This window comes from Paraburkholderia fynbosensis, from assembly GCF_902859935.1.
GTDB classification, from domain to species: domain Bacteria; phylum Pseudomonadota; class Gammaproteobacteria; order Burkholderiales; family Burkholderiaceae; genus Paraburkholderia; species Paraburkholderia fynbosensis.
The window spans coordinates 1-41,604 of the sequence record NZ_CADIKI010000037.1; the positions used below are offsets into that span (position 1 = coordinate 1).

The window sequence follows — 41,604 nt, forward strand, 5'->3', positions numbered from 1 at the left end:
GACCGACATCATTCAGTTGCATTGGTACTCTGACGGTGGTGATCCTGAGAACACGTGGGGCGTGACGGGCACGAACTACAACGTTCTGAAGTCCTTGCACGATGCATACAATCTCCCGATCATGTTCACGGAGCTCGGCGTCAACACCGACTTCACCACCGCACAAGCACAGGAGTACATCGCCAAGACGATTCCTGAACTCGTCGCGGCCAAAGCCACGTACAACGTGATCGGCTTCAACTGGTACGAACTGTACGATGACCCGACCGGCAATTACGGCATTCTGACGAGCAGCGCCGGGCAGAAGCCGATTTATACGGCCATCAAACAGGCCGTCGCTGCGGCGGCCAAGTAAGCAGGGCCATGGTCCGGTTGTGCGCGGGCGGCGCAACCGGATTGAATGATAGGGGTAAGCCGTTCGCAGGGCTCCGTCGAAATACTGATGTTCTAGTGAGGCACGCGTGCTTGAACGGCTACATTGTCCGCAGGAAATGAACCTGACCTGAGTGCGCTAGTACATCGCCTATCCGCTTGGCTTGCGTCATCTCGATGAATGGAATGTACGCGTCCCGCCCGTGAGCGTGAGAACAAAGGAAGTTGGATCCTCACGGGCCAACGCCATCGATGTGCCGACGTGGAAAACATGAGTCCTCGCAAGTAACCGGAGTACTCGTGAACCGGCAGATCAGACGGGCGCAGTCTTTTAGTACCCGTTACGCCGGCGCGTTCCTGCGACCAACCGGTCGGTGACAGACACGACGCTGTTATTCGAATGCAGGTCAATTCCGCTATATTTCATTACACCCTCCCTCCGGTTAAAGCTGTTGGCAAACTCACGTTTTAAGTCCGAAGCTTCCATCACCGCAGTCTATCTGGCTGCAACAAGCTGGATAGAGTGCAGCCATCCATCCGTCCGTCACACCACAGGAAAAGCCAGGCGCAAAAGGAACGCGTTCATATTAGAAACGATGACCGAACATGGGATTGCGGTCGATCATTCGACATCGACGATGTGTACCACTTGCCTGCGGATTTCATGGTCCAGGACGAACGTGCGAGGCTTCGACCTCGTGGGGCGGGCGTTGGCCGGTGACAACTTTCCTTCGTTCTACGGCTGGCGAGAATGTTGGCATGCTTCGCGTTGTCCGAGTGTTGCGTTACGGTAGACGTAAGTTGCTCCATACTGGCCGCCGTCTGCTCGAGGGAGGCGGCCTGCTCTTCGGTCCGCTGTGAAAGCTCCAGGTTGCCGGCAGCGATCTGGCTGCTCGCAGTGGCAATCGAGTCCGCTGAGACCTTGATGGCACTCATCGTGCTGGTGAGCTGGTCCCGCATGCGCTTCATCGCGTACAAAAGACTGCTTCTATCGTGGCGGGCCGTTTCAACGACCATTGACAGGTCGTTATGGCAATCCGCGCCGCGATTTCGCTGCATATTCGAGCTCGCCACCTAGTGAGCGGCGCAGACCACGGTTCACGTAAACAACCACTGCAGCGAGAATGATGCCCGCGAAGGCAAGAATGATGGTGCCTGATACAGGGACCTGATGAATGCCGCATCAATGTCGTCAATGCAGGCGCCCGTAAGCAAGGTCCAACCCCACGGCTTGTATGCCGCCGCGTACGATAACTTCGGTGCATCGTCCTGGGACGCCGGGCTTCGGCCAAACGTACGTCAGAAATCCGCGGCCTTCCGCTTGGGCAAGCCTGACGCCATCGGCCCACATATAGACGCCATTTTTGTCATGCACGTCCCTGGCGCTCTTGTTCTCCATCTTCGGCATAAAGGCATGCATCAGGATATTCGTCAGCATCCGTGATCGTAAAGTAGCCGGATTCACCATAGCGCATGGCGCGGACCCTCTCGAGCGCTCCTTCTGAGCATCGGTCGGCTCGTCCTGCCGGCTGCGGCCTGGTCCGCGTAGTCCTTAACCACGCCAAGAGCACTGTCCGTGACCTGCTTGAGCGCCGCCTGGCGTTCCGTGAAACGTATCGTGCTCATTTGATATGCGTTGAAAGCGGATAGTGCGACCAGACACAGCAATCTCGCGACAAGGGGAATCCAAAGCCGCTTGCTGAAAGATAGTTTCCACACTCAAATTCCCCGTTTAACTGGAATTCTTGGTTGAATATGGTCCACGGTGGCTTACGGCTCGCTAAGCTGGCTTATGGCCCAGCATTTTCGAACCGCAGGCGTCAAAATTGACGCACGGCGCTAGCGGTTACTGGGCACCCCAGGTACCAGCCAGATTAGACGTAAAGCTGAAAAAAGCCCGTCCAAACGGACGGGCCAAAATATTTCCTCGGGGAAAGTCGCGCGGTCGCAAGCATCAGCGGCCTCTCGCTTCGCCTTTACTGGACCATAGACACCTTTTCGTCTGGACCCGGGACGACGGTCCCGACACATCTGGAGGCACCCATTCTGAATGGAGCGGGCCCAGATGAATCTGTGCAGAGGTTAATTCGCTGGCGCAACCGGTTCCGCTTGAGGGCTCCTTAGAACCGTGTGCGCATCCCCACCGTCGCCACCACCTGATTGGCGGTCGAGGATGCACCACCCGCGGTATTGATGAATGCGACGAACTGGTTGCCGATCGCGTGCTGGTACATTGCTTCCGCGTAGACATCGGTGCGCTTCGACAGCGAGTACACCGCCTGGGCGTTGACCTGATTCCACTTCGGATCAGCGCCGTACGTCGTCGTGCCGTTCAGGTGAGCGTCGGTGTAGGTGTCGGTGATACCGAGGCTGACGGCCCGTGTCAGTGCATATTTTGCGTTCAGTTCGTAGTTATCGAAACGCATCGAGCCATTGTTCAGGCCAAACGAATTGGTGCCCTGGAAATGGCTGTTCGTATAGACGAAGCCGACCACCGCCGGGCCGAAGGAGTAGTTCAAGCCTGCGCCGAACGTGCGCTGGACGTTCGACCCGAGCGCGAAGCCGCCAGTGCCGTTCGCGGTCGATTCCTTGAGGTCCACGGTGCCAGGTGCGGTGTTGTCGGTGCCGCCGGACGAGCCGTTGATCTGCAGGTAGCCCGCGGCGACATTCAACGGACCATGGCTATAGCTTGCACCGGCGCTGTAAGCACGGTTAACGGCGAAACTTGTGCTGTTCGAAAACGCGTACATGCCGCCGAAGTTCAGCCCCGCATAGTTGTTGCTCATGTACTTGACGGCATTGCTGAAGCGCAACGAGTGGTTCAGGTTGTCGTTGTCGAACGGGTGAGCAAAACCCGTGTCGCCGAACGTGCCGGCCGTACCGGACAGAGGAGCCACGAAGTCGACCAGCGAGTCGTATTGACGACCCACTGTCACCGTGCCGAACTGGCTGCTGCTCAGGCCAACATAGGCCTGACGACCAAACATCCGGCTGTCCTGGCCGAGCTTGCCGTTTTGCACGTTGAAACCATTCTCGAGCACGAAAATCGCCTTCAGGCCACCACCGAGATTTTCTGCGCCGCGCAGGCCGAACCGGCTGCCATTGATGTTGCCACTCGTTGCCTGAAACAGGGCACCCTGCCCCTTGACGTTGTTGGTATACATCAGGCCGGCGTCAATCAGGCCGTAAAGCGTGACCGAACTCTGTGCGTGGGCGGCCGATGCGGCAAGTGCTGCGGAGATGGCGACAGCGACGGGGATCTTTTTCAGAGACTTCATTAACAGCTCCAGCGTGTAGGAATGGAAAAACACCGCGCCGCGAGTATAAGAGTGCAGATGAAGATCTCGCGCATGGGGCGGCGCAAGGTTCTGTTCCACATTACTGCGACAACCGTCATAAATCTGCAACGATTCAGGCGTGGTACCGGGTGGCTAAGCGCAGCAATGCCGCCTCCCGATTCTTGAGCGGGTGTTTACGTTGCATTCAAGCAACGCCATAGCATCGCGTTGACTAGGCGTTCTCTCGCCACCGTATAAGCGCTGTTGCACAGAGGGCTGGCCGGCGGCCCGCATTTCTTGCATCGTCGATGTGCCACGAGAGAGGCGTCGATGCGTCAACAGCCCCGCCAATGCATCGCGTACGTGATCGGACCGGTTATACACCGTTCATGTTGAGCCCCGTGGGTAGCCCGCGCGACGTCGACACAGAGGCCTCTGAAAGGCCCCTCTGCCTGCGACGTGCCGCTGCAAGCGCCCGGCATCACCCCGTCTTCACAGAAAACCTGTGGGCATGCATACCGCTACCAGAGCGAGTCTCGTAAATCGGCATTGGGCTCATCGGATACTCGCAGAATCGTCGTTGAATAGCATCTGAAATACGCGAATGCGACACAACGACCTTCGTTTATCTCGCAAGTGGCGCGGACCGTGGTGTGAACGACCGGTATGGCGCGACGTTGGGACATTTTAGGAAAGCAACTGAGAGGCAGTAGCGGGTCCAGCCTGTGCGAAAACGCACGCTGATCGCCTAAACTGAAGTAACGCATTCAGGTCGGGCGGGCACATGAAGCGATTCGTTGAAGGCGAAGACCGTAAGCAAGCTGTTTTGCTGGGAGGACTATGTGTCCGACGACAATCCAGTGCGCGTTGTCGACGTCTTTGTCGATGAGCTCGATCTTCATGATCTCGGCTTTGACGGAACCGCTCCAGCAACGACGGGACGCCCCTCATATCATCCATCTGTACTGGTAAAGATTTACATCTTCGGTTACCTGAGCCGCATTGAGTCGAGTCGGCGTCTGCAGCGTGAGACTCAACGCAACATTGAGCTCATGCGGCTAACAGGGCGCCTCTCACCGGATTCCAAGACTATTGCCGACTTTCGCCGTGACAACAGCGAAGCGATCCGCAATGTATGCCGGCAATTCATCGTGTTGTGCCGTAACCTTGACCTGTTCTCAAAGACGATTGTGGCGATTGACGGCAGCAAGTTCAAAGCCGTCCACAATCGTGATCGCAATTTCACGAGTGGTAAGGTCCAGGCACGCATGCAGCGGATTGGTGAGAGCATCGCGCGTTACCTTGCGGCAATGGAGACAGCGGACCGGACGCAATCCGATGTCGCCGAGGCGAAGACGAGCCGTATCGGCGACAAGATCAAGAAGCCCAGGCAGCAGATGCAAGACCTCAAGGCAATGGAGCAGCGACTGCGCGCCGCACCCGATGGACAGGTCTCGCTGACTGATCCGGACGCGCGCTCCATGGCCACCAGCGGTCGGGGAACACGGATGGTTGGCTACAACGTTCAGACCGCCGTTGACGTCACGTCGCATCTGATCGTGGCACATGAGGTTACGAATCTTGGCAATGATTGCAACCAGTTATCGACCATGGCCGGGCAGGCGCGAGCGGCTACCCGCATCGAAAATCTGACCGTTGTTGCTGACCTGGGTCATTTCAAGGGCGAAGAAATCCTGAAATGCGATGAGGCGGGTATTGCGGCGTTCGTTCCGAAACCAATGACGTCGGGCAGTAAGGCGGATGGGTACTTCGGCAAGCAGGACTTTGTCTACGTTGCCGAAGATGATGAGTACCGTTGCCCCGCGCAACAGCGGCTCACCTGGCGCGTCACAAACATCGAGCACGGGATGACGCTGCATTGCCACTCGAGTTCGGCTTGTGCTACCTGCGCAATCAGAAAGCAATGCACATCGGGAAGCAGGCCCGCCGGATAAAGCGCTGGGAGCACTGAACAACATCGTCGAGCAGGGTCATCGGGCGATCAAACGACGAACCAGGCCCATGATGGGCTTCAAGGTTTTCCGGTGTGCCCGCATCATCCTTTCACGCATTGAGACGATGCATATGATCAGGAACGGCCAGATGAAGGACAGCGGCGTCCCCCGAGCCGCCGGCGATCAATTCTATTCGTTTGTGGCGTAAGGAGTCCTTGTCATTGCGGAACTTTTTTGCCTTGCCAATCTTATCGCGACACAACCGTAGGCCACATACCACCGCACACACAGCAGGATCACGTCCAGCGGATAGTGCAGGCGTTTGAGTACATTCGCTACGCCAGCAGGCAGGGCTTTTCTCGCAGTCGCAGTCCGCATTCTTCATATCACGCTTCACTTCAGGAAAATATCCGCCTGGATTTTACTCCCGCATCCGTAGCGCGACACAACCGCATAACGCGCGGCCGACGGCGACACGCGTCGCACCAACAACGTGACAATACCCTCTCACCTGCCAAACGACAGGATGTCGTTCGCGTTGATGATCGCCGACGCGATCTCTTCGACCGTCATGCGTTTGGCCATCGCCTGCTCTCGGATGATCCGGTAGGCCTCGGTCTTGTCCACGCCCCGCTGCCGGCAAAGGATATCCTGTGCGTCGGCGATCTTGCGAGCACCGCCAAGCTTTTCCTCGAGCCGCAGGACGCGCCTCTTCAGCTTTTTCGTGTGCGCGCCGATTTCGCGCCCAACGACGAGCGCGCTCAACAAGCCGAACGAACGGATCGGCGAAGCGACGACTGCCTTCGCGCCGATACGCAATACCGCCTCGATGACGGTCGGATTCTCGTAATTGATGACGGCAATCGACGGCGGAGCGTCTTCGGCCGCGCACCAGTCGTAGGCGAGATTGAGCATGTCGGGGAAAAGAGCGACGAAGACCACCTCGCTGCCTTCCGGCGGCGCCGGCAACGGCGGCCAGAAAGCCTGCACCTGGCAGCCTATGCGTTGAAGTTGCTGCGTCAGCTGTGCGCCGTCATGATCGTTCGGGTGGAAAACGCAGACGCGCAGCGAGCGAAGATCCCTGAGGAGATGAGAAACAGGCCTGACCCGCTCGGGCTCGCCCAGAGAACGCTTGACTTCGTCGCTCATGCCATGCTCTCCAACATCATCGGGCTGACCAGTCGCCAAGTGCGTGCGCAACGAGGTAGGGGTCGGGCCGCACCGCTGCCCCCGCTTCCTGCTCGATGGTGAATTCCCCCCTTCGATCGACTCGGCCGATGCGTGGATGCAGCCACGTATGATGCGTCGAAGCATCGACGCGCACCCGTCCCTGTGGCGCGTCGAATTCGCTGCCGAGCAATTGGGGCATCAACGCTTCGATGTCGGCGCTGCCGGCCGCACGCATCGCGCGAGCCATCAGATGAACCTGAAAGTACGCTGCCTCCCAACTGGCGTTAGGAATCACTTCGGGCCCGAATGCTTGCGCGAATTTCTCCACGCACGCGTAATTGGCCTCCGACCCGATCGAGCGGAAATAGGGTGCGGCCGTAATATGGCCACAGGCAATTTCCGCTCCCATCTGCGCGACCTCGACTTCGGACGTGGTCAGGCTCGCGATTGGCATGGTTGTCGGATCGAAACCTGCGCGTGCGTAGGCGCGATAGAAGTGCTGGGTCGCGCTGCCGACCACCGTCGAAAATATGAAATCCGGACGCGTCTTGCCGATGTCTTCGATGACATCGGCGAAATCCATCTCGGTCGCACCAAGACGAACGTAGCGCTCACCTAATTTCGCGCCACCCGGCCGCTGCATGACAAGGTCGGACATAATGCGATTCGACTCGTACGGGTAGATGTAATTCGATCCGACCATATACACACGCGGGCCGAACTGCGACGTCATGAAGTTGGCCAGTTGCACGCTGTTCTGGTTCGGCGCAGCGCCGGTATAGATGAGGTTCTCCGAAAATTCGAAACCCTCGTAGAGCGTCGCGTAGAAGAGCAAGCGGTTCCAGCGTTCGACGATCGGCAATACGGCCTTGCGTGTGCTCGACATATAGCAGCCGAAGATCACCGGCACGTCATCTTCGAGAATGAGCCTCTCGGCAAGCGCCCGGTACCTCACAGGATCGGACTGCGGGTCGTAGCGGATCGGCACCACTTCGCGTCCGTCGATGCCACCCGCGTCGTTGATCTCGCGTATCGCGAACAGAGTTGCATAGAGTTGCGACAATTCAATTGCCGACGTGACGCCGGTTTCGGAATACAACACGCCTACTTTTATTGGCTCTGTCTGTGTCACAGTCGTATGCGCCCTTGTTCGGTATATCGGAGTCGGGCGAAGAAGGCCAAGGCTCCATCCTACTTCGCCAAAAAAAACAGGGAACGCGGCCCGCCCTCGTGCCGCGCGGTCCAACTATCCCACCAGATTTTCAAGCAGCCGGCCGATCTGAACGGGCAGATTCGTCGCGCGTTCCATGACCATGTAGCGCTGCCGTCCAAAGATCGTCCGCACATAGCGGCGGGCATCGCGATCGAGCGCAAAACAGAAGATCAGGATGCCGCGCGACGACAGCCCGGCAACCGCGTGACGGGCATCTTCGACCAGATGCGACGAGTCGTGAACGTCGATGTCGGACGGTTCGCCGTCCGAGACGAGAATCAGCACTTTGGCGTCGGTCGTCTCACTGTCGAGGCACGTAGCGGCGTGCCGTATCGCGGCGCCCATGCGGGTCGAGAACTCGCCGCGCTGTGCCTGAAGCCTGTGCCGCTCCACTGTGCCGAAAGGCTCATCGAAGTCCTTGATGCGGGTATAGCGTACCTCGTGCCGGCCATTCGATGCAAAGCCGTGCAGTGCAAGTCGGTTCGGCGTCGGACCGAGCGCCGTAGCGATCCTCGTCGCCGCCTCTTTCTCGATGTCGAGCATGGACGGCTCGCCAGCCCTGGCACGATCGTTGGTCGACTCGGAAAGATCGAGCAACAGGAGCACCGACATGCTCGGACGCCTGCGGTGCTTGCGTTGAAACACCCGCTCGTCGCCGGGAACGCATGCGCGCCGCCTGATCTCAGCGTCGATCAGCGCGCTCAGATCGAGGTCGTCGCCGTCGAACTGCCTGCGCAGTCGTTGCGCGGGTTCCTGCCACCAGGGCGGCGGTGCCCGCCGCGATGAGGCGCTGCGCACCGCATGACCGGAGGCTTGTGCCGGCGCACGGTCGAACACGCTCGTCCATTCGGCGAATTCGGCGCCCACGCGCGCGTGCCATTCGGGGTATCGATGGCAGCGTACCTCGTCGGCTTCCAACGATGCGTGGCCGTTCTTCGCGGCTTCGTCGTTCGACCGGTGCTGCAACGCAGACTCGCCGGCGACGTTCGTTTGCGCCGGCTCGGGCTTTGCTGGCGCGGACTGTTCGTCTGAACGCCAGAGATAGGCGTTGTCGTCCCGGTAGGCCGGCTCGACGTAGTACGTCGACAAATCGAACCGCACACGCATCTGCGCGAGATCGACGGCCAGTATGCTGGCGACTTCGTCATACGCACCCGCATCGTCGGGACGCCCGGCAAGTTCCTCGACGAGATCGCGACCTTTCCTGATCCAGTGATTCGGGTCGTCATAGCCGGGGTCATGCAACGTGCGCGCCAGGCGGGCGGCAAGCGAGGAGAAGCTCATCACACCCGCGTCAGCGCGGATCGTATGAAAGCCGCCCCACAGCCGGTGCAGCCCGGGGTACTCGCGCATCAGCAACCGCTCGACGCGCGCGTCTTCGATCAACGATGCGACAGCGATCCACAGTGCGCCGCGTTTGCCGACCGGCGACGCAGGCCGCGAATAGCGCAGGTGTGCGAGCGCGTGGGCGACCGAAGCCTGATACAGATGTGTCGCGGCAAAGCGATCGGCCGACAGCGTTGCCGGTGGCACCTTGATCACCCCGGCGCCGATCGACGCACGGACCGGCAATACCGCTTCCTCCCGCGCAGCGAGTACTTCGATCTTCAAGCCGCTTGCCACGTCACTGATATCGCCGGCATGCCCGAAGCCCGTCGCATAGTGCCCGAGCATGCGCTGCACGGGTTCGAACAACGCGACATGGCGCTCCCGCAGTCCCGCCGCGGCACCCTGCGCTTCGTCGCCGTCCTTCAGAACGTCCGGCATCGTCATCACGGTCCAAACTGCGCGGTCACGAATCCGTCGAGCGCAGTGCGCAATTCGTCGTCGTCGGTAATCGGACGCGTCATCGCGAGTTCGCAGGCCGCGCGTGCTGCGATACCGCCGCGTATCAGGGCCCCTGCATGGACGAGCATGCGCGTCGAGATGCCTTCGGCGAGGCCCCGCAAGCGCAGCAGGCGCGACTGCCCGGCGATCCGCACCAGCTTCGCCGCGGTATCGCGATCCACCTTGCCTTCGTGGGCGACGATGTCGGTTTCGACCGCTTCGTCGGAGTAGTGAAATTCGATCGCACCGAAGCGTTGCCGTGTCGACGGCTTCATGTCTTTGCCGAAGCCCTGATAACCGGGGTTATACGACACGACGAGCTGGAAGTCCGGATGGGCGCGCACGAGTTCGCCGCGCTTGTCCAGCGGCAGGATGCGCCGGTCGTCGGTGAGCGGGTGAATGACGACGAGCGTGTCCGAGCGCGCTTCGACAACCTCGTCGAGATAGCAGATCGCGCCATGCCGGGCGGCGATCGTCAGCGGTCCGTCGTGCCACGACGTGCCGCTGCCGTTCAACAGATAGCGCCCCGTCAGGTCCGACGCGCTCATGTCCTCGTTGCACGCAACAGTGACGAGCGGCTTGCCCAGGCGCCACGCCATATGCTCGACGAAGCGCGTCTTGCCGCAACCGGTCGGACCCTTGAGGATCATCGGCATGCGCTGCGAATAGGCGGCGTCAAAGAGTTCGGTTTCCTGCCCGACGGAGCGGTAGTACGGTTCATGTTCGATCCGGTACTGAGCGAGCATTTCGTGCATTGGCATCGTCCTCGTGAGTTTGCGCGCCGCGCTTAAGCCGGTGCGCGGCTGCGACGGCGCGCGATGGGTGTTACCGGTGCGCAGGCTCACTGTGCGGAATGCCCTCGATCGGGCATTCCGGCGTGCCGGGCAGCGAGCGCGTGAGCGCCTCGACCTGTCGGCGCGCGCCCTCCGGATCGTTGACCCATTTGCCGTAGAACTCGAACGGGCAGGCGGCCACGCCATGCATGTCCTCGCCGGAATTGATCTTGCCCGTGTAGCCGCGATGCAGCAGCTTATAGAGGTGGTTCTGCGATTGCATGTTCCGGCGGGCGTCACGTAGCAAGCTCGTCGACAATTCAGCGTACTGGATGCCCATTTCCTCGGTCCCGCATTCGCCGAGTGAGCGTCCGTCGAAACCGACGATTGCCGAATGACCGAAGTACGAGTACACGCCGTCGAAGCCGGTCGCATTCGCTACCGCGACATAGACGTTGTTCATCCACGCCATTGTCTTCGCCACCATCACCTGCTGCTCCTTGGCCGGATACATGTAGCCCTGGCAGCGCACGATCAGTTCAGCGCCGCGCATCGCGCAATCGCGCCAGATCTCCGGATAGTTGCCGTCGTCGCAAATGATGAGGCTGATCTTCATGCCCTTCGGCCCTTCCGACACATACGTGCAATCACCCGGATACCAGCCTTCAATCGGCGTCCATGGCATGATCTTGCGATACTTCTGCACGATCTCGCCGTGGTTGTTCATCAGTATCAGCGTGTTGTACGGCGCCTTCTTCGGATGTTCCTCGTGCTGCTCGCCCGTCAGCGAGAAGACGCCCCACACGTTGGCTTTCCGACAGGCCGCACTGAAGATTTCCGTTTCCGCGCCGGGCACCGTAGATGCCGTTTCATACATTTCCTTCGCGTCATACATGATGCCGTGCGTCGAATATTCGGGGAAGATGACCAGGTCCATCCCTGGCAGCCCCTGCTTCATTCCGACTACCATGTCCGCGATCTTGCGCGCGTTGTCGAGCACTTCCGCCTTAGTATGCAGCCGGGGCATCTTGTAGTTGACGACGGCTACGCCGACGCAGTCGTTGCTGCTGGAAATATCACCGTGTCGCATTGCTTCTCTCCTGTTTCGATATGAAACGCACGAACAAAAAAAAAGCCCGAACGGACGCGAAGGTCCGGTCGGGCTCTATTGCCTTTGCGACTCGCCGGCGATGTTGGCGGCGAGTGCGAAACCGTAAATGTACGGGCGAATGCTAGATGGCGTGCATACGCTTGTCAAGTGTATGCGCGAGCGGTTCTATCGAGCCGCCACATTGATTGGCTTCCTCGACTCTAAAAGGGCTTGACAGACTATTTTTTCCGAAAGAATCTAATAACGTCATTCTTATCCGCGATGCGTCAACAGCGACGATACAGCGGGGGCAACAGAGCCCACCAGACAGCCCGAAAAGGCGTCTGGTGGGTTTTTTTTTGGTCAAGGCTAGGGCTTGCCTGATGGCAGCTCAGCTTCACTTGGAAAGAACGTCATGTCACCTCCACAATCCGCAGGCGCCGGCAGCGAAGCGGCGCTTGACCACGTACTCGGCCAAGAGTACGAACACACACCGGTCCCGAATGTGGCGCGACGCAGCGTCATGTCGCTCGCGACCGTGTGGATCAGTTTTCCGATGATCATTACGAGTGCAATGACGGGCTCCATCCTCGTCGCAGGGATGGGTTTTAGCCGTGCGCTCACCGCGATGGTGATTGGCAACTTATTGATGTTCGCTTACGTTGGCTTGCTCGGTGGCCTGGGAGCGAAGCATGGACTCAACTTCGCGCTGCTGGCGAGCCGCGTGTTTGGACGCAAAGGCTACGCTTTGGCCTCGGGCCTGCTTTCGAGCCTGCTGCTCGGCTGGTATGCGGTACAGACCGGCATTACCGGCAATCTCATTCACTCGTCTTTTGGCACAGGCTATCTCGTCATGACGCTTATCGCGGGTTTGCTCTATCTCGCGGTGACGTTCGTCGGAATCCGCGGGCTGCACTGGCTCGGCATGGTTTCGGTGCCGCTCTTTCTTATCCTGGGGACGTGGGTGGCGGTCGATGCCGGCGGACATGCGGGATGGGACACCGTGTTCAGCTACAGCGGCACTAACCCGGCATCGTCGATGGCATTCGGTGTCGGGTTGACGATCGTGATCAGTCTGTTCGTCGATGCGGGCACCGTCTCGGCGGACTTCAATCGCTGGGCGAAGAACGGTCGCGATTCGTGGATTGCCACGTTCACCGCTTTTCCGTTTGCCAACTGCTACGCGATGCTGATGGGCGGCATCATGACCGCGGGCATCGCCTTGCCGGCTCCGCAACCGTTCGGCATGGACAACATGTTCGGCTACATGCTGAACCAACACCAGACATGGCTGAGCACGGTTGCGGTCGTATTCCTCTTCTGCAGCCTGGGCTCGGTTTGCGCTCACTGTCTATATAACTCCGCCGTCGGCTGGTCGCGGATCGTCGGCGTCAAGATGCGCACGGCCGCGGTCATACTTGCCGCGATCGGCATTGCCGTAGCCGCAACCAACGTTTGGGCGCTGTTCATTCCCTGGCTCTCTCTGCTGGGCATCATTGTTCCGCCGATCGGCGCCATCGTAATGGTTGACCAGTACCTCGCGCGCCCAGGCGCGGGCATAGACCACCAGTGGCGCGCTCAGGCATTCGCCGCTTGGGCGATTGGATCAGTGGCGGCGTATGTTGTCGAAAAACGCTTTCCCGAATTTTCCACTGCCGTGTCGGCATTCGTCATCAGCGCCGTTGTCTATGGATTGATCGCGCAGTTCTCGAAGGCAGCAAGCATCGCTGCCGATCGCGCCTGACGATCAACGCCCGGACAACGTTTACACCGGCGCGTGCCCGCGCGTCCATATCCATGTATCTTCACTGAGGATTGCTTCATCGTGTCCGATTACAACATCTTTTCTCTCGGCGACATCGTCCTGCAAAGCGGCATGCGGATTCCCGACGCCAAGGTCGCCTACAAGACCTACGGGACTCTGAACGCCGCGAAAGACAACGTGATTGTCTACCCGACGTGGTATTCGGGCCAGCACTATGAAAACGAATGGCTGATCGGCGAGGACAAGGCGCTGGATCCGACCAGGTACTTCATCATCGTGCCGAACATGTTCTGCAATGGTCTCTCGTCGTCGCCGAGCAACACGCCTGCTCCCTACGGCAAAGCGCGCTTCCCGAATGTGACCGCGTACGACAATGTGCGCATGCAATGGCGGCTCGTCACGGAGTTGTTCGGTATCGAGAAGATCGCTCTTGTTACGGGCTGGTCGATGGGCGCATTGCAGACATTCCATTGGGGTGCAATGTATCCGGAGATGGTCGAGCGAATCCTGCCGTTCCAAGGCTCTTCGAAGTGCTCGCGTCACAACTTCGTGTTCCTGGAGGGAGTCAAGGCGGCGCTCACCGTCGATGCCGCTTTCAGTGACGGCTGGTACGACGCTCAGCCCGACAAGGGCTTGCGTGCGGCCGCGCGCGTTTATGCGGGATGGGGATTGTCGCAAACGTTCTATCGGGAAAAGCTCGATCTCGAGAAGCTTGGCTACTCCTCTCTTGAAGACTTTCTGGTCGGTTTCTGGGAGGGTTGGCTGTTGTCGAAGGACGCCAACAATCTGCTCGGCATGCTGTGGACCTGGCAGTACGGCGACATCAGCAATAACGAAATGTATCAAGGCGACTTCGTGAAGGCGCTTTCGTCGATTCGTGCCAAGGCGATTGTCATGCCTTGCAAGACCGACCTTTACTTCCCGCCGGAAGACAGCGAATTTGAAGTCAGGCACATGCCGAATGCGGAGCTCCGCGTGGTCGATTCGATCTGGGGGCACTTTGCCGGCGGCCCTGGTACGAGCCCCGTCGACATCGAAGTGCTCGACAAGGCACTACGCGAACTGCTCGAACGCTGAAGCCCAACGCTGAGAACGCCGCGCGCCACTAGAAACGCGGTGGAATGGCGGGGCGAACAATCTGCAAATCACCAGACCACAGCGATCTCATTTATATGGGATCACTACCCATTTAAACAACAATCATGTTTATCAAAAGAAAGCATTTGGCAGCGGCAGCCGTTGCGAGCGCAGTCGTATCGGTCGCTCATGCGCAGAGTAGCGTGACGCTGTATGGCGTGCTGGACGAAAGCGTTCAGTTCACCAACAGCGGAAAGAGCCCGAACGGCAAAGCAGGCCCCGTGTGGGGACTGGGTAATTCCGCCAACAATACGACAGTTTGGGGCATCAAGGGCAGCGAGGATCTTGGCGGCGGCATGCATGCCATCTTCGATCTGGAAAGCGGATTCAACCTCGGAAACGGCGCTAGCACCAATAGCGGCGACATGTTTTCACGGCAGTCATGGGTCGGCGTCAAGGATGACCGCTGGGGCACATTGACACTCGGCAAGCAGTACAGCCCGGTCACGAACTACTTATGTCCCGTATCGGCGTACTGCACGTTTGGCGGCAACACCTCGGCACACGTCTACGACAACGACACAGTCGGCGGAAGCTATACGGTCAGCAACTCGGTGACATACGAAAGTCCGGTTATTGCCGGTTGGCATTTCGGGAGCATGTACGCCTTTTCCAATGCGGCTGGCCAGTTTCAAAACAACCGTCTTGTGAGCGCCGGCACCGCGTATGACTACGGTCCATTCCACTTCGCGGCGGCTTATATGGACGCAGACAATCTGGTGAGCGCAAACAACAGTTTGGGTGCCGTAAATGCGGGAATGGGGTACACCATCGCTGCAGGCGACCAGACCATCTGGGGCGGCGGTGCCCGCGCCGACATCGGAGCCGGAACGGTCGGCTTGCTGTATACGCATTCCACTTACCTCGCACTCGCAAGCGGCAATTCGCTCGATGTCCGCGCCGGCGACGATCTCCGCTTTGATAACTACAGCGTTTATGGCAAATACCCGCTCACGCACGCACTGAGCGTTGGCGCCGGCTACACGTTCACGACTGAGCACCTTTCCGGCGCGACGAGCGCAACCCTGCACAATCAGCAGGTCACGATGGAGGTCGACTACGGCTTGAGCAGGCGGACGCTGCTGTACACCGAGGCTGCCTATCAACACGTCTCCGGGGGTAATGGCCTAAGCCTTTCCTACGCGGAAATAACGGACACAGGCATTCAATCGGGCACCAATAGCCAGACGCAGGTTAGTGTGGGTATTCGCCACAACTTCTGAGCCACACCACTTCTCGGTATTCCCACGTTGTCGGCCGGTTCATGGAAACGCGGCGACAACTGGGGTCGTCGGAGCAATCCGTGGGTGATTTTGAGGGTTTTGTCGCGGTAAGGGCAAGATGGTGAACAAACGGCAGTATAAGTCGGATTACTTAGCTGCCAGTGAGTAAAACTGCTGGGCACGAGTGTATCCGATGCCACGGTCTTGCATTTGGCCCTTGGCGATCATGTGCATGAGCTCGATGCCGCTTAACAGGATTCGGCCGCAACGAAAACTCTTGAAGCCGAGCATAGGTCGTGCACGTCGCTTGATCGCCCGATGATCTTGCTCGATAACATTGTTCAGATACTTGTTCTGGCGAATCTTGATCGGTGTTTCACGCTCCGCGTTGAGGGTATCCAGCGCGGCCAGTTTCGCACCGCTTTTATCGATTGTCACCGTCTCGGGTTCGCCGTTTTGCTCGATTGACTTTTCGAAGTAGCGCCTCGCCGTGGGCTTGTCACGATGGGCACGCAGCAGAAAATCCACCGTGTTACCCTCCTTGTCGACTGCGCGGTACAAATACTTCCACTGGCCTCGGACCTTGATATACGTTTCTTCCATTCGCCAGCTCCGACCGACGGATTTCTTGTGGCGACGAAAGGTCTTCTCCAGTACCGGCAACACCTTGATGGCCCAGCGGTGCACAGTTGAATGGTCGACTGAGATTGCGCGCTCCGGCATCATCTCTTCCAGGTGTCGAAGGCTCAGCGGATACGCCACATACCAGCGGACACACGTCAGAATCACGTCGACCCGAACGTGTTTCAATCGTGCGTATCGTACATGCGGCGCAGGATTGGTGGGCACTGCCTGAAGTGCAATGAAGCTCTCAGCATGACGAGAGAAGCAAGCTTTGCTTCCGGCGTTCTCAGCCTTAGAGCCTACGAGCCCCGACCAAAGGTTAAAACAAGGTACGCCGCAAATATACTGCAGAGCATAAACGCGTACCTTGCTCTTCGTCGCCTTCCAAGCTGCTGCCATCGCGTGCGTCCCTCACGCGCTTTTCGTTACTACGCGCGGACGTCTCTCCAGCAGATGGATGTCTCCAGCAGATTTCCGTCGAGAGCTTCGAGATAAAAAGCCCCGATGTGAGCCTCACCGAGGCTTTGAAGCCGACCGGCAACTCGCAGTCCAGAGTTTTTCCGCCAGCAGCGTCAGAACTCGCCATTTTGCGCGGCGGTTGGCCTTACTTCCGAGACGAAGCGTCTACTTCCGCGCGACATAGGCGTCGCCGATGTTAAAGTTTGACGTCCCCTCGCTCAGGCGACGCAGGCGAATCCCCAACGCTTTCACCAATCCGCATATCGCCGCGCTCGTCGACGGGTAGTTCAGTGCGGCTTCGCCAGTATGGCTTGCTGCGATAGTATGCATGCACCGTGGCGGCCCAGTTCGGATCGGCCATCGCCGGCCAGTTATCCTTGTCGAAGCCCGGTGCATTCCTGATCTGCTCGGACGATGCCGACAGCACAAAACGTTCGCGCGACGTGTCGAGGGTCAGCATCGCCCAAGGGATCGCGAGTAGCTTGCCGCCGATACCGAGAAAGCCGCCGCTTGCCAGCACCGCGTACGCTATACGACCGGCGCGCACGTCGAGCATGATCTCCTTGATCTTGCCAACGTCGTCGCCGTCCGCGCTCAGGACGGTATTGCCGTGCAGCGTTGCGGCAGCCATGACATCTCGGGCCGGCCCGTCGGCCGGATGGGCGCTCGTGCGGGTGATCTGTGCTCCGCCTTCGTGGGCGGACTGAGGGGTCGGATTCATGATAACGCTCCTTATTTAATAATGGATGTAGGAAATGACGTGACGCACTCGTCACGGCGATCCGCATCCAAGGTGGCACGAGCCCGCCGTTATTTTTTCGGGCAGGTCATTGAGCAGATCGACGATCTCGTGATTCGCGCTTTTGCCACGTGCCGATCCGCAAAGATTCCCGGGTGTCGCCGGAGATCTGGCGCCGCCGAATGTTTTCTAAACATCCGACCGGAATTCCTGTGCAGGTTGATGCCAGCTGCCCGCGCAACTGGTGAGACGGTTTCAGTACAGCATCAGGCATGCCCGAGTTCCAGCTCACCCGCACGGGACGAGGAATGCCTTCCGGGCGCCGAGTACTTCGGCAACGAGGTATGGTTCCTGTTGTGCTCGCAACGACAGCGCCGCGTTTGCGCCACGCATAATAGCGGCTCACGGAAATGCCCAGCAGGCTGTACGGTGGCACCGGGTAGTCGTGTCGCTTCTTTTCAATCACGCCGTGCCTTACCGTGATTCCTTAACGATGCACATCACGAATTCTATCGGCTAGCGCCGAGGCCCCTCACGGTGCGGCGCAGCAAGATCGGTAATCGCGATGTCGGAAAAGGTGGCTTCGCCGTCGTCGGCGAACACCGAAACCCGGTTGTCGGTTTGCGCCGGAAAGATAAGATCGGTGATGACAGTGCGGCCGTCGCCGGCGAATACTTCCACCGAATTCCTGTCGACTATTACCGTGAGGCGCAACTTGCCGTTTTCCAGCGGCAGGTTGACGATGTGCTGCTTGCTGAACGCGTTCGAGAAATCGGTTACGCCAGACCTCGAACGGTCGAGCGTCAAAGTCCCGCGGGTGGTGTCGTAGAAGATCCGGGTGCCGGTCTCGCCGTTCTCCGAGCCGCGTACGATGAGACCCGCGCGTCGTGCCGAACCCGGACTCAGGGTCACCGTGATGTTCTGCACGATGCCTCGCGTCGACGCAGCGAATTGCCGCGTCGCCGACGAGACGGCAAACGCATTCACGCGCGTGGTCGAATCCTCACCCAGCAGGCGCGCGTATTGTTCCACTGGGGCGAATATCAGTTGCGGCTGCCCGTCCACCGTCTTTAGCGCGAGCAGACGAGGTAGCGCCATCGCGCCCTTCCATGGCGTAGTGGGTATCTGGCTTGCGTAGTCCCAGTTGCTCATCCACCCGATCATGACTGCCTCGCCGCCAGGCGAGTTGGCGAATGTCCCGGCCGCATAGTAGTCGGCGCCATGGTCGAGCCACTGATAGCGCGCGGGATCAGAACCCGCAGGCGCGACATGCTCCGGCGTGAACGTCTTGCCGTCGAAATTCCCTACGAAATACATCGCACCGGATCCGCCGGCAATCGACCACGGATTGACGTTGACGATCATCACCCACTTCTGATTCCGGCTATCGCCATCGAGAGGAAGCGCAAACAGGTCCGGCATTTCCCACAGCGCGCCGCGATTGGGGAAATCGGGAAGACTGAAGTCGCTGAGAAATGCCCAGTCGATCAGGTTGTTCGAGCGGTAGATCTTGACGACGTGCGCGTCTGCGACGACAGTGGTCATCAGCCAGTAACCTCCTGGCGCGTACCACGAAACTTTCGGATCACGAAAGTTTTTCGATTCCGGGTCGAGAGTCAATACGGGATTGCGCGGGTATTGATGCCATGTCTGACCGTCATCGATGCTGTATGCAAGCGACTGAGCTTGCGTGCCCTGGGGGTGCCCGGACCCTGTCTTATAAGCGCTCGTGTAAAGCGCCACCAATGGCGACGAATTCGCCGGGCCTAACCCGGAACTGTTATGCGCATCCACGACGATCGAGCCGGAAAAGATCTCCTCGCGTTCGTTCGCGTGCATGGCAACCGGCTGCTCGTCCCAGTGAAGGAGGTCGCGACTGGTGGCATGTCCCCACGACATGTCGCCCCAGACGTTGCCGTTCGGGTTGTACTGATAGAACAGGTGGTAAAGGCCCTTGTAATACACCAGCCCATTGGGATCGTTCATCCAGTTGCGCTGCGGCGTGTAGTGAAGCGCCGATCTCCACTGCGTGGTGCCGGTATTGTCCGCTCCGACCGATGCGGAGGGCGCCGCGCACGCCGTGGCTGACATGGTCAGCGCCGTGAACAACCATGCCGACAGCGCACGCGGAAAGGGAATGAAGGAACGTTGCAAATCATGCATTGAGTGGTCTGTTTCTGTCGTGGGCAAAGCGGGCAGACCGTTCAGGACAACGGCCGCAGAACAACTGTGCCGCGCCTTGTGTCGCCCGTGGTCAACCCGCGACGCGCCGTTTCGCGCATCGCGCGGTTCACTGTATTCACGTGCAGGCCAAGGAAGTCGGCGAGCATGCGCTGCGACGGCAAGCGGTCGCCCGCTTTGAAGCCTCCGGCGCGTATCGCCGTTTCGAGTTCATCCGCTACGGCGAGATACGCGGGGCCGCCGTGCGCGGACAGATCGGGAATCCACCTGCTCATGCCGCCTCGCTCATACTCGCGTTGGTGATTTCGTGATTTCGTGGGCGGATGGCGGGCCGGGCCGCCATCCGCCCACGTACGGCAGACAGACTTACTGAGCGCCGTTGCCGCCACCGTTGCCGTTGCCGTTTGCCGGAAGGTTGGCCGGAATATCGCCATATCCGCCCAACCCGCCCTTGCCGTACGACCGGTCGACAGAGGTCGAAATGCCGCTAATGTTGATCTTCGCAGTCGGCGCGAGAGTGCCGCCGCGGCGCGGGCCAATCGCATCGATGAACGATTCGACCAGGCCGCCTGGCATGACGTAGTGCGAGTACGACTGGAACGCGCGCGGATTCTGGTTCGGGTCCTGCGCATAAGGCGCGCCGACCGGCATATCGAAGTCGGTCGGATTGCCAAGCACAAGACCGCTGCCCTGATTAAGCGGCAGGAAGTCGCTGCGGATGCCGTTACCGACGAAACCGTACACGCCGTCCGGACCGTCCACGCCCGCGGCCATCGTTCCCCGGTGACTGATCGTGAACAGGTAGTACTTGCCGTCCTTCATGTAGATCTGCGGGCGTTCGGTCTGATCGTCCACGCAGTTCGCCGACAGGAGCGGCGGCAGGAACTTCCACTGCGTGAGCTTTTTGTCGGTCGCGACGGCAAGTCCGACGTTCGCCTTCTGGTAGACCGCGCCCGAGTTCATCACAGTGTTCAGATCCTCGCGGTACGGATCATTGGCGGCGTAACCCAGATCGGCATCGGTACAGGTACGCGCGCCACGTGCGCCGCCCGTGTTGCCCTCGAACACCATGTACGTCTTGCCCGGATGAGCCGGGTCGGTGAAAACGAAGGGATCGCGGAACGAATAGTAGGTGTTCTGCTGCCCCGTCTGATACATCTGCCCGTCTGGCTGCAGCAGCGCCTGGTGATTGTCGAAACCGTCGAACCAGACGTGCTTGTCGTCTGCATGAATGTGGCCATCCGTGCGCGTGATGATCGCGATTGGCGGCGTGATGTCCTGCCCGCCCGCGCCCGAGCGATTGAACGACAGCGCCGTGTAGTAGAGGCTCACGTTGTTGCCGTTCATCAAACGCGCGGAGCCGGACCATTCCGCATTGTTGGTCATCGGCGCGGTGCCGAAGACCTTGGCGCTTGCACCATCCGGGAAGAGATGGCCGCCCCAGGTCCAGCCGCCATCCGCCGGACGTTGCGACGCCGGAATCCCCGCCCGGCGATAGAAGAAGCCGATACGCGCATGCACGTGGCGGTCGTCGAACGTATAGCCCGCGTGCGGGTCCGCGGTCAGCGAAAAGATCACCTCCCAGCCGTTATAGCTCAACTGGTTCGCACGCAGATCGGCCAGCGGCCAGGTATCCCAGACCCACACGTTCGGGTTGATCAACGGAAAGTCCTGGGCGATGTCCGGCATGGTCAGCGAAGCAGGCAGTGAATTCTTGTCCGCGGCCGTTGCGGTGTGGGACTGCGCCTTGATCTGACGGATGTCGGCGCGCGTCCAGCGCATCGTGAAACTATCCTCCGGGTCGTATGCCTGCTGCGAGTGCGGGGTCGGCGCGGGAAAGCCCGCGCCATTGGATTGGGCGAGCGCCGGTACCGCAGCCGCTGCGAGTAGCGAGCCGGAGATGAGGCCGGTACGCAGGCGGGTGCGGTTCGAGATCTTTTGCGGGGACTGAAGTGAATTCATGGAGGTTCGCTTCCTGAAGGAGTCTAAAAAAGCAGCTAAGCAGGTTACTTAAAGGCACGTCCAAACCGGTTTGGATACTAATTCAAACCGGTTTGGACGTCAAACGTTTGCGCGAACGTGTAGGATGTGCATACTTCGGCAATCCTCTGCTTTCAGCGGCCAGCGTCGGAGGATCGGAAAACGGCGAGTCCAGAGGTGCCACAGTGAAGGTGAACTTGAAAATGCTGTCGAGCTCGCTCGGTCTTTCGCGGACGACCGTCAGCCGGGCGCTAAACGGATACGACGACGTCAGCGAGGCCACGCGCGCGCGGGTCAGACAGGCCGCCCAGGAACTCGGCTATCACGCGGACCCCACTGCCCGCCGGCTCGCAACTGGCCGAGCGGAGGCAGTCGGACTGGTGTACCCGTTCGGCGCCAATGCGCTCGGTGACCCACGGTTCGGCGAAGTTGTCGCAGGCATGACGCAAGGCTTGGGGAAGAGCGGCCTGGACCTTTTCATCGTTTCGGCGCGCCCCAACGCGGAGCTCGAGACGTACCGGCGCCTCGTCGACGGGAAGCTGGTCGATGGCCTGATCGTGGCGCGCACGCTGGTGGATGATCCGCGCATCCAGTTTTTGCAGGAGCGCAACTTCCCGTTCATTGCGTACGGACGTACGAACAGTCCGCAGCCATACGGATGGTTCGATTTCGACAATGAAGCGGGCGCCCGCGCAGCAGCTCAACGCCTGCTCAGTTTCGGGCATCGAAGAATCGCGATGGTGAGCGCGCCGCTGACGCTGAGCTTCGCGGCGCAACGGCGGGCCGGTTTCCTGGGCGCATTGCGTGAGGCGGGCATCGAGCCTGAGGCGCAACTGTTGATCGAATGCTCATTCGACAGAACAGGTGGCTACGATGCGATGCGCGCCCTGCTCAACCTCGACGAGCCGCCGACCGCCGTGCTGGTGGACAACAATATCGCCGGCACGGGGGCATTCCGGGCGATCGGCGATAGTGGCCGAAACGTCAGAACCGATCTCTCCCTGATCGTGTACGACGGCTTGCCGCCCGATGTTTCGTTCCCTCACACGGTGACCGCTGTGGTGCAGCCGACCGGGCACTCGTCCGGTGAGACCATGGCGGAACTGATCCTCGGCGCCATATCCGGGCGCGAGCATTGTGCGCACCGCCTGGTGGCACCCTGCATCGAACCCGGCGACACGGACGGGCCGCGCCGCTAACCGCACGCCAGAACCGGCGCGGCTGTGTCCTGGCATGGTCGCCGACGCGCAGTGCCCGCGCTGCCACGGTGAGCGCCGGACTCAGCGCTGCCGACGCGTTGCCCAATGGAGAAAAGGGATGGCGCAACGCACAATCAAGACCAACACGCGTCGGCTGCCAAAGGACGGCCGCCAAAAATTCTTCGCCAATTAGTCTGCACAACAGCAAATTGCGCCGCGGCGCGCCTGTCTGAATACCTTAATGCGTTTCATAACCGCAGTCGTCGTCCCTCATCGCTCGGCGTCATATCGCCAGCTCAGATCCTGCAGGACTGGATAAACCCGGTTGGTATGAATCCGGACGCGCCATAGGCGGAGCTTCCTTCAACGAACGTCTCGCAAGAGAAGACGAATGCTAGTTGCCTCGTCGCCGTCCTCTCACGACGCGCAGCGATACCATTGCCAACTTCACCGAGCCGAGCGCGAACACGGCACCGATCGACATGAGAGAATTTCGCCGGCCCAAACAGGAAGCCAGCGTTGCGCCGCCCCATTTGCCTGCCATGACCCCCGAGCACCATCGCATCGAGAACGCGCCAGCGCCTCCTGCGTGTCCCCGTCGGGACTATGATCTGCGATCCTCGCCATCGTCGATGGGAACGATGCCCGCGGCTGCGACACAACGAAGTGTTCCGTACGCGGCAGCATCAATGTCGCCGAGCTTGACCTCGTAGACTCGCCGAAGTACTTCAAGATTTGCGGCGCCTCCGTTTTTCGGACACAGATTTCCGGTAAAGCGTGTGACCCAAACGGGAGTGGTTGCTTGAAGAAAGCTGATAGAAGGCGATTGCGCCATAGGCGCTGGAAGGAGCGCGTAGCGCGACTGGATCGAGACGAATGCTCGACGCAATTCAATGCACTCCAAAGCGTCGAAGCTCCACACGCTCTGCGATCTCGCGAACAGTGCGCTTCTCCGGTCCGGCATCACCTACAGGAATGAGGCGGCGAGCGGCGGTACCGCGGCAATCATCAGAGTGGGCGACAAGGTCGTCGCTTCTTACGACGGCAATGAGGAGGACGCGGCTGTAATGGCTACTCCTCCGCAGCCTCGCTGTGGGGTGGGGTGCACCGCACTTCTTGAAACACCCACGTTGACTATCGGGGTCTAGCGGAACACGCGCCACATACCGTTGTCGTGACGGAACGGGGAGCCCGGCGTGCCTGCAAGTCCCGCGTTGCTCCGATGTGGACATATCGCCGGCGCCTGAGCAGCCAGTAGCGGAAAACGCTGTTGCAGTAGCCACGGATCTACCACTGAACCATTGTTCGTCCAGCGCTGTCAGGGAGCGCTTCCGAGACATCATCTTTCGTCTCGGCATGCGCCGACAGGGTACAGCCGAGCTGCCGAACCGGTCGGACCAGTTGCGCACCGACTCGTAGCTGGCCACGACGCCGCGCTCGAGCAGCAACTCCTCGACGTCGCGCAGGCTCAGGTTGAAACGGTGGTAACAGCGTATCGAGCAACTGATAACTGCGGCTCGAAACCGGAAGCCGTGATACGGCGAGGGGTTCTTCTTCATCCCCCATTCTAGCCAGCGCGGCCTTCAAGTGGACGTCGTGTTAAGCGTTCGCGCTTCATGGCATAGCGTACCCCGTCAGGCGCCATCTGTTTCGAAATAATTCGGTCGATGAGGAATAAGGGATCCAGCGTAGCAGGACGCCCTGTTGCGACAAGATCTGTTTTTGGTGCTCTTTGACGTGCACACATTTTTCTATACCCATAAGTACAGCAACTGATATAATAGACTGTAAAGTACATAAATTGCAAAGAGGAAATATTACGTGCAAAAATGTTCGTCCGAGAGCCGCCTCGGTCGGCCGAAAGATGCCGCCAAGCACACCTCCATTGTGGAAGCAGCAACCAGGCTGTTCGTCAGCCAGCGCTACGACACCGTGACCATGGAGGCCGTCGCTGCAGAGGCGGGAGTGTCAAAGATGACGGTCTATAACCATTTCTCGGACAAGGAAGCGTTATTCGAAGCGGTCGTGCATGATGTTTCGGACCGGATGCTCGGGGGACTGCCGCCGACGGGTGCCGAAAATCTACCCTTACGGGAACGGCTGTCTACAATAGGCGCCTCATTCCTGAGAATCATCGTCAATATCCACGTTGCTGGCATGGCGCACGCGCTGCCGACCGTGTTGCACGACGACCTATCGTTAAAGACACGCTTTTACAATGCAGGACCGGGACGCACCCGGACGGTACTGGCAGGCATCATAAGCGAGGCTGCGGCGCGCGACGAACTCATCGTCGACTCGTCGGAGCTGGCCGCCCAAGATCTGATGAGCCTATGGGCAGGGGATCTGCAGGCGCGCATCGCCTTCGGAGTTGTGAAGCCGGCAACCGATAGGGAAATCAAGAAGCGGGCACGCCGCGGTACGGACGTATTTTTACGAGCTTTCGGGAAAACGGGAAAGCGCGAGCCGTCATGATGGCTCGCTCGACGGGTCCATGGCGCACGCGCTCGACGGCGGGTACTCGCAGGCTCATTGATTGTGTACATCGGTCGTCCATTCGGAGGCCGGCGTACCTCGTTCGATCAGGAACCGTTATGTCTCACCCAATCCGTACTGTCATTGTCGGCGGTGGAGTTGGCCGGATCCCGCTCGCGACAAGGCGGGCAGCCATTTACGTGCGTTGAGACAAAGCGCGTCACCGAGATGGACAGCAGTCAAACCCATATCCGGAAACCGGTGCTCAATACGATCGCGGTAGGCATGCGTGATGTGTCGCAGCAGCAGTTCGGTTATCTCGCTCGCGCGAGCACACACCAGTTTGCCTGGCAGCCAGGCCGCACCTGTGACTGGATCGTGCCCGCAAAGAAGTGCTGCTCGACGAGATCGGAACGCCCCAAGGCGAATTCATGTTCGAAGCCAGCACGGTCCCTTCGACGTGTTGTTGCTGTCGGTGGGCGGTCAGGCCAACGATTCCGGCGTTTCCGACGTCAGGCACACTACCACGTCCTCGGCAGCCGGAAAACAGGCCGGAGCTTTCAACGTCGGCTTGCGCGACAAATCCTTCGCGCCGTCGCGAAGGATGAAAGACTCCGGGCCGCGATTGTCGGGGAGGCGCTACCTGACAAACCGGCGCGGGCAAATGCCAGCACCCAGCCGAGCAGCGCGATCTGGAGAAGCGGCGCCACGACGATCATCACCGCAGTGGCGAGCGCAATCGGTGCAACCGCGCCGTGCGCCAGCACTGCCGCGGACTGCCAGAGCGTCGTCTCGCTGTGCAGGCCCTGCAGGGAGATCCGAATCACCGGGCAGACATTGGCGATCACGAAGACGATGGCTGCGGCGACGGTTAGCACCAGCCACCGATCAACATCAAGCTGGCTCGCGAGATACAGGACGGCCGAACATTGCGCGCGGCGCGCCATCTCGCGCATGCCCGGCGCGCGGCGGCGGTACACGCCGTCACAATGCTCGCAGACGACGAGAGCAGGGACCGTTCGCATGAGCATCCAGCAATCATGACGGCCTGCCGCTGCTGGCGGCCACCATCTTCGGCCGCTGCTGTGCGTGGCCCACCTGAGCCGCGCGCGCGTCGAAGTACGACGTCGCATAGTCGATGAACGCCCGGACCTTCGCGGTCATCAGGCTCCGGTCCCGATAGGCGAGCCTGAGTTCGGCGTCCCCGCTCATGAGCTCGAAGTCGGGCAGCAGTTGTATCAGCCGGCCATCGTTCAGCTCGTTGCCGATCATCGTAAGAGGCAACGCGCCGAGACCAGCACCGCTCATCACCAGTTCCTTGTTCAACGCGGCGCTGTTGGTCGACACGTCGTGTTCCAGTGACACGGCAATCTCTTCCTAACCGCGCCGGAACTGTAACTGTGGTTCGGTGATCGATGCCAGCATTGTGACGAAGCGGAATGCAGCGAGATCGTTGGGCCTTTGCGGTAGCTGGCGCCCCTGCAGATAGCTGGCGGAGCCCACCACGGCGAGGGGCAGGCGGCACAACGAACGGGTTATCGTGAGCTCGCTTGTGAGCATGAACGGCAGCACGATGCCGAGATCGAAGGCTTCCTTGATCAGATCGACTGGCCGCTCCGCCAGCGTCAACTCGAGCTGCACGGCCGGATACCGGACACGGAACCCGGCGATCAGCGGTGGCAGTTCTATCAGCGCCGCGGTGGTGTGGGCGACGAGCCGCAGTACCCCCGCAGGCTCCCGTGCGCGCTCGCCGGTGCCGGCTTCGAGCTGGTCCAGTTCGGCAACCACGCGGGAGCAGCCGGCGTAGAACTCCCCCCGGATTCGGTGAGTGCGAGGTGTCGGGTCGTGCGCTGAAAAAGACGCACACCGAGCCTGGTTTCGAGCCCCGTTATCGCGCGCGAGACGACTGTCTTTGAGATGCCCAACGCATTCGCGGCGTGCGTGAAGCTCTGCATTTCGACGACGGTACAAAAGGTTCGCAGCGTTTCGAGGTGGTCCATAAGGAATGTCTGATCAAGTATCGGCTGATACGTCGGCGATCGACCGGAAGGTTCGATTTTTTTGGAATGGTGACCAATACCCTTCTTGCGCCATAAACGAAAGTACTAACGGCGGGCCCCTGCTCACCACAGAGACGTCGAACCCCAAGTCCGCTTCGCGTGCATGCCCCGGCCATGTCGCGCCAGAATGCCTCGCCCTCCCCGGCGACGTCGCGCCCGTCGGTACAACGGCCACTCCCGTGGCGTCTTCCATTGCATGGCTCCTTCGTTACGATGGCGCCTTCGCACCGCGCTTACCTGCGTTCAAGACGGGACGCGCTGACGTGTATCGCCCTGCGCGGCATGAGCGAGAAACAAACCCTTGTGTTGGTGGACGGTGAGCGCTCCCCCGCCAGATGCGTTCGCATCGGGCGGTAGGCGTCTCATAAGCGGCCGCTTCACCACCGAGATCGAGCAGAGGCTAAACCATCTCCGCCGTCTGCGCCCTTGACTCGGTCATCTGCTGCGCGTGTCGAGCAGCGAGCGTGAGATAAACCGCCGGCAACACGAACAGCGTAAACAACGTACCTATCGCCAACCCGCTGCCGATCACCAAGCCCATGTTGAAGCGCGACGCTGCCCCCGCACCTGAGGACAGGATCAATGGCACGACGCCGAGCACCATCGCCGCGGTAGTCATCAGGATCGGCCGCAAGCGGATCCCCGCCGCATGGACGATGGCTTCGAGTTTCGACATGCCCTCGTGCTGCGCCGCATTCGCGACTTCCACAATCAGAATGCCGTGCTTGCTGATCAGCCCCATCAGTGTCACCAGCCCGACCTCCGTGTAGATATTCAGCGACGCCCCTCCCAGCCCAAGGCTGATGAACACGAGCGCACCCGCTACCGACATCGGGATCGAAACAAGGATCACCAACGGGTCGCGGAAGCTCTCGAACAACGCCGCGAGACTCAGGTAGATGATGATCAGCGCAAGAACAAAGGTGCCCACAAAGCCGCTCGATTCCTGCACGAGTTGACGCAAAGGGCCGGAATAGTCGATCGACACGTCCGCCGGCAGCGTACGCGCCGCAAGCGCCTGCAGCGACCTGAGCGCGGCGTCCTGCGAAACGCCGAGCGCGGGCACGCCTGAGATCGTCGCCGAGTTCACCTGCTGGAAGTGATTGATGGTTTCAGGCACAGTTTCGGTCCGCACATGGGCGATCGACGATAACGGCACGGGCACGTTATTCACAGTCGCGATCTGGTAATTCATGACCTGGTCGAGCGTCAGGCGCGAGCGCTGCTGCACTTGGGCAATGACCTGGTACGAGCGCGAATCGAGACTGAAGTAATTCGTATAACCGCCCCCCAACAGACCACCCAGCGCCGTGCCGACCTGCTGCATCGTCAAGCCGAGTTGTGAGGCCTTGTCGCGGTCGATATCGAACACTTTCTGCGGCTGGTCGACCTTGAGGTCGCTATCGATAAATAGGAACATCCCACTGGCGGCTGCGTCCGAAAGGAATTTCTGAGCCTCTACATTCAGCCTATCCAGCGGCTGCGTCGACTTGAGCACGAACTGGATCGGCAAGCCTTGCGAACCGGGCAGCGGAGGAGGCTGAAACGCGACGACCTTCTGACCTGCCACCTTGTTGAACTGGTTCTGCAGATCGCGCTGGATATCGGTCGCAGTGCGATGACGCTGATCCCACGGCTTGAACGTCACACCGGCAATCGACTGCGACGGGCTCTCAACCTGGAACGTCTGCGCGGCCTCGGGGACCTTGGCCATGATGTCGGCGACCTGACGGCCGAACGCCTCCTTTTGCTGCAGCGTCGCGTCCGGCGCGGAAGTCGGCTGCAGAATGACGACCCCTTGATCCTCTTGCGGTGCGAGTTCGCTGTCGGCACTTGTGTAGAGGAAATAGATGCTGGCAATTACCAGCCCCGTGAACAGTAGCGTCACCGGGACCGTCCGCAAACTGTTGCGCAGCAGCCGTTCATAGCCACGCCGCAGTGAACCGAAAACATGATCGATCGTCTCGACAATGCGCGTGACAAAACGGCCGCCCTGATCGTGCGGCTTCAAGAACTGGCCGCACATCATAGGCGACAGCGTCAGAGAAATGACCGCGGACATGGTCACCGCGCCAACCAGCGTGAACGCGAACTCGGTGAATAATGCGCCGGTCAGTCCACCTTGAAAACCGATCGGCACATAGACGGCGATCAGGACGATGGTCATTGCGATGATCGGGCTGGCGAGCTCGCGCGCGGCCTTGATCGCGGCATCGCGTGGCCGCATGCCCTTTTCGAGATGAAGGCTCACGCTCTCGACCACAATGATCGCGTCATCGACCACCAGCCCGATCGCCAGTACTAGCGCGAGCAAGGTCAGCAGGTTGATCGAGAACCCTAGCGCGAGCATCACGCCGAAGGTGCCCACCAGTGACAACGGAATCGCGATGACCGGAATCAGCACGGAGCGCGGCGCGCCGAGGAAGGCAAACACCACCAGCGTGACGATCACCACCGTCTCGATCAACGAGTTCTTGACCTCATGAATCGAACTGTCAACGAATACCGTGGAGTCGTAGATGACCGAGCCGTGCAACCCCGCCGGCAGTGCCTTCTGAATGTCGGGCAACACAGCCTTCACGCCCTTGATCACATCGAGCAGGCTCGCCCCCGGCACCGTCTGGATCCCCACGTACACGCCCTTCTGGCCGTTATACGACACGCCGGATTCATAGTCTTCCGAGCCGAGCGTGACGTTGGCCACATCCTTCAGCCTGATGATGCCGCCATTGACCTGCTTGATCACGAGATCGCGGAACTGCTGCGCCGAATGCAGATCCGTCGATGCGGTGAGGTTGAACTGCACCATCTGCCCTTTGGTGGTTCCCAGTCCTGCGATCACGTTGTTCGAGGAAAGCGCGTTGGTGACATCGGTCGCGGTAAGGCCGTACTCCGCGAGCTTCTGCGGATCGAGCCACGCGCGCAGCGCAAAATACTGCGGTCCGAGCAGTTCGGCCGTCTGCACGCCTTGCACTGCCTGCAGACGCGGCTGCACGTTGCGCACGAGGTAGTCGGTGATCTGGTTGGGCGTGAGTTCATCGCTCGAAAAGCCGATAATCAACGCGTCCAGCGACTGTCCGATCGCGACCGTGATGGCCGGCTGCTGCACGCCGCTCGGCAACTGGTTGAGCACCGAGTTGATCTTGGCGTTGATCTCGGTGACCGCTTTGTCAGGGTCGAAGTTGAGCACGAGGTTCGCGGTGATCGTGCTGGTGCCGGCGATGCTCTTCGACGACAGGTAATCGATCCCGTTCGCCTGCGCGATGGCGTTTTCCAGCGGCGTGGTGACAAAACCCTCCACGGTCTGCGGGTCGGCACCGTAGTACGTCGTGGTCACGGTCACCACGGCGTTTTCGGTTTTCGGGTACTCGAGAACGGACAGCGAGGTGAACGCCTTGTAGCCGAGCACAAGGATCATCAGGCTGACCACGCACGCGAGTACAGGCCGGCGGATAAAGATGTCGGTAAATTTCATGAGCCGTCCTGTTCAGTGATCTTGCGGGACGGGCGCGGCGTCGTTGGGCAGCTTCACGCTGTTATCGATCTGCACTAATGCGTCGTTGTGCAGCTTGAGTTGCCCCGCCGTCACCACCACGTCGCCGGCCTTCAGTCCCTTCAGGATGCTGGCCTGATCGCCGCGCGTCGCGCCGGTCGTCACGAACTGCTGGTGGACACTTGCCTGCGGCCTGCCCTGCGCGTCCTTGCCCTCGTGGACCACGTAGACGAGGCTGCCATATGGGTTGTACGTCACCGCTGTCTGCGGAATCGTCACGAGCGATTGCTCCGCGCCGCTCGCCACGCTGGCGGTGGCGAACATGCCAGGCAGCAGCGCACCGTCGGGGTTCGCAAACGACGCGCGTATCTGCAGCATGCGGCTCGAGGTGTCGACCTTCGAATTCATCGACGTCACCGTGCCGGTGAACGTCTTGCCGGGATACGCATCAACGCTCACCGATACGGTCTGTCCGACGCTGATCTGCCCACGCACCTGCTGCGGCAGATAGAAGTCGAGCAACATCGGGTCGAGTGCCTGCAACGTGACAACCGTCGTGCCGGCCGCCAGGTATTGACCCACATCGACCTGACGCACGCCCAGACGTCCCGAAAACGGCGCGCGGACGACCTTCTCGCTCATCAGCGCCTGTTGCGCCGCGACTTGCGCGTGCGCCGCCTTCAGGTTGCCGACATCTGTATCCACGGTCGATTGCGCCACGCCCTGCGCCGCAAGTTGCTCCAGGTCGCGCTTGTAGGTGATCTCGTCCAGATCGGCAGTGGCCTGCAGTTGCGCGAGCTTGGCGGGATCGTCGTTCGGACGCAGGCGGAGCAGCACGGTCCCTTGCTTGACGTCGCGGCCGGACTCGAAGTCGATTTCATCGACCACGCCGCTTGTTTCCAGCGAAAGGTCCGCACCCGTCGACGCCCGCAGCGATCCGACGGCCGTGAGCGTCGGCTGCCACGGCTGGAAGACAGCGGATGTGGTCGACACGGTCGCCTGTTGTGACTGGATGCCGGTCGTGACCTGCTTCAGGATGTGTCCCTTGAACAGGTGGAAACCAATCAGCGCGGCGGCAAGCAGTCCCACCACCAGAAGCATCAGAAACAGGCGAAGCACGGTTCTAGGCGGCCGCTGCCGTTTAGGCGGGGTATTGGCGGTATCCTCAAGCGAGGTAACAGTGGTCATGATTTAAAATGCTCCGCAACATTGCGCAACTTTGGGATCGACATCGCTTCGATGCCACCAGCCACCGCCCAGCGCCTGGAAGAGCGCGACGGTATCGGTGTAGCGAGTGGCTTGAGAGGAAATCAGGTTCAGGCGCGCGCTCTGATCGGATTGCTCGGCGCTCAGCACATTGAGGTAAGTGCCGCCGCCCGCGCGGTATTGCGCCTGAGCGACCCTGAGGCTCGCAGCAGCCGTTTTCTGCGTCTCGAGGTTCGCAGCAAGCGTTTCGGCGTCCCGATGAATGGCGACGAGCGCATTGGCCACGTCCTGAAACGCCGAGTTGACCGTGCTGCTGTATTGCGCGGCGGCGACATCGACCGCAGCATCGGCGGCGCGCTTCTCCGCCTTGAGTTTGCCGCCCTCGAAGACCGGCTGGGTGAGGCTAGCCGCGAGGCTCCATACAATGCCTGCGGGATTGAAAAGGTTTGAGTAGTTGCTGCCCTCGCGTCCATAACTGCCGGTCAGCGAAATCTGCGGCAACATGTTTGCCACCGCGATGCCGACGTTCGCCGTCGCCGAATGCAGCAAGGCGCCGTACGCCTGGATGTCGGGGCGCTGCGCAACCAGACTCGACGGCAGCGACACCGGCAGTTCCTCTGGCAGCACGAGGCCGGCGAGATCCAGCGTAGACCCGGTGTAGTCGGTCGGCAGGCCGCCCAGGTACACCGCCAATTGATTGCGCTGCTGCTCGAGCTGCTTCTGCAAACCGGGCAGCGTGGCGATCTGCGCATCCAGCAGCGACTGCTGCTGCAGCACGTCCACCTGGCTTACGCCACCGGCGTCGAAGCGGCGTCGCGTAACGTCGAGCGCGGCAGTATACGCGCGGATGATCTCGTGCGTCGTATCAATCTGCGCCTGCAACGAAGCCTCGTTGATGGCCGCATTGACGACGTTCGCGATCAGCGTCAGTTCGGTCGCCTCCAGTTCGTAGCGCTCATACTCGGCTTGGGCATTCAGTTGCTCGACTTGCCGGCGAATGCCGCCGAATGCATCGAGCGTGTACGACACGCTGAGCGATCCGCTTATGAGGCTGTATGTCTGCGGCACCGGGCTCACCAGCATGGTGCGCTCGCGTTCGGCCGATGTGCTCGCGCTGATCTGCGGGAAAAAACTGCCCTGCTCCGCACGCGTATTCTCGCGCGCCTCGCGCAACGTCGCCTGAGCGGCAGCAAGCGTGGGATTGGCCTTGAGCGCGCGCTCGACCAGCGCGTTGATCTGCGGCGAATGGAACAGCGCCCACCAGTCACCCTGGATGTCACGCCCCTCGACGAGGGTTTGCGTGTTGCCCGCGGTCGTGTCGGTGGAGACAGTGCGCGAGGGAACTGGCTTCTCCGTAAACCTGGACACATTGGGCGCGGACGGAGCGGCGTAATTCGGTCCGACCGTGCAACCCGCGAGCATAGTCTCGAATGCCAGAACTACGACCAGTGACAGGGACGCAAGCGGAGCGGCTCGCCCCTGTGCTGTCGGTGCGCGGCAGTTGTACTTCGGATGAATCTTTTTGGTAGTCTTTGGCGTGCGCATGTGTTTCTATACCCATAAGTACAGCAACTGATATAGTAGACCGGAAAGTACATAAAATGCAAAGAGGAAATATTACGTGCATAAATGTTCGTCCGAGAGCCGCATCGGTCGGCCGAAAGATGCCGCCAAGCACACGTCCATCGTGGAAGCGGCAACGAGGCGGTTCTCCGGGCAGCGCTACGACACTGTGACCATGGAGGCCGTCGCCGCAGAGGCGGGGGTGTCAAAGATGACGGTCTACAGCCATTTCTCAGACAAGGAAGCATTATTCGAGGCCGTCGTGAGTGACGTTTCGGACCGGATGCTCCGGGTACTGCCGCCCGCGAGTTCCGAAAATTTACCTTTACGGGAACGGCTGTCTGCAATCGGCGCCGCATTCCTGAAGATCATCGTCAATGTCCATGTTGCTGGCATGGCGCACGCGCTGCCGACCGGAAGCGAAGACCTACCGCTAAGGACACGCCTTTACGATGCAGGGCCCGGGCGGACTGTGGCGGTACTAGCCGGTATCATCAGCGAGGCCGCGGCGCGCAATGAACTGATCGTCGACTCGCCGGAGCTGGCGGCCCACGACCTGGTGAGCCTGTGGGCAGGTGATCTGCACGCGCGCATCCTGTTCGGAGTTGTGAAGCGGGCAACCGATAGGGAAATCAAGGAGCGGACACGCCGCGGCACGGACGTATTTTTACGAGCTTTCGGGACAAGGGGAAAACGCGTGTCGTCATGATGTCTCGCTCGACGGGTCCATGACGCGCGCGCTCGGCGGCAAATCCGCGGCGCTGGCGGCGTGGCTTGCGCCGGAGAAGCTTGCGGTTAGCGGCATGGGTATCGCTTTCTAAAGGGTGTCCGGCACTTTTGTTAAGGCTCGCCAAATGAACAAGCTTAAGTACGCCGAATACGACGAAGTGCAAGCGCGCCAGGATTTTGGGCAGTTCGTAAAAGAAGACATGGTGCGCAGCAGCCAGCGGCAGCTACGACTGGAGCAGGATATCCTGTGCGGAGAGCGCGAGCATGCCGATTAAACACAAATTTGCGGCGCACTTCAGTTGCGTCGATCACCGGTTGGTGCGCGAGCACTACATCGAGCGCTGCGGTGCGGGCGAGCAGACAGTTTCGCGTGACGCTGGGACACCGACCAGTACTCGGGGCCGGCGCGCCACGCCCATACGCGCGTCGCGCTCAACGCCTACCCCGATTGGCCTGCCTCAGCTACAAGAACCAATTGATCGCTCGCCATGCGCGCAGGCTACAAGCGTCATCAGGTTATCGAGAGTCGCAAACATCTTAAAGCCCTGCTCACAGCGCCACCATGCGCCTGAACAGCGCCTAATGCAGAGCTCGAGCCCGCGTGCCCAAGCCTAATCTGCGACGCGAACACTTAATGTGACAACGCCACTTTGCTGTGTATCCCTGTCACCGCCTACGACGGTCAGAAGGAGCCGCTAACGCCAAGCGGTGGCGTTCCAACGTCCCTGGACTCAGTCGGGCACGCCCGCCAGATGATCGGCCAAAGGTATTTCGTGCGGCGATGCCCACAATCCACATGAAAAGAATCCGGTAAGCACTGTTTGCATCATCTTGTCACTCATCAAATGCGGATCGCCCATTCTAAATAACTGCACACCATCGCACAGGCTCATCAAGCCAAGCGCGAGAGCGTCGGTCTGGCGCCTGATCGAACGGCCATCGCACTCCGAAATCCTACGGATGTACGCGCTAATCTGTTCGAGCTTTTCCTGCCGGATGGCATTCATGCGCTGCTGAAACCCGGTGTCTCGGAGCGCCAGTAGTTTGGCCTCGACCCAAAGCGGAAAGCAATCGTTCTCAAGAAAATAACTGCTGTAGTGCGCGACGGCGCGCTCCTTCATTTCCTCGGGCGTGCCACGCTCGTTCGTGATGCGCTCAAGTTTCGCTAGCGCCCTTTCGCCATCGCGGCGCAGTATCTCGATCAGCAGTTCCAGTTTGCCGCCGAAATTTGAATAGAACGCGCCGCGCGTATAGCCAGCCGCTTTAGCGATTTCCTCCACGCTTGTTGCGGCCAATCCCTTTTCAATGAAGATCCTCCGCGCAGCCTCGAACAGGAACTCTCGAGTCTGTTCTCTGCGCTGGGAGTGTGTCAGGCGTTCGCGCTTCATGGCATAGCGTACCGATCAGGCGTCATCTGCGTTGCCGTCAATCGGCGCGGGTGTCAGAGAACGGGTTTCGAAATGATTCGGTCAATGCCGAACATCTGACCCACAGTCCGGTCCAAGTGACATTGGACTCAGAGTGATCGCTACGCGAAGTAGCAGCTATGTTCCCAGTTCGTGGAATTGAGCGGCGGCGTGCGAGATTCGAGCGCGACAGCTCTGGGACTTCACAGACCGGCTTCATTGGTCACCTCCCCCGGCGGCAATGGTGGTCGCGCAATTTTTTGCCCGACCATACTCCACTGCTTCGCGGAGGATTTCCACTTCCATTGTCTTTTTGCCCAGCAGTCGCTGCAGTTCACGAATCTGCTTCATGGCTTTGGCGAAGTCCGATGCCGACACCACCTGCTCACCTGCACTTACTGCGTACAGGCTGTCGTCCCGATAGCGCTTGCGCCACGCGAACACCTGGTTCGCATTCACCTGATGACGACGGGCTACGCCAGAAACGGTGGCTCCGGGTTCGAAGGTTTCACGCACAATCGCCAGTTTCTCTTCAACCGAGCGGCGTCGACGCCGCTCCGGCTGGGTCAGAACCTCAACGGGTTCCATCTTGTTAGTTGTAGGCTTAAACATAGGCGGAAGACTACCTCATAGTAGTAGTGTTACCCAGTGTCCGGTTTTCGCGGGGGCCGGCCCAAGCATAGCGAAGACTAACGCAGCTTAGCGGAAAGGGGACGCACGACCGAACACTGGTCAGGTACACTTCCAGCGGACAGTGCAACCGTTTGAGCAAATGAGTCACAGCCGGATCCAGTGTCTTCATTCATTTTCCAAGCGTTCTAAGCGATCCAACGTACGAGGACGCCGTGTTGCGACAAGACCCGTAGGTTTCATCCATCCTCCAGCTCTTGCCAACCGGCCGTTTGTGCTTGCGAAAGGCTTTCTCGAACAACGGTACGGGCTTGATCACCCAGCGATGCAAGCTCTAATGCTCGACCTGAAAGCGCGCTCGGCCGTCATCTCCTAAAGATCACGCAGGCTAAGCGAACAGGCCACATACCACCGCACGCATAGCAGGATCACGTCCACCGGGTAATGCAGTCGCTTCAGCACCTTCGTGATTCCCTGCGGCAACGTCTTACGCGGCGTCTTGCCCGTCATAGCCATTCTGGTCGTCTATTTGGGTCGATCAATTTACCTGATGGCCTTAGCGCGACAGAGCCCCGCCCAACTCTATGACTGGCGGCACGACGAGACCAGCCTCGACGCGGTGGAGCGGATTCGCTTGTAGCAAATACGGATCGCGCCTCTCGCGGGTGTCGTCGCGAGATCACGACAATTCCCATCGCGCGACGCAGACGTGCCGCGCCAGTATCGCGTCAGGCATAAAACCACCAGGCCGGGCACCACCGGGGCAAGCCAGTAGACAATCCTTGACGCCGCGTGCCTGATGGGCGGGCGTCGCCATGATTCGGAAAAGGTGGATGTTTTCCGTCACCGAGTCGAGGCGTTCGCGATTGCTTCAGCAAACAGCAGTGCGGAACTGGTGCGCAGCAAAGCGGCGAGCACAGTCGTAGAAAAGTATTGGTTCATGGTGATAGCTCCGGCTACGCGACCCATCGCGTAAGTTGCTACAGTAGAGCGAATTTTCGTATGATGGATGACAGCCGCAGGACAATCGCATGAAGAATTGTTCACGCACTGAACCGCCCCGGATTTGGTGGAGGCTGGTTGGTTTAAGTTAACGCCGGTTCGGCGACCGATGTTTTAAGTTGCCGATAGTAGTTTGCCTCAGCTTCAGCAGGCGAGATGTAGCCGAGGGGTTCCATCAATCGATGATGATTGAACCAGGCCACCCATTCCAGCGTTGCCAACTCGACGGATTCCCGTGTTTTCCAGGTGCGGCGATGAATCAGTTCGGCCTTGTACAAACCGTTGATGGTCTCGGCCAGTGCGTTGTCGTAACTGTCGCCACGGCTACCAACCGAGGGCTCGATGCCCGCTTCGGCCAATCGCTCGCTATCGTGAATGCTAATGCCTTGCGAGCCTCTGTCGGAGTGATGTATCAACGTTCCATTGCCGCCTGGGCGCCGCGCATGAAGTGCCTGTTCAAGTGCATGCAGAACGAAATCTGTGTCATCGACGAACTGACGCGCCAACCGACTATCCGTCGGGCGAACACGTCGATCACGAAGGCCACGTAGAGCCAGCCCTGCCACGTCGAGACATAGGTGAAATCAGAAACCCAAAGCTCGCTTGGCCGGTCTGCCCTGAACTGCCGGTCGACCCGATCCAGCGGGCGAGCGGCCGCCGCATCGGCAACGGTCGTGCGAGCACGTTTGCCTCGCATTGCGCCACGCAAACCCAGTTGCTTCATCAGCCGTTCGACCGTGCAGCGAGCCACCGCGATACACTCCCGGTTCATCTGCTTCCAGACTTTATCCGCTCCGTACACACGCATGTTGGCTTGCCTGACACGCTGGATCTTGGGCCGCAGACGTTCATCGCGTATAGCACGAGCACAGCGGCGCGACGGATCGCGAAGCTGCGCAGCATGGCGCCGGTGGCCCGACGGGGCAATCCGCACGACCTTGCAGATCGGCTCGACCCCGAAGGTGTCGCGATGCTGATCGATGAAGGCCTTCAGGACTTCAGGCGGCGGTCGAGCTCCGCCTGGGCGAAAAACGCACTCGCCAGTTTCAGAATCTCGTTGGCGCGGCGCAGTTCCTTGAGCTCGCGCTCCAGTGCTTTAAGACGTTCGCGTTCCGACGTGCTCACGCCCTCGCGCTCGCCGCTATCGACTTCATCCCGTTTGACCCACCCCAACAATGTCCGGCTCGTGCAGCCGATCTTGGGGGCGATGGATTCGATCGCTGCCCACTGTGACGGATACCCGCCCCGTTGCTCCTGAACCATGCGCACTGCACGTTCCCGGACTTCAGCAGAAAATTTGTTCGACTTGTTCATGGCTCCATTTTCTCAAGAGTTGGAGCCTCCACAAAATCCGGGGCGGTTCAGCTTGCGCCCTGTCAGCGGCTTGATTAGGTCCAGCCTCCGCACGCCGGTACAAGTGGAGAGGCGCATCACCGAAGCCTGTGCATTGCAAGTAGTACGTCAGATAGACGACCCTGACCAGTTCATGTAACTGGTGGGCGTTCCCTCTTCCGCTGCGGCAGACCGCAAGAGCAGGATGATTGACGAGCGAGATATCGGAGACCGCCTGTCTCGTCATTGGGCGCAGCATCGCCTTGCTCAGGTTACGCCGACCAAAAGAAGCGCGACCCGAAAGCCGGCGTCTATTGTGGGACATCGAGAGTCTATGAAAGAGAGAGTTGCAAGATAGCCCGAGAGGCTTGTTAGCGGAAATACTCATTGCCGGGTTGTCTTGATTCTATACCGATATCGTTTTGGGCGTGCGCGCGAGCCGGCTTTCCCGGTTTCGTCGTCGCTGGCTTTTCAGCTGTGGTAACCCTTGAAATGATCGGCGTCGTAGTCGGCGACCGCAGCTACATGACTGGATCGCACTGACGCATAAATTAGTGATCCTTATGTTAAGCGCTCTCGCCTGCGATCCCTTCAACAAGTCGACAATACTACGAAGAGTGCGACTACCCCCATAAGGATTCCCTTACCGGAAATTCAGCATGGAATCCCCCTTATTTTCTTGATCTCCTGACAGCAACACGAAAACTGGTCGCATACGATGAATGCACGTCGATCGTCCTTTATCTGAGTGTTGCCATGGTTCCCCATCTGTCTGAGAGAGAAGATTCGATCGAGCATATCAACGCAATGTGCTTACACCTCTTCCATCTGTGGTGCGAAACGAGAAGCGTCGTGCCGCTGACGTATCTATTGAGAGCTTGGCCGCTGATGAACAGCGATCCCGAGACTCTCCGGCGTCTTGGAACCGCACTACGCGACCTCAGACGGCAACATCTGCACGATTTCAACGATGGCTCGTTTCAGGAAGTCTGCCGAGCTATCGGATTGTGTCGAGGAACTGCTTGCTCCGTCGTCCCCGTCAACGTGGGTGATGAGCGGCTGGTAGCGCGAACGGAGATACCCGGGCCCGCGCAATGAAATGGGTATGTGGAGGACAGCGTGCATTTCAACGAAATCAATGACGAAGAGTGGCTGCTGATCGCGCCCTTCCTGGCGGACACCCCCATTCCTCAACGGCAGCGTTGCCGGCCGCGCGCGCAGGTTCGCGTCGTGGCCAATGCCGTGCTGTGGGTACTGACGACCGGCGAATCCTGGTCTATGCTCCCGAGCCACTATCCGTCGGCGCCGACGTGCCGGCACCGCTTCGAGACGTGGCGTTCGAGCGGCGCCCTTGCGGAGATGTGCCGGCTTCTTTCGAACACCGGACGCAACTTTCGTTGCGGCTCGCAACTGTTGCTGGAACACCGCCATGTCCCCTCGCGCACCAGTGACCGTCAGACTCGGTCTGAAGATCTACGCCAGGTGATCTGGAAAGACCAGGCATCCTGGCAGACACCGCGTGACACATGGCAGTCCAGGAAAATCGCGCTGCAATCCCGAAATTCTGCGCATGCCATACCTGAGTGCGTCGAATTCCGCACCCCGGTGACACCCCATCAAATTCATCGGACTTCCTCGCCGTTGATGGGCCTCGCGTCGAAAGGGCAAACCGGATCCGATCCGCACCGCTATGTCATCTACGTTGCCGCCGATCGGCTCGCAAACGCCCAGTTCCGCGGATGGGCCGAGATCGTACGGGCCGAACGGCGAGTCGCCCGTTCGGGGCTAATCGGTCCGAGCTTCCAACACTGCGAGACAGCACAGCAATATGCGCTCGAATGGGCGCGGCGATGGATCGATGAGGAAAGCGGTGAAAACAGCGACGACGCCGACGAAGTGGAAAGCGGCGTCCGGTAGCAAAAAGTCCGGTCCGGGTGACCAACTCGTTGACCGTGCATTACACTTCAATTTTGGCTCTCATGAAACTTCAAATCTTACGTAATCATTCAGCCTATTTAGTACTACCAATTTTGGCTGCCTGCGGTGGTGGAAGCGGCGATGGAAGTGATGCAGCGAGTGTTGCGAACGCTGCCTCCGACCCGGTGGCGGTGGTCAATGTCGCCATGAACCCGGCGTCGGTCAGTGGCGCCGCGATTCCGCCTTCCACCTCGCTCAACGATTCATCGGGTGCGGTCTGGACGGTCAAGAATGGCGTGGTCTACCGGGCGGGTACGGCAGCTGGATTCACGATGAAAGTCACGCTGCTGCTCTGGTATGCCGGCAATATTTATCAGGAGAACGTCAACAACCTCTGGTGGGTCTGGCAGAACAATAATTGGGCGCAGTCTGCCGATCCGCGTCCCCGCACGTCGGTCAGTGGCGCCGCGATTCCGCCTTCCGCCTCGCTCAACGATTCATCGGGTGCAGTCTGGTCGGTGAAGAAGGGCGTGGTCTATCTGGCGGGCCAGACAGTCGGGTCGACGGCAAACGTCAAGCTGCTGCTCTGGTATGCCGGCAAAATGTATGCGCAAAACACCAGCAACAACTGGTGGGTCTGGCAGAACAACAATTGGGTGCAGTCTGCCGATCCGCGCCCCGCTGCCAGCACGGCTGCGATCCCGTTCTTCGGCGTCAATGAGCATTACAACTACGGCGGCATCTACACGTCGATCCCGCTCGCGACTCAAGCTGCAACACTGTCCGACCTGGGTCTGACCGCGAAC

General features: G+C 59.9%; 27 protein-coding genes, 11 pseudogenes and 1 other annotated feature. Of the genes and pseudogenes, 12 read left to right on the forward strand and 26 right to left on the reverse strand.

All coding sequences use genetic code 11. The features are described from left to right. A partial coding sequence (locus tag HV770_RS36050; RefSeq protein ID WP_246291541.1) for a glycosyl hydrolase occupies positions 1–355 on the forward strand: 355 nt, incomplete at its 5' end. A 1,115-nt stretch (positions 356–1,470) separates the two neighbouring features. On the opposite strand, the pseudogene HV770_RS39985 reads toward HV770_RS36050, so the two are convergent. The 3 genes and pseudogenes from HV770_RS39985 to HV770_RS36060 all read right to left on the reverse strand — a co-directional run. Continuing rightward, positions 1,471–1,596 (reverse strand): annotated as a pseudogene (locus tag HV770_RS39985) (hypothetical protein); the annotation flags it as partial. Further along, entirely contained in the window at positions 1,565–1,840 is a 276-nt protein-coding gene (locus tag HV770_RS36055; protein WP_425497552.1) for a cache domain-containing protein, read from the reverse strand. The gene HV770_RS36055 and the pseudogene HV770_RS39985, both read right to left, overlap by 32 nt. Before the next feature lie 652 nt (positions 1,841–2,492). After that, entirely contained in the window at positions 2,493–3,641 is a 1,149-nt protein-coding gene (locus tag HV770_RS36060; protein ID WP_425497553.1) for a porin, read from the reverse strand. 793 nt (positions 3,642–4,434) lie between these two features. Here HV770_RS36060 and HV770_RS36065 point away from each other — a divergent pair. Then, positions 4,435–5,619, forward strand: a pseudogene (locus HV770_RS36065) (IS1182 family transposase); the annotation flags it as partial. After that, positions 5,616–5,813, forward strand: a pseudogene (locus HV770_RS36070) (DDE-type integrase/transposase/recombinase); the annotation flags it as partial. The pseudogenes HV770_RS36065 and HV770_RS36070, both read left to right, overlap by 4 nt. A 56-nt stretch (positions 5,814–5,869) precedes the next feature. Here HV770_RS36070 and HV770_RS36075 read toward each other — a convergent pair. The 6 genes and pseudogenes from HV770_RS36075 to HV770_RS36100 form a co-directional block, all read right to left on the reverse strand. After that, positions 5,870–5,983: pseudogene (locus tag HV770_RS36075) on the reverse strand (IS6 family transposase); the annotation flags it as partial. A 129-nt stretch (positions 5,984–6,112) separates the two neighbouring features. Then, a complete protein-coding gene (locus HV770_RS36080; protein ID WP_175166207.1) occupies positions 6,113–6,754 on the reverse strand; it encodes an ANTAR domain-containing response regulator in 642 nt (213 codons plus the stop codon). A 16-nt stretch (positions 6,755–6,770) separates the two neighbouring features. Further along, positions 6,771–7,907 (reverse strand): transporter substrate-binding domain-containing protein, encoded by a 1,137-nt coding sequence (locus tag HV770_RS36085; protein WP_175166208.1) that lies wholly within the window; start codon positions 7,905–7,907, stop codon positions 6,771–6,773. Positions 7,908–8,021: 114 nt separating this feature from the next. Continuing rightward, the gene (locus tag HV770_RS36090; RefSeq protein WP_175166209.1) at positions 8,022–9,755 is read right to left on the reverse strand and encodes a nitric oxide reductase activation protein NorD; all 1,734 of its coding nucleotides are present in this window, start codon (positions 9,753–9,755) and stop codon (positions 8,022–8,024) included. A gap of 5 nt (positions 9,756–9,760) precedes the next feature. Continuing rightward, complete coding sequence (locus tag HV770_RS36095; RefSeq protein WP_175166210.1) at positions 9,761–10,570, reverse strand: CbbQ/NirQ/NorQ/GpvN family protein; 810 nt, start codon at positions 10,568–10,570, stop codon at positions 9,761–9,763. A gap of 70 nt (positions 10,571–10,640) precedes the next feature. After that, entirely contained in the window at positions 10,641–11,678 is a 1,038-nt protein-coding gene (locus HV770_RS36100; RefSeq protein ID WP_175166211.1) for an aliphatic amidase, read from the reverse strand. A 415-nt stretch (positions 11,679–12,093) separates the two neighbouring features. Here HV770_RS36100 and HV770_RS36105 point away from each other — a divergent pair, with 415 nt between their 5' ends. The 3 genes from HV770_RS36105 (at position 12,094) to HV770_RS36115 (ending at position 15,803) form a co-directional block, all read left to right on the forward strand. Next, positions 12,094–13,422 (forward strand): purine-cytosine permease family protein, encoded by a 1,329-nt coding sequence (locus HV770_RS36105; RefSeq protein ID WP_175166212.1) that lies wholly within the window; start codon positions 12,094–12,096, stop codon positions 13,420–13,422. A gap of 81 nt (positions 13,423–13,503) precedes the next feature. Continuing rightward, positions 13,504–14,520, forward strand: coding sequence for an alpha/beta fold hydrolase (locus HV770_RS36110; protein WP_175166213.1), 1,017 nt, complete (start codon positions 13,504–13,506; stop codon positions 14,518–14,520). A 125-nt stretch (positions 14,521–14,645) separates the two neighbouring features. After that, positions 14,646–15,803 (forward strand): porin, encoded by a 1,158-nt coding sequence (locus HV770_RS36115; protein ID WP_175166214.1) that lies wholly within the window; start codon positions 14,646–14,648, stop codon positions 15,801–15,803. Between the two features lie 147 nt (positions 15,804–15,950). Here the strand turns inward: HV770_RS36115 and HV770_RS36120 are convergent, their stop codons facing one another. From HV770_RS36120 to HV770_RS36140, 6 genes and pseudogenes are all read right to left on the reverse strand, one after another. Then, positions 15,951–16,613 carry an IS6 family transposase gene (locus HV770_RS36120; protein ID WP_425497554.1) on the reverse strand — a complete coding sequence of 221 codons (663 nt, stop codon included), beginning with the start codon at positions 16,611–16,613 and terminating at the stop codon, positions 15,951–15,953. 469 nt (positions 16,614–17,082) lie between these two features. Then, positions 17,083–17,607, reverse strand: coding sequence for a PRC-barrel domain-containing protein (locus HV770_RS36125; protein ID WP_175166215.1), 525 nt, complete (start codon positions 17,605–17,607; stop codon positions 17,083–17,085). A gap of 330 nt (positions 17,608–17,937) precedes the next feature. Further along, positions 17,938–18,145 (reverse strand): annotated as a pseudogene (locus HV770_RS39215) (IS3-like element ISBvi4 family transposase); the annotation flags it as partial. Then, positions 18,142–19,788: a glycoside hydrolase family 32 protein gene (locus tag HV770_RS36130; protein ID WP_175166216.1), complete on the reverse strand. Its 1,647-nt coding sequence runs from the start codon at positions 19,786–19,788 to the stop codon at positions 18,142–18,144. The gene HV770_RS36130 and the pseudogene HV770_RS39215, both read right to left, overlap by 4 nt. A 41-nt stretch (positions 19,789–19,829) precedes the next feature. After that, the gene (locus tag HV770_RS36135; RefSeq protein WP_175166217.1) at positions 19,830–20,081 is read right to left on the reverse strand and encodes a GntR family transcriptional regulator; all 252 of its coding nucleotides are present in this window, start codon (positions 20,079–20,081) and stop codon (positions 19,830–19,832) included. 91 nt (positions 20,082–20,172) lie between these two features. Continuing rightward, positions 20,173–21,768: a glycoside hydrolase family 68 protein gene (locus HV770_RS36140; RefSeq protein WP_175166218.1), complete on the reverse strand. Its 1,596-nt coding sequence runs from the start codon at positions 21,766–21,768 to the stop codon at positions 20,173–20,175. A 203-nt stretch (positions 21,769–21,971) separates the two neighbouring features. Between HV770_RS36140 and HV770_RS36145 the strand changes: the two genes are divergently transcribed. After that, positions 21,972–22,985: a substrate-binding domain-containing protein gene (locus HV770_RS36145; RefSeq protein WP_175166219.1), complete on the forward strand. Its 1,014-nt coding sequence runs from the start codon at positions 21,972–21,974 to the stop codon at positions 22,983–22,985. A gap of 1,385 nt (positions 22,986–24,370) precedes the next feature. On the opposite strand, the pseudogene HV770_RS39225 reads toward HV770_RS36145, so the two are convergent. Beyond that, positions 24,371–24,544 (reverse strand): annotated as a pseudogene (locus tag HV770_RS39225) (IS6 family transposase); the annotation flags it as partial. Positions 24,545–24,806: 262 nt separating this feature from the next. On the opposite strand from HV770_RS39225, the gene HV770_RS36150 reads away from it, so the two are divergent. After that, positions 24,807–25,460 carry a TetR/AcrR family transcriptional regulator gene (locus HV770_RS36150; protein ID WP_175166220.1) on the forward strand — a complete coding sequence of 218 codons (654 nt, stop codon included), beginning with the start codon at positions 24,807–24,809 and terminating at the stop codon, positions 25,458–25,460. Between the two features lie 560 nt (positions 25,461–26,020). On the opposite strand, the gene HV770_RS36155 is transcribed toward HV770_RS36150, so the two are convergent. The 6 genes and pseudogenes from HV770_RS36155 to HV770_RS36175 all read right to left on the reverse strand — a co-directional run bounded on the left by HV770_RS36155 (position 26,021) and on the right by HV770_RS36175 (position 33,764). Beyond that, positions 26,021–26,485, reverse strand: a complete 465-nt coding sequence (locus tag HV770_RS36155; RefSeq protein WP_246291547.1) for a paraquat-inducible protein A — start codon at positions 26,483–26,485, stop codon at positions 26,021–26,023. Positions 26,486–26,498: 13 nt separating this feature from the next. Next, a pseudogene (locus HV770_RS36160) lies at positions 26,499–27,248 on the reverse strand (substrate binding domain-containing protein). Continuing rightward, entirely contained in the window at positions 27,149–27,460 is a 312-nt protein-coding gene (locus tag HV770_RS39230; protein WP_343048412.1) for a helix-turn-helix domain-containing protein, read from the reverse strand. The pseudogene HV770_RS36160 and the gene HV770_RS39230 overlap by 100 nt, the downstream one beginning before the upstream one ends. Positions 27,461–27,920: 460 nt before the next feature. Continuing rightward, on the reverse strand, positions 27,921–30,995 hold the full coding sequence (locus HV770_RS36165; RefSeq protein ID WP_175166222.1) for an efflux RND transporter permease subunit: 3,075 nt from the start codon (positions 30,993–30,995) through the stop codon (positions 27,921–27,923). Positions 30,996–31,007: 12 nt separating this feature from the next. After that, positions 31,008–32,201, reverse strand: coding sequence for an efflux RND transporter periplasmic adaptor subunit (locus HV770_RS36170; RefSeq protein ID WP_246291549.1), 1,194 nt, complete (start codon positions 32,199–32,201; stop codon positions 31,008–31,010). Between the two features lie 3 nt (positions 32,202–32,204). Then, positions 32,205–33,764: an efflux transporter outer membrane subunit gene (locus tag HV770_RS36175; RefSeq protein WP_217468699.1), complete on the reverse strand. Its 1,560-nt coding sequence runs from the start codon at positions 33,762–33,764 to the stop codon at positions 32,205–32,207. A gap of 76 nt (positions 33,765–33,840) precedes the next feature. Between HV770_RS36175 and HV770_RS36180 the strand changes: the two genes are divergently transcribed. Together HV770_RS36180 and HV770_RS36185 are read left to right on the forward strand one after the other, a co-directional pair. Next, positions 33,841–34,491: a TetR/AcrR family transcriptional regulator gene (locus HV770_RS36180; protein ID WP_175166223.1), complete on the forward strand. Its 651-nt coding sequence runs from the start codon at positions 33,841–33,843 to the stop codon at positions 34,489–34,491. A 145-nt stretch (positions 34,492–34,636) separates the two neighbouring features. After that, entirely contained in the window at positions 34,637–34,786 is a 150-nt protein-coding gene (locus HV770_RS36185; protein ID WP_175166224.1) for a hypothetical protein, read from the forward strand. A gap of 456 nt (positions 34,787–35,242) precedes the next feature. Here the strand turns inward: HV770_RS36185 and HV770_RS36190 are convergent, their stop codons facing one another. The 4 genes and pseudogenes from HV770_RS36190 to HV770_RS36205 all read right to left on the reverse strand — a co-directional run bounded on the left by HV770_RS36190 (position 35,243) and on the right by HV770_RS36205 (position 38,863). Next, the gene (locus HV770_RS36190; protein ID WP_175166225.1) at positions 35,243–35,899 is read right to left on the reverse strand and encodes a TetR/AcrR family transcriptional regulator; all 657 of its coding nucleotides are present in this window, start codon (positions 35,897–35,899) and stop codon (positions 35,243–35,245) included. 246 nt (positions 35,900–36,145) lie between these two features. Beyond that, positions 36,146–36,505, reverse strand: a pseudogene (locus HV770_RS36195) (transposase); the annotation flags it as partial. A gap of 274 nt (positions 36,506–36,779) precedes the next feature. After that, a pseudogene (locus tag HV770_RS36200) lies at positions 36,780–37,063 on the reverse strand (IS6 family transposase); the annotation flags it as partial. 569 nt (positions 37,064–37,632) lie between these two features. Continuing rightward, a pseudogene (locus tag HV770_RS36205) lies at positions 37,633–38,863 on the reverse strand (IS3 family transposase). Then, positions 38,469–38,585, reverse strand: a sequence feature (AL1L pseudoknot). (Overlaps the previous pseudogene by 117 nt.) 1,137 nt (positions 38,864–40,000) lie before the next feature. On the opposite strand from HV770_RS36205, the gene HV770_RS36210 reads away from it, so the two are divergent. Both HV770_RS36210 and HV770_RS36215 read left to right on the forward strand, forming a co-directional pair. Beyond that, a complete protein-coding gene (locus HV770_RS36210) occupies positions 40,001–40,798 on the forward strand; it encodes a transposase (RefSeq protein ID WP_175166226.1) in 798 nt (265 codons plus the stop codon). A gap of 62 nt (positions 40,799–40,860) precedes the next feature. After that, positions 40,861–41,604 (forward strand): annotated as a pseudogene (locus HV770_RS36215) (hypothetical protein); the annotation flags it as partial.

Excerpts from the sequence above, each read along its gene's own strand:
- HV770_RS36055 (WP_425497552.1), bottom strand. The coding sequence starts at position 1,840 with ATGGTGAATCCGGCTACTTTACGATCACGGATGCTGACGAATATCCTG.
- HV770_RS36080 (WP_175166207.1), bottom strand. The coding sequence starts at position 6,754 with ATGAGCGACGAAGTCAAGCGTTCTCTGGGCGAGCCCGAGCGGGTCAGG.
- HV770_RS36090 (WP_175166209.1), bottom strand. The coding sequence starts at position 9,755 with ATGCCGGACGTTCTGAAGGACGGCGACGAAGCGCAGGGTGCCGCGGCG.
- HV770_RS36095 (WP_175166210.1), bottom strand. The coding sequence starts at position 10,570 with ATGCACGAAATGCTCGCTCAGTACCGGATCGAACATGAACCGTACTAC.
- HV770_RS36100 (WP_175166211.1), bottom strand. The coding sequence starts at position 11,678 with ATGCGACACGGTGATATTTCCAGCAGCAACGACTGCGTCGGCGTAGCC.
- HV770_RS36105 (WP_175166212.1), top strand. The coding sequence starts at position 12,094 with ATGTCACCTCCACAATCCGCAGGCGCCGGCAGCGAAGCGGCGCTTGAC.
- HV770_RS36115 (WP_175166214.1), top strand. The coding sequence starts at position 14,646 with ATGTTTATCAAAAGAAAGCATTTGGCAGCGGCAGCCGTTGCGAGCGCA.
- HV770_RS36125 (WP_175166215.1), bottom strand. The coding sequence starts at position 17,607 with ATGAATCCGACCCCTCAGTCCGCCCACGAAGGCGGAGCACAGATCACC.
- HV770_RS36130 (WP_175166216.1), bottom strand. The coding sequence starts at position 19,788 with ATGCATGATTTGCAACGTTCCTTCATTCCCTTTCCGCGTGCGCTGTCG.
- HV770_RS36135 (WP_175166217.1), bottom strand. The coding sequence starts at position 20,081 with ATGAGCAGGTGGATTCCCGATCTGTCCGCGCACGGCGGCCCCGCGTAT.
- HV770_RS36140 (WP_175166218.1), bottom strand. The coding sequence starts at position 21,768 with ATGAATTCACTTCAGTCCCCGCAAAAGATCTCGAACCGCACCCGCCTG.
- HV770_RS36155 (WP_246291547.1), bottom strand. The coding sequence starts at position 26,485 with ATGCGAACGGTCCCTGCTCTCGTCGTCTGCGAGCATTGTGACGGCGTG.
- HV770_RS39230 (WP_343048412.1), bottom strand. The coding sequence starts at position 27,460 with ATGGACCACCTCGAAACGCTGCGAACCTTTTGTACCGTCGTCGAAATG.
- HV770_RS36165 (WP_175166222.1), bottom strand. The coding sequence starts at position 30,995 with ATGAAATTTACCGACATCTTTATCCGCCGGCCTGTACTCGCGTGCGTG.
- HV770_RS36170 (WP_246291549.1), bottom strand. The coding sequence starts at position 32,201 with ATGACCACTGTTACCTCGCTTGAGGATACCGCCAATACCCCGCCTAAA.
- HV770_RS36175 (WP_217468699.1), bottom strand. The coding sequence starts at position 33,764 with ATGCGCACGCCAAAGACTACCAAAAAGATTCATCCGAAGTACAACTGC.
- HV770_RS36185 (WP_175166224.1), top strand. The coding sequence starts at position 34,637 with ATGAACAAGCTTAAGTACGCCGAATACGACGAAGTGCAAGCGCGCCAG.
- HV770_RS36190 (WP_175166225.1), bottom strand. The coding sequence starts at position 35,899 with ATGAAGCGCGAACGCCTGACACACTCCCAGCGCAGAGAACAGACTCGA.